Annotated in this window: 53 protein-coding genes, 1 tRNA gene and 1 pseudogene (2 of these 55 cut by a window edge); 30 read left to right on the top strand and 25 right to left on the bottom strand. The window is 67.1% G+C overall.

Features of this window, described 5'->3' with window-relative positions; translation table 11 throughout:
* Positions 1–487: the 3' portion of a ribonuclease HII gene (locus LZD57_RS14950; protein WP_255699972.1), read on the top strand. Its footprint begins 332 nt before the window's first position; 487 of the gene's 819 nt are visible here — the last part of the coding sequence; its start codon lies beyond the left edge, outside the window; it ends in the stop codon at positions 485–487.
* A 95-nt stretch (positions 488–582) separates the two neighbouring features.
* On the opposite strand, the gene LZD57_RS14945 is transcribed toward LZD57_RS14950, so the two are convergent.
* The 7 genes from LZD57_RS14945 to LZD57_RS14915 form a co-directional block, all read right to left on the bottom strand.
* Positions 583–1,371 (bottom strand): hypothetical protein, encoded by a 789-nt coding sequence (locus LZD57_RS14945; RefSeq protein ID WP_233720281.1) that lies wholly within the window; start codon positions 1,369–1,371, stop codon positions 583–585.
* Between the two features lie 73 nt (positions 1,372–1,444).
* On the bottom strand, positions 1,445–2,395 hold the full coding sequence (locus LZD57_RS14940) for an RDD family protein (RefSeq protein WP_233720280.1): 951 nt from the start codon (positions 2,393–2,395) through the stop codon (positions 1,445–1,447).
* The gene (locus tag LZD57_RS14935) at positions 2,395–3,420 is read right to left on the bottom strand and encodes a stage II sporulation protein M (RefSeq protein WP_233720279.1); all 1,026 of its coding nucleotides are present in this window, start codon (positions 3,418–3,420) and stop codon (positions 2,395–2,397) included. Before LZD57_RS14935 ends, LZD57_RS14940 begins: the two co-directional genes overlap by 1 nt.
* Positions 3,417–4,733: a DUF58 domain-containing protein gene (locus LZD57_RS14930; protein ID WP_233720278.1), complete on the bottom strand. Its 1,317-nt coding sequence runs from the start codon at positions 4,731–4,733 to the stop codon at positions 3,417–3,419. The genes LZD57_RS14935 and LZD57_RS14930 overlap by 4 nt, the downstream gene beginning before the upstream one ends.
* On the bottom strand, positions 4,733–5,689 hold the full coding sequence (locus LZD57_RS14925; protein WP_233720277.1) for an AAA family ATPase: 957 nt from the start codon (positions 5,687–5,689) through the stop codon (positions 4,733–4,735). The genes LZD57_RS14930 and LZD57_RS14925 overlap by 1 nt, the downstream gene beginning before the upstream one ends.
* The gene (locus LZD57_RS14920; RefSeq protein ID WP_233720276.1) at positions 5,643–7,037 is read right to left on the bottom strand and encodes a hypothetical protein; all 1,395 of its coding nucleotides are present in this window, start codon (positions 7,035–7,037) and stop codon (positions 5,643–5,645) included. The genes LZD57_RS14925 and LZD57_RS14920 overlap by 47 nt, the downstream gene beginning before the upstream one ends.
* A complete protein-coding gene (locus LZD57_RS14915) occupies positions 7,034–7,756 on the bottom strand; it encodes a DUF4129 domain-containing protein (protein WP_233720275.1) in 723 nt (240 codons plus the stop codon). Before LZD57_RS14915 ends, LZD57_RS14920 begins: the two co-directional genes overlap by 4 nt.
* A gap of 523 nt (positions 7,757–8,279) precedes the next feature.
* On the opposite strand from LZD57_RS14915, the gene LZD57_RS14910 reads away from it, so the two are divergent.
* From LZD57_RS14910 to LZD57_RS14880, 7 genes are all read left to right on the top strand, one after another.
* A complete protein-coding gene (locus LZD57_RS14910; protein ID WP_233720274.1) occupies positions 8,280–8,672 on the top strand; it encodes an AGROH133_08824 family phage infection protein in 393 nt (130 codons plus the stop codon).
* 270 nt (positions 8,673–8,942) lie between these two features.
* Positions 8,943–9,503, top strand: coding sequence for a F0F1 ATP synthase subunit delta (locus LZD57_RS14905; protein ID WP_233720273.1), 561 nt, complete (start codon positions 8,943–8,945; stop codon positions 9,501–9,503).
* A complete protein-coding gene (gene atpA, locus LZD57_RS14900; RefSeq protein ID WP_233720272.1) occupies positions 9,503–11,032 on the top strand; it encodes a F0F1 ATP synthase subunit alpha in 1,530 nt (509 codons plus the stop codon). Before LZD57_RS14905 ends, atpA begins: the two co-directional genes overlap by 1 nt.
* 73 nt (positions 11,033–11,105) lie before the next feature.
* Positions 11,106–11,984, top strand: a complete 879-nt coding sequence (locus tag LZD57_RS14895; protein WP_233720271.1) for a F0F1 ATP synthase subunit gamma — start codon at positions 11,106–11,108, stop codon at positions 11,982–11,984.
* Between the two features lie 26 nt (positions 11,985–12,010).
* The gene (gene atpD / locus LZD57_RS14890) at positions 12,011–13,450 is read left to right on the top strand and encodes a F0F1 ATP synthase subunit beta (protein WP_233720270.1); all 1,440 of its coding nucleotides are present in this window, start codon (positions 12,011–12,013) and stop codon (positions 13,448–13,450) included.
* 23 nt (positions 13,451–13,473) lie between these two features.
* The gene (locus LZD57_RS14885; RefSeq protein WP_420844820.1) at positions 13,474–13,662 is read left to right on the top strand and encodes a glutathione S-transferase; all 189 of its coding nucleotides are present in this window, start codon (positions 13,474–13,476) and stop codon (positions 13,660–13,662) included.
* Positions 13,640–14,044 carry a F0F1 ATP synthase subunit epsilon gene (locus LZD57_RS14880; protein ID WP_233720268.1) on the top strand — a complete coding sequence of 135 codons (405 nt, stop codon included), beginning with the start codon at positions 13,640–13,642 and terminating at the stop codon, positions 14,042–14,044. The genes LZD57_RS14885 and LZD57_RS14880 overlap by 23 nt, the downstream gene beginning before the upstream one ends.
* Before the next feature lie 134 nt (positions 14,045–14,178).
* Here LZD57_RS14880 and LZD57_RS14875 read toward each other — a convergent pair whose 3' ends face one another.
* Positions 14,179–14,691, bottom strand: a complete 513-nt coding sequence (locus LZD57_RS14875) for an RNA pyrophosphohydrolase (protein WP_233720267.1) — start codon at positions 14,689–14,691, stop codon at positions 14,179–14,181.
* Positions 14,692–14,917: 226 nt separating this feature from the next.
* Here LZD57_RS14875 and cysG point away from each other — a divergent pair, with 226 nt between their 5' ends.
* Entirely contained in the window at positions 14,918–16,462 is a 1,545-nt protein-coding gene (gene cysG, locus LZD57_RS14870) for a siroheme synthase CysG (protein WP_420844819.1), read from the top strand.
* Between the two features lie 64 nt (positions 16,463–16,526).
* Here the strand turns inward: cysG and LZD57_RS14865 are convergent, their stop codons facing one another.
* From LZD57_RS14865 to LZD57_RS14855, 3 genes are all read right to left on the bottom strand, one after another.
* Complete coding sequence (locus LZD57_RS14865; RefSeq protein ID WP_233720266.1) at positions 16,527–16,841, bottom strand: HigA family addiction module antitoxin; 315 nt, start codon at positions 16,839–16,841, stop codon at positions 16,527–16,529.
* On the bottom strand, positions 16,813–17,097 hold the full coding sequence (locus tag LZD57_RS14860; RefSeq protein WP_233720265.1) for a type II toxin-antitoxin system RelE/ParE family toxin: 285 nt from the start codon (positions 17,095–17,097) through the stop codon (positions 16,813–16,815). Before LZD57_RS14860 ends, LZD57_RS14865 begins: the two co-directional genes overlap by 29 nt.
* Positions 17,098–17,181: 84 nt before the next feature.
* Positions 17,182–18,294, bottom strand: a complete 1,113-nt coding sequence (locus tag LZD57_RS14855) for an alkene reductase (RefSeq protein WP_233720264.1) — start codon at positions 18,292–18,294, stop codon at positions 17,182–17,184.
* 186 nt (positions 18,295–18,480) lie between these two features.
* Here LZD57_RS14855 and LZD57_RS14850 point away from each other — a divergent pair, with 186 nt between their 5' ends.
* The 12 genes from LZD57_RS14850 to tssH all read left to right on the top strand — a co-directional run bounded on the left by LZD57_RS14850 (position 18,481) and on the right by tssH (position 32,087).
* Positions 18,481–19,326, top strand: coding sequence for a 23S rRNA (adenine(2030)-N(6))-methyltransferase RlmJ (locus LZD57_RS14850; RefSeq protein WP_233720263.1), 846 nt, complete (start codon positions 18,481–18,483; stop codon positions 19,324–19,326).
* Positions 19,327–19,397: 71 nt separating this feature from the next.
* The gene (locus LZD57_RS14845) at positions 19,398–19,943 is read left to right on the top strand and encodes a hypothetical protein (RefSeq protein WP_233720262.1); all 546 of its coding nucleotides are present in this window, start codon (positions 19,398–19,400) and stop codon (positions 19,941–19,943) included.
* 22 nt (positions 19,944–19,965) lie between these two features.
* On the top strand, positions 19,966–20,565 hold the full coding sequence (locus tag LZD57_RS14840) for a glutathione S-transferase family protein (protein ID WP_233720261.1): 600 nt from the start codon (positions 19,966–19,968) through the stop codon (positions 20,563–20,565).
* 285 nt (positions 20,566–20,850) lie between these two features.
* Positions 20,851–21,420: an OmpA family protein gene (locus tag LZD57_RS14835; RefSeq protein WP_233720260.1), complete on the top strand. Its 570-nt coding sequence runs from the start codon at positions 20,851–20,853 to the stop codon at positions 21,418–21,420.
* A 19-nt stretch (positions 21,421–21,439) separates the two neighbouring features.
* Positions 21,440–22,768, top strand: coding sequence for a type VI secretion system protein TssA (locus LZD57_RS14830; RefSeq protein ID WP_233720259.1), 1,329 nt, complete (start codon positions 21,440–21,442; stop codon positions 22,766–22,768).
* Between the two features lie 106 nt (positions 22,769–22,874).
* Complete coding sequence (tssB, locus tag LZD57_RS14825; RefSeq protein WP_233720258.1) at positions 22,875–23,432, top strand: type VI secretion system contractile sheath small subunit; 558 nt, start codon at positions 22,875–22,877, stop codon at positions 23,430–23,432.
* A 27-nt stretch (positions 23,433–23,459) separates the two neighbouring features.
* The gene (gene tssC / locus LZD57_RS14820) at positions 23,460–24,989 is read left to right on the top strand and encodes a type VI secretion system contractile sheath large subunit (RefSeq protein WP_233720257.1); all 1,530 of its coding nucleotides are present in this window, start codon (positions 23,460–23,462) and stop codon (positions 24,987–24,989) included.
* A gap of 125 nt (positions 24,990–25,114) precedes the next feature.
* On the top strand, positions 25,115–25,603 hold the full coding sequence (locus LZD57_RS14815) for an Hcp family type VI secretion system effector (RefSeq protein WP_233720256.1): 489 nt from the start codon (positions 25,115–25,117) through the stop codon (positions 25,601–25,603).
* 244 nt (positions 25,604–25,847) lie between these two features.
* The gene (locus tag LZD57_RS14810; RefSeq protein WP_233720255.1) at positions 25,848–26,288 is read left to right on the top strand and encodes a GPW/gp25 family protein; all 441 of its coding nucleotides are present in this window, start codon (positions 25,848–25,850) and stop codon (positions 26,286–26,288) included.
* 8 nt (positions 26,289–26,296) lie between these two features.
* Positions 26,297–28,243: a type VI secretion system baseplate subunit TssF gene (tssF, locus tag LZD57_RS14805; RefSeq protein WP_233720254.1), complete on the top strand. Its 1,947-nt coding sequence runs from the start codon at positions 26,297–26,299 to the stop codon at positions 28,241–28,243.
* Positions 28,240–29,349, top strand: coding sequence for a type VI secretion system baseplate subunit TssG (tssG, locus tag LZD57_RS14800; RefSeq protein ID WP_233720253.1), 1,110 nt, complete (start codon positions 28,240–28,242; stop codon positions 29,347–29,349). Before tssF ends, tssG begins: the two co-directional genes overlap by 4 nt.
* Positions 29,346–32,087 carry a type VI secretion system ATPase TssH gene (gene tssH, locus LZD57_RS14795; RefSeq protein ID WP_233720252.1) on the top strand — a complete coding sequence of 914 codons (2,742 nt, stop codon included), beginning with the start codon at positions 29,346–29,348 and terminating at the stop codon, positions 32,085–32,087. The genes tssG and tssH overlap by 4 nt, the downstream gene beginning before the upstream one ends.
* Before the next feature lie 342 nt (positions 32,088–32,429).
* Here tssH and LZD57_RS14790 read toward each other — a convergent pair whose 3' ends face one another.
* The 4 genes from LZD57_RS14790 to LZD57_RS14775 all read right to left on the bottom strand — a co-directional run bounded on the left by LZD57_RS14790 (position 32,430) and on the right by LZD57_RS14775 (position 37,423).
* Positions 32,430–33,206, bottom strand: coding sequence for an FkbM family methyltransferase (locus LZD57_RS14790; RefSeq protein ID WP_233720251.1), 777 nt, complete (start codon positions 33,204–33,206; stop codon positions 32,430–32,432).
* Positions 33,203–35,191 carry a glucans biosynthesis glucosyltransferase MdoH gene (gene mdoH / locus LZD57_RS14785; protein WP_233720250.1) on the bottom strand — a complete coding sequence of 663 codons (1,989 nt, stop codon included), beginning with the start codon at positions 35,189–35,191 and terminating at the stop codon, positions 33,203–33,205. Before mdoH ends, LZD57_RS14790 begins: the two co-directional genes overlap by 4 nt.
* A gap of 378 nt (positions 35,192–35,569) precedes the next feature.
* Complete coding sequence (cobS, locus tag LZD57_RS14780) at positions 35,570–36,556, bottom strand: cobaltochelatase subunit CobS (RefSeq protein ID WP_233720249.1); 987 nt, start codon at positions 36,554–36,556, stop codon at positions 35,570–35,572.
* 264 nt (positions 36,557–36,820) lie between these two features.
* Positions 36,821–37,423 carry a J domain-containing protein gene (locus LZD57_RS14775; protein WP_233720248.1) on the bottom strand — a complete coding sequence of 201 codons (603 nt, stop codon included), beginning with the start codon at positions 37,421–37,423 and terminating at the stop codon, positions 36,821–36,823.
* 147 nt (positions 37,424–37,570) lie between these two features.
* On the opposite strand from LZD57_RS14775, the gene LZD57_RS14770 reads away from it, so the two are divergent.
* From LZD57_RS14770 to LZD57_RS14760, 3 genes are all read left to right on the top strand, one after another.
* Positions 37,571–37,879 carry a BolA family protein gene (locus tag LZD57_RS14770; RefSeq protein ID WP_233720247.1) on the top strand — a complete coding sequence of 103 codons (309 nt, stop codon included), beginning with the start codon at positions 37,571–37,573 and terminating at the stop codon, positions 37,877–37,879.
* Between the two features lie 7 nt (positions 37,880–37,886).
* Positions 37,887–38,642 carry a YoaK family protein gene (locus LZD57_RS14765; protein WP_233720246.1) on the top strand — a complete coding sequence of 252 codons (756 nt, stop codon included), beginning with the start codon at positions 37,887–37,889 and terminating at the stop codon, positions 38,640–38,642.
* Positions 38,643–38,834: 192 nt separating this feature from the next.
* Entirely contained in the window at positions 38,835–40,691 is a 1,857-nt protein-coding gene (locus tag LZD57_RS14760; protein WP_233720245.1) for a transglycosylase domain-containing protein, read from the top strand.
* A gap of 87 nt (positions 40,692–40,778) precedes the next feature.
* Here LZD57_RS14760 and LZD57_RS14755 read toward each other — a convergent pair whose 3' ends face one another.
* Positions 40,779–42,956: a methyl-accepting chemotaxis protein gene (locus tag LZD57_RS14755; protein WP_233720244.1), complete on the bottom strand. Its 2,178-nt coding sequence runs from the start codon at positions 42,954–42,956 to the stop codon at positions 40,779–40,781.
* A gap of 382 nt (positions 42,957–43,338) precedes the next feature.
* Positions 43,339–44,016 (bottom strand): outer membrane protein, encoded by a 678-nt coding sequence (locus LZD57_RS14750; protein ID WP_233720243.1) that lies wholly within the window; start codon positions 44,014–44,016, stop codon positions 43,339–43,341.
* Positions 44,017–44,606: 590 nt separating this feature from the next.
* On the opposite strand from LZD57_RS14750, the pseudogene uvrC reads away from it, so the two are divergent.
* Positions 44,607–46,712 (top strand): annotated as a pseudogene (gene uvrC, locus LZD57_RS14745) (excinuclease ABC subunit UvrC); the annotation flags it as partial.
* A gap of 113 nt (positions 46,713–46,825) precedes the next feature.
* Positions 46,826–47,407, top strand: a complete 582-nt coding sequence (pgsA, locus tag LZD57_RS14740) for a CDP-diacylglycerol--glycerol-3-phosphate 3-phosphatidyltransferase (protein WP_233720242.1) — start codon at positions 46,826–46,828, stop codon at positions 47,405–47,407.
* 34 nt (positions 47,408–47,441) lie between these two features.
* Here pgsA and LZD57_RS14735 read toward each other — a convergent pair whose 3' ends face one another.
* Positions 47,442–47,888 carry a DUF6130 family protein gene (locus LZD57_RS14735; protein WP_233720241.1) on the bottom strand — a complete coding sequence of 149 codons (447 nt, stop codon included), beginning with the start codon at positions 47,886–47,888 and terminating at the stop codon, positions 47,442–47,444.
* A 158-nt stretch (positions 47,889–48,046) separates the two neighbouring features.
* A complete protein-coding gene (locus LZD57_RS14730) occupies positions 48,047–49,144 on the bottom strand; it encodes a hypothetical protein (RefSeq protein WP_233720240.1) in 1,098 nt (365 codons plus the stop codon).
* 165 nt (positions 49,145–49,309) lie between these two features.
* On the opposite strand from LZD57_RS14730, the gene moaD reads away from it, so the two are divergent.
* The 3 genes from moaD (at position 49,310) to LZD57_RS14715 (ending at position 50,836) form a co-directional block, all read left to right on the top strand.
* On the top strand, positions 49,310–49,561 hold the full coding sequence (gene moaD / locus LZD57_RS14725; protein ID WP_083593145.1) for a molybdopterin converting factor subunit 1: 252 nt from the start codon (positions 49,310–49,312) through the stop codon (positions 49,559–49,561).
* A gap of 93 nt (positions 49,562–49,654) precedes the next feature.
* Positions 49,655–50,140, top strand: coding sequence for a molybdenum cofactor biosynthesis protein MoaE (locus LZD57_RS14720; RefSeq protein ID WP_233720356.1), 486 nt, complete (start codon positions 49,655–49,657; stop codon positions 50,138–50,140).
* Positions 50,141–50,308: 168 nt separating this feature from the next.
* Positions 50,309–50,836 carry a CBS domain-containing protein gene (locus tag LZD57_RS14715; protein WP_233720239.1) on the top strand — a complete coding sequence of 176 codons (528 nt, stop codon included), beginning with the start codon at positions 50,309–50,311 and terminating at the stop codon, positions 50,834–50,836.
* A gap of 94 nt (positions 50,837–50,930) precedes the next feature.
* On the opposite strand, the gene ndk is transcribed toward LZD57_RS14715, so the two are convergent.
* Together ndk and LZD57_RS14705 are read right to left on the bottom strand one after the other, a co-directional pair.
* Positions 50,931–51,353 (bottom strand): nucleoside-diphosphate kinase, encoded by a 423-nt coding sequence (ndk, locus tag LZD57_RS14710; RefSeq protein WP_233720238.1) that lies wholly within the window; start codon positions 51,351–51,353, stop codon positions 50,931–50,933.
* An 84-nt stretch (positions 51,354–51,437) separates the two neighbouring features.
* Positions 51,438–52,130 (bottom strand): glutathione S-transferase family protein, encoded by a 693-nt coding sequence (locus LZD57_RS14705; protein ID WP_233720237.1) that lies wholly within the window; start codon positions 52,128–52,130, stop codon positions 51,438–51,440.
* 1,509 nt (positions 52,131–53,639) lie between these two features.
* Here LZD57_RS14705 and LZD57_RS24030 point away from each other — a divergent pair.
* On the top strand, positions 53,640–53,774 hold the full coding sequence (locus tag LZD57_RS24030; protein WP_255699968.1) for a hypothetical protein: 135 nt from the start codon (positions 53,640–53,642) through the stop codon (positions 53,772–53,774).
* Positions 53,775–53,834: 60 nt separating this feature from the next.
* Here the strand turns inward: LZD57_RS24030 and LZD57_RS14700 are convergent, their stop codons facing one another.
* The 4 genes from LZD57_RS14700 to LZD57_RS14685 form a co-directional block, all read right to left on the bottom strand.
* On the bottom strand, positions 53,835–54,041 hold the full coding sequence (locus LZD57_RS14700) for a hypothetical protein (RefSeq protein ID WP_233720236.1): 207 nt from the start codon (positions 54,039–54,041) through the stop codon (positions 53,835–53,837).
* Positions 54,042–54,264: 223 nt separating this feature from the next.
* A tRNA-Thr gene (locus LZD57_RS14695) sits at positions 54,265–54,339 on the bottom strand.
* 225 nt (positions 54,340–54,564) lie between these two features.
* Positions 54,565–55,170 (bottom strand): 3-isopropylmalate dehydratase small subunit, encoded by a 606-nt coding sequence (gene leuD, locus LZD57_RS14690; RefSeq protein WP_233720235.1) that lies wholly within the window; start codon positions 55,168–55,170, stop codon positions 54,565–54,567.
* A 177-nt stretch (positions 55,171–55,347) separates the two neighbouring features.
* On the bottom strand, positions 55,348–55,746 hold the 3' portion of the coding sequence (locus LZD57_RS14685; RefSeq protein ID WP_233720234.1) for a DUF2383 domain-containing protein. The gene runs 51 nt beyond the window's last position; only the last 399 of its 450 coding nucleotides appear in the window; the start codon falls outside the window, past its right edge; its stop codon occupies positions 55,348–55,350.

Raw genomic sequence — 55,746 nt, 5'->3', positions numbered from 1 at the left:
CGAGGACATCCCCGACGGCCTCGACGATTCGAAGGCGCTCACCGCCGAACGAAGGGAAGAGCTGTTCGCCGAGATCGTCGCGAGGGCGATCGTTGCCTCAGCCTCGGCCAGCGCCGCCGAGATCGACCGCTTCAACATTCGCGGCGCGACGCTGATCGCCATGCGCCGGGCGGTCGCCGCCCTCGGCGTTTCGCCGCAATACGTGCTGGTCGACGGCCGCGACGTGCCGCCCGGCTGCGCCTGCCAGGCCGCGGCGGTGGTCGGCGGGGACGCTACCTGCCTGTCGATCGCCGCCGCCTCGATCGTCGCCAAAGTGGTGCGCGACCGGATGATGCGCCGGGCTTGTCTGGCGTTTCCCGGCTACGGCTTTTCCCGGCATATGGGATACGGCACGGCGGCCCATCTCGCCGCCATCGAGGTCCACGGCCCCTCGCCGCTCCATCGCATGACGTTCAGCCCTCTGAAGGATCGCCTGCTGCTGCTGTGAAGCGACGGGACGAGGCCGAAGGCCGGTCGCCCGGAGGGTCCCGTGCGGCGGGCACGGGCTCGCCCGCCGCATCGGGCCCTCCGGGATCGCGCGCCTCATGCGAAGACGTCGGCGAGATCGGAGATGCCGACGCCGTCCTTCATCTCGCGGAGCCTCGCATAGGCGACGGCCACGGCGATCGAGGCGAAGGCGGCGGCAAGGCCGGTGACGATCCCCTGCAGGGCGAGGAACAGGATCGGCGAGATGCCGACGAGGAACCCGCCGACGATGCCGATGGCGAATCCGACCACATAGAACACGACGTAGACGAGGATCATGAAGCCGACGAGCGGCCAGCGATAGCCCTTGGTCAGGCGCGCGCTGCGGGCGAGCGCGCTGAACCCGGCGCCCTCGACGACGATCGCCGGGACGTAGACCGCGAGGACGCCGAGCAGCCAGAGCCCCGGAACGATCAGAAGCGCGAAGCCGAGGCCGATGAGCAGCCAGGCCGCGATGGACAGGAGAACGAGCGGCAGGATCTGTCTGAGCGCGGTGCCCACATAGGCGCCGACGGCCGCCTCCCGTCCCGCCTTCGCGTCATAGGCGGCGAGGACGAGAACGGCCGTCAGCAACGAATAGATCAGGATCGGCGCGACCACGACGGCGCCGACATAGAGCAGCGGATTTTCCGCGATGAAGGCCTGCGTCTCCTGCTGCGACTGGGTTTCGAAGGTGACGGCGCCGACGGCGAGGTAGCTCGGCAGCTGCATCAGGAGACCGGCGACCACGCCGATCAGGCCGAACAGGGCGAAGCGGCTGGAGAAGATCTGAAGCGCGTCGCCCAGTCTGGCGCCGACGCCGAAGCGCGGTTTCGGCAAGGTGGTGGCGATGTCCGTGGCCGTCATCTGATGTCCTTTCAGCTCGGTTCTTCGGTAGGGATGGATGGCGATCGTCTCGCCGCCACGATCGTCCTCGTCTTCATCGGGGCTCCGGTTCGGGTTCCGCTTCGCGGTGGAACTTGTCCGCCCTCGCGTCGCCCATCAGCTTCTTCTGTTCGAGAAAGGCCCGCTGGGCGACGTAGAAGCTCTTCAGGAAGGCCTCCTCTTCGGCCGGCGGCGGCGTCTCCTCGTAGCCGATCTTGGCGCGGATGCGCTCGCCGATCCGCACGAGCCCCTTCTGTCTCTCGCGCCCGTCCCGCCCCTCCTCGCCGCCGCGCAGGAGGCGTTCGAGCACCTGCAGCTCGTAGGCACCGTAGAGTTCGAGCTGGGCGGTGGAAAAGACGAAACGCTCGCGCGCCGTCCGGCCGACCGCTTCGGCGACGTCCGGCAAAAGCAGCGGCCGCGGCTCGTTGACGACCGCCGTGTCGGCGATGAGGTCGCCGATCCGCTGGTTGGCCTTGCTGCGGATGGGAACCGCGACGACGACGAGAAGCCAGACGAGCATGAAGCCGTCGAACCAGAGCGAGCCCTCTCCGCCGCCGAGAAGGAAGGCGACCGGCAGGAACACCTCGACCTCCTTGGTGAGATTGCGCACGACGATCTGATGGGTGGAAAGGCCAGAGCCGTCTTTCGAGACCACCCGCAGGCCGAGCATCTTCTTGCCGGGCGTGCGGCCGTTCATCAACAGCTCGCTGACGACGTAATAGGGCGTGCCGAAGATGAGGGCGAGAAGCGTCGCGAGGGCCATGAAGGCGGCGCCGCCGACCAGATTGGCGAAGAGCAGGGCGAGGATGATGGCGATCATCGCCACGGTGGTGATGACGAAGTCGACGAACTGGGCGCCGAAACGCGCTGCAAGGCCGGCGACGTCGAGGTGAAGGGGAACGCCCTCGGGCGGCGACAGCGTCAGGCGCTTGACGCTCGTCTCGGCCGGCCGGCGGAGCGGTTTGGTGCCCGGTTTCGATCGCTCGCCGCGGCGCCATCTCGCCATCAGACCGGCTCCGCTTCGGCGGCCGACGCCGTGCCTTCGCCGCGCCCGGCGAGGGCGAACCAGGCGAGCCAGCAGAGCCCGGCGCCCCAGCCGATCGCCAGCCGCGCCCAGAAGTCGGTGACGAGTTGCCGGCCGATCCCTTCGAGCGCCCCGGCGACGACGAGCATGAAGGCCGCGACGACGGCGAGTTTGACGGCATCGCGTCCGGCATGGCGCAGCGCCGCCGCGCGGCTCCTCAGGCCGGGAAACAGCATGGCGTAGCCGAGCGACAGGCCGCCGGCACTGGCGATGATGATCGCCGAAAGCTCGGTGACGCCGTGGATGGTCAGCCAGCCCATGAAGTCGAGCCCGAGTTGCTTGTCGACGTGAATGGCCACGAAGGCGCCGAGCATCGCGCCGTTGTAAAGGAGGAGGATGACGCTCGGAATGCAGAAGACGATGCCGAGCGCGAAGGCGAACAGCGCCACCTTGGTGTTGTGGGAGAAGAGATAGGTGGCGAAGGCGCCGAGCTCGCCCAGCGGCTGGACGTCTTCGCCGTAGATCACCCGGCGAAGCGCCTCGGCGCTGGCGCCCGGCCCGCGCCCCGAGGCGAGATCGCCCGGCACGAAGGCGTAGAACCAGCTGGAATCGTCGGACGTCAGGACATAGGCGGCGACGGCGCCGAAAGCGGTCAGGACGAAGGCCGCGGCGATCGGCGGCAGCGACCGGCGGACCGCCTGCGGCGCGGAGCGGGCGAAGAAGCGCGAGACGAGGCCCGTCAGGCTTTCGCGCGGGGCGTAGACGACGAGATAGGCGCGGGCGCAGAGGCTTTCGAGATAGCGCACGACGGCGAGGTCGAGCGAGATCTCGCGGGCGACCGACAGCGAGTTCGTCGCCTGGCGGTAGAGCAGCACGAGATCCCGGGCGTCGTCGAAGGTGAGCCGCGACAGCCCGCGCTTTTCCGCCGCTTCGACGATGGCCGAAAGGCGTTTCCAGTCGGCCTCGCGTTCGTCGCGAAACCGCGTCGAGCGGATGGGGGCACTCATATCAGCTCCCGCGCCTTGATGTTGAGATAGGTCGAGACGAGCCGCGCGGTGATGCCGCCAGGCTCCGCGTCGACGACGAAGACGCCGAGCCGGGCCAGCCTGTCGAGCACCAGCCGGCGCTCGCGCTCCAGCCCCGCCGCCGCGACGGCTGCGGCGACTTCGCCGAGATCGGTGGCGGCCCGGCGCCCATAGGCCTGAAGCATCGGATCGCGGGTCGAGACGAAGGCGACGACGTGGTGCCGGTTCAATACCTCGACGTTCTCGACCAGAAGCTCGGCGGTGGTGGTGTCGACGAAGTCGGAAAACACCACGACGAGGCAGCGCCGCGTCAGGCGCTGGCCGAGATGGGTCATGGCGAGGGTGTGGTTGGTCTCGATCGAGCGATAGGACAGTTCCGCCGCCTTGGAGCGCAGCTGGGCGAAGGCGTGTCGCCCGCCGCGCGGCGGCAGGTAGAGCCGCGGCCGGGCATCGAAGGCGTAGAGCCCGACGAGATCGCCGCCCTGGATGCCGGCCCAGCCGAGCGCCAGAGCGGCGTTGATCATGTGGTCGATCTTCGGCAGTCCGGCGATCTCCTCACGCATCAGATGGCCGTTGTCGAGGGCGAGGACGACGTTGTGGTTCTTCTCCGCCCGCATCTCGCGGGCGACGAGCGCACCGTGGCGGGCCGATCGCTTGTAGTCGATGGTGCGGCTGTCCATGCCGGCGACGAAGTCGCGAAGCTGATGGAACTCCGAGCCTTCGCCCCGCATCAGCGACGCACGGCTGCCGAAGGTCTCGGTGGCGATCTGCACGTCGATCTCGCCCGAGGTGATCGCCCGGACGTTCGGCACCACGACGAGCCGGGTCTCGCAAGGATAGGTCGCGACGACGTCGACCAGCCGGAAGCGGCTCGAGCGCAGGACGGCGACTTCGCCGATCGGGAAATGGCCGCGGCGCCCCGCCTTGACGGTCACCGTCGCCAATGAATCGCGTTCCGCCGGAGCCAGCAGGAATTGCGCCGGCCCGTCGAGGCCGGGCGGCCAGGCGATGCGCGCCATCGCCGAGCCCGGGTGCGGCCCGCGCTCTCCGCTTGCCGGGCGCAGGCGGAATTTAAGGTCGGCGGCTTCACCGACGAACATCTCCCGCGTCGGCGGCGAATCGAGGACGAAGCGCTTCCGGCCGGGCGTCAGCACGAGGTCGGCGGCGACGAAAACCGCGACGAGGCCCCACATCGCCTGGATCGGCACGGCCGGGGCGTCCGCGAAGACGACGAGGCCGAGCGATGCCAGCGCGATCAGGCTGGCAATCACGAGCAGGCGACGCGAGGGCCGCATCAGCGCGGCGCCGGGATCTGCTCGATGATCGCCGAAAGCACCGAATCGGGGCTGCGGCCTTCGATCTCGGCGGTCGGCGACAGGACGATGCGGTGGCGCATCGTCGGCTGGAACAGCAGCTTGACGTCGTCGGGGATCGCATAGTCCCGGCCGTCGAGCGCCGCCCGCGCCCGGACGGCGCCGCACAGCCCGTCGGCCGCACGGGTCGAGACGCCGTAGGCGATGTCGACGTCCGAGCGGGTCGCTCGCGCGAGAGCGAGGACATAGCGCAGGATCTCGTCGTCGAGGCGGATGGCGTCGACGAGTTCCTGCCCTTTGCGGATGTCGTCGAGGCCGGCGGTCGGCATGATCGCCGCCTTGCGCGCGTCGTGATCGAGCGGCTGGCCGGCATGGCGCCTCAGGATCGAAAGCTCCGCCTCCTCCTGCGGAAAGTCGATTTCGAGCTTGAAGAGAAACCGGTCGAGCTGGGCCTCCGGCAGCGGATAGGTGCCCTGCTGCTCGATCGGGTTCTGCGTCGCGACGACGAAGAACACCTCGCCCACCGAATGGTCGGTGCCGTCGATGGTCACCCGCCGCTCGTTCATCACCTGCAAAAGCGCGGCCTGGGTCTTCGGCGGGGCGCGGTTGATCTCGTCGGACAAGAGGATGTCGGTGAAGATCGGTCCCTTGACCAGTTCGAACTGCCGCGAACCGAAATCGTAGATGTTCGAGCCGATGACGTCGCCGGGCATCAGATCCGGCGTGAACTGGATGCGCTTGAACTGGAGCGACAGCGCCGCGGCGAGGCTCTGGGCGAGCAGCGTCTTCGCCGTTCCCGGCGGACCCTCGATCAGGCAGTGCCCCCGCGCGAACAGGGAGACGAGCAGAAGCTCGACGACCGCGGCCTGCCCCTGCACCGCCTTTTCGATCTCAGCGGCGATCCTGTCGCGCAGGGCCCGCAGCTCGTCCAAAGTCATGCCATGTCTCCTGAATGACGGATTCGAATTTGGCCAGCGCGTCGAAGCGGGAGCCTTCGCCGGGCCGCAAGGCCGTTACCGCAGCATGAGCCGCGGCGAATTTCTCGCCGAGTTCCGGGGCCCGGCGCGAGAGGAATCGGCGGATCGCCGCGGCGTCGTCGCCGGGACCGTGGGTCCTGCGGCCCGTGCCGATAAGCGCGCTGGCGAGCGCCTCGACGCGGTCGACGACGTGCCGTTCGACCAGCGCGTCGTCTGCTTTCGCAAGCATGAGGATGCGCCGCGAGGCGTCGATGGTCCGGCGCTTGGAGGCCTCGGCCGGTTCGACGTCCTCCTGCGGGCGGCCGAACCGCCGGCTGCCGCGCCACAGCGCGAGGCCCGTGACGAGGACGACGCCGATCCAGAACAGCGAGAAGGGATAGGCGAAGAAGCGGTCGAGATCGCCGATCGTGCGCTCGCGCGGATCCTCTCCGCCGAACGCCGACCGGGCCGCAGCCGTGGCCGGCCCGCTGGTCGAATCGGTCTCGACGAAGACCTTGGCGTTCCCGGCGAACCCCTCGACGAGGGAAACCGCCAGCGCGGCGTTGTCGCCGGCGGCGAGCCCGGCATTGTCGAGGACGTCCGGGTCCGACAGGACGAAGAGCGCGTTTTCCGCGCCCTCGAAGAGGGTGCCGGTGCAATCGGCGAGGAGCGTTCCGAGGTCCTGGCTGCCCTCGTCCCGCAGGACGAGGATCGGACGGCACCTTTCGTCGAGCGCCGGGCTCAGCACCTGCGCGGAATAGAGCGTCGCCGCTTCGGCGAGGAGCTGGTCGTAGTCGGCATCGTAGACTTCGAAGGTGGCAAGGCCCCGCTGCGGCAGCCGCGCCACCGGCCGCTCGCCGAAGAAATCCATCGCATGGTCCGGCACGAGAAGGTCGGGATGCGCCGCGGCGCGGGTGACGATACCGCCGCGCCATTTCGGCAGCACCGCCAGCATCGGCCCCGCATTCGCCCGCTCGACGAACTCCGCCCTCGAAAGCGGCCGCGGCGCCAGCGCTCCGCGTTCGTTTTCCGCCCCGTCTTCCTGCCGCGCCCCCTCGCCCGCGAGCCTGGGGTCGTAGACCGGCAGGATGCGGATCGTCGCCGTGGCCGTGGCCGCGTCGATGGCGGGCACCGTCGCGACGCCCTTCACCGCCAGCCAGTGCTCCAGCCCGGCAAAGCCGATGGCGCTGTCTTCGAGCGAGCGGCGCCCTCCGAGGACGACGAGAAGGACGACGACCAGGACGACGGCCGCGAGGATCCCCGCGCCCTTGGCGTTTTCGCCGAGGCCCGCTCCCCTCGCCGGAGGCCGGACGGACGCCCCGACGCTCATCGGCGCGTCCTCCGCAGAAACGGTTCGGCGAGGTCGAGGCAGCGCTGATATTCGGCGGCGCCGATGTCGCGGCCGCCGAACAGCACCAGCTCGGTGTTTTCGGCCAGGACTTCGAGTTCGCCGCGATGCGCCCAACTGCCCGGCAGGCGCTGCATCAGCTCGCGGGTCGTCAGCGACCGCTTCAGGACGATGGCGTTGTCTTCCGCCGCGAGCTTCAGAAAGCGTTCGAGCACCTGCCGCAGGCCGCTGCGCGGATCGCGCTCCTGTCGCAGCCTGGCGATGAGATCACGGTCGAGATCCGGCCTTTCCGGCCCGCCCGCAGCGGCGGGGGACCCGTGGGCGAGTTTCCGATTGCGGGGACCCTTGAGGTCGGCGAGCTGACCGCGACCGAGCCAGAGCAGCACGGCGAGGAACAGACCGCAGACGACGAGCAGGGTGGTTGCGCCCCATTCGAGCGGCGCAGACGGTCGGATGTCGGGAAGCGCCTCCTCGGCTGCTGGCGCTTCGTCGAGGCTGCCGTCGGGCGAAAGGTACTGGATCTCGCTCTGCAGCCGCATCCGCTCGACCGATTCGAGATAAGCCTTGCCGGCTTCGGAAGGGCCGGAGGCCGCCGACCTTTCCGCCGGCGGGCGCGTCTGCCCGGAAGCCTCGCCGCCGGCCCCGAGAACGACGAGCGCGACCGCGGCCAGTGGCACCGCCAGCAGGTGAAGACGCGGCATTTCCGGCGAAGCACTCAAACCGCACCCCGCCCGCGATCGACCCTGCCCGACACAACGACCTCGGCTCCGGAGCCGCGCGCAAGAACGGCGGGCCAGGGCGCGGCGACAGGGTGGCCGGCGCGGTGAACGATGACCAAGTCGGGGATTTCGGAGACGTTCATTCGTCGAGCGGATGTCCGAGGGTGGATCGGATCGTTCGGGGGATCGGCGGCGGACGATCGGAGGAGATGCGGCCGCAGCGACGCGAGAAGGCGCGCGGCGAACCGTCTCCGCTCCTCCGCGCGCTCCATATCTGGACGACCCGATCGTTTCGTCCACAACCGATCCGTCTCATCGCCTTTCTCCCTCACGGCTCCGCCGGACGCTCGCCTTCCAAGGCCCCGTTCCTTGTACCAGAGAGCCGAACCGGGCGGGATCGCTTGACGCGAAGGCCCGGCAGGGTGTCTTCAGCATGCGCCCGGGCGAGCCCCGCCCCGACTTTCCGGCAAGACCGTGCGGCCTGCAACACGATAGAGAAAGACCGATGGACTTCACCCTTCCGACGACCCTCGCTGGCTGGCTCCCCTTCACGGCCGCCGTCGTGGCGATTCTGCTCGGCCTCGCCGCCCTGTTCGCGCCGAGGCTGATTCTGTCCGCCATCGGTCTCGCCCCGCGCGCCGGCAGCGTCGACGCCCTGGGCGGCGCGAGGGCGAGCCTCGCCGGCTTCTGGCTCGGCGTCGGGCTCGTCGGCGCGGCGCTTTTCGACCAGCCCTTCATCCAGCTCGCGCTGGGGGCCGGCTGGCTTTTTTCCGCTTTCGGCCGGCTCGTCTCGCTGCTGACCGACGGCGCGAGCTTCCGCGCAGTCTTCTACCTCCTCGTCGAACTTGCACTTGCCTGCGCCGCTCTCGCCCCCGCCCTCGGCTTCATCTCCTCCTGACGCCTCTTCCGGCGCGCGCGGAACTTGTCGCCGACCGGGGACCCGTATCTCCGAAAGCCCCGTGAATAACTCGCAAAACACGGCGATGAAGCTTGCTCAAGCGTGTTGTCGCGGTGAAATCCCTATGCTAGACGGACCCTGTCTCAAGGGGGAGGGCCGGCGCAACGTTGGCAGTCCGCTAGCATCCAACCAACGGTTTCAACGCCTTAAAGCGTATCGCAAGTCACGCGCAGCGGGTGTTGAGGAAACGCGAAAGAGAAACGGTCGTCCGTGGCACAATCATCCTCTCCCGTTTCGGGGGTCGCAGACCGCTACGCCCAGTCCCTGTTCGAACTCGCACTCGAAGAGAACGCGCTCGCGACGGTCGAATCCGAGCTTCAGTCCTTCGACGCCCTGATCCAGGAAAACGCCGATTTCCGCCGTCTGGTGGAAAGCCCGGCCTTCTCGTCGGACGAGCAGCTTCGTGCCATCGAGGCGATCGTCGCCGAGACCGGCCCGAGCGCGCTGACCGGCAATTTCCTCAAGGTGGTGGCCGGCAACCGGCGTCTGTTCGTCCTTCCCGGCATGATCCGCCGCTTCCGTGAGCTCTGCGCCACGCATCGCGGCGAGGTCGAGGCCGAGGTGACAAGCGCCCATCCGCTCGACGACGGACAGCGCAGCGCCCTCGCCGAAGCGCTCGGCTCCTATGCCGGAAAGACGGTGACGATGCGCGAGACGGTCGATCCCGGGATCCTCGGCGGGCTGATCGTCAAGATCGGCTCGCGCCAGATCGACACCTCGCTCCGCTCCAAACTCAATTCGCTCAAGCTTGCACTGAAAGAGGTCGGCTGATGGACATCCGCGCCGCGGAAATTTCCGCGATTCTGAAGAACCAGATCAAGAACTTCGGCAACGAGGCGGAAGTCTCGGAAGTCGGCCAGGTTCTGTCGGTCGGTGACGGCATCGCCCGCGTCTACGGCCTCGACAACTGCCAGGCCGGCGAGATGGTCGAATTCCCCGGCGGCATCCAGGGCATGGCGCTGAACCTCGAAGCCGACAACGTCGGCGTCGTGATCTTCGGCTCCGACCGCGAGATCAAGGAAGGCGACACGGTCAAGCGCACCGGCGCGATCGTGGAAGTGCCGGTCGGCAAGGGCCTGCTCGGCCGCGTCGTCGACGGTCTCGGCAACCCGATCGACGGCAAGGGCCCGATCGAGGGCGCCGACCGCCGCCGCGTCGACGTCAAGGCGCCGGGCATCATCCCGCGCAAGTCGGTGCACGAGCCGATGTCGACCGGCCTGAAGGCCATCGACGCGCTGATCCCGATCGGCCGCGGCCAGCGCGAGCTGGTCATCGGCGACCGCCAGACCGGCAAGACCGCGATCCTGCTCGACACCTTCCTCAACCAGAAGCCGGCGCACGACGAGAACCGCGAGAACGACAAGCTCTTCTGCATCTACGTCGCCGTCGGCCAGAAGCGCTCCACCGTCGCCCAGTTCGTCCGGACGCTCGAAGAGCGCGGTGCGATGGCCTATTCCATCGTGATCGCCGCCACCGCTTCCGATCCCGCGCCGATGCAGTACATCGCGCCCTTCACCGGCTGCGCGATGGGCGAGTACTTCCGCGACAACGGCATGCATGCCGTGATCGGCTACGACGATCTGTCCAAGCAGGCCGTGTCCTATCGCCAGATGTCGCTGCTCCTGCGCCGTCCGCCGGGCCGCGAAGCCTATCCGGGCGACGTCTTCTACCTGCATTCGCGCCTGCTCGAGCGCGCCGCCAAGATGGGCGACGACCACGGGGCCGGCTCGCTCACCGCGCTGCCGGTCATCGAGACCCAGGCGGGCGACGTCTCGGCCTACATCCCGACCAACGTGATCTCGATCACCGACGGCCAGATCTTCCTCGAGACCACCCTGTTCTACCAGGGCATCCGTCCGGCGGTGAACGTCGGCCTGTCGGTCTCGCGCGTCGGCTCGGCCGCTCAGGTCAAGGCGATGAAGCAGGTTGCCGGCTCGATCAAGGGCGAGCTCGCCCAGTATCGCGAGATGGCCGCCTTCGCGCAGTTCGGCTCCGACCTCGACGCGGCGACCCAGCGGCTGCTCAACCGAGGCGCCCGCCTGACGGAGCTGCTCAAGCAGCCGCAGTTCTCGCCGCTGAAGACCGAAGAGCAGGTGGTGGTGATCTTCGCCGGCACGCAGGGCTATCTCGACAAGCTGAAGATCTCGCAGGTCGGCGAGTTCGAGCAGGGACTTCTCGGTGCGATGCGCAGCGAGCACAAGGACGTGCTCGATCAGATCGCCAAGGAAAAGGCGCTGTCGGACGATCTGCGCGGAAAGTTGAAGTCCGCGATCGATTCCTTCGCCAAGACCTTCGCCTGATCCGGAAAACGAGGCATGAGGCCTTGTCCGGCGATCCGGGCAAGGCCGCGCCAGCGGGAGACTGCGCCAGACCATGGCATCACTGAAGGACCTTCGAAACCGCATCGCGTCGGTCAAATCCACGCAGAAGATCACCAAGGCCATGCAGATGGTCGCGGCGGCGAAGCTGCGTCGGGCCGAAGAAGCGGCGGCGGCCGCGAGGCCCTATGCCGATCGCATGGCCGCCGTTCTGGCCAACATCGCCGGCGCCGTCGAAGGCGACGGCCCGCCGCTGATGGTCGGCACCGGCAAGGACGAGACGCATCTCCTCGTCGTCTTCACCGCCGAGCGCGGTCTGGCCGGCGGGTTCAACGCCTCGATCGTCAAGCTGGCCCGCCAGCGCCAGCGCCAGCTCGAAGCCGAGGGCAAGACCGTCAAGTTCCTGGCCGTCGGCAAGAAGGCCTGGGACATGATGCGCCGCGACCTGTCCGGCAAGATCGTCGACCGGGTCGACTTTCGCGACGTCAAGCAGATCGGCTTCACCGAGGCCGACATGCTGGGCGAGAGGGTGATGGAGCTGTTCGCCAAGGGCGAGTTCGACGTCTGCTCGATCGTCTATTCGGAATTCCAGAACGTCATCACCCAGGTTCCGACCGCCCAGCAGATCATCCCCGCCGATCTTTCGGGCGCGGGTGAGGCGGAGGAAAAGGGCGCGGCGTCGGTCTACGAATACGAGCCGGAACCGGCCGCCATTCTCGACGCCCTGATCCCGCGCAACATCAAGGTCCAGATCCTGCATGCAATGCTCGAGAACGCCGCCTCCGAACAGGGCGCGCGGATGAGCGCCATGGACAACGCGACGCGCAACGCCGGCGACATGATCGACAAGCTGTCGATCTCCTACAACCGCCAGCGCCAGGCGCAGATCACGACGGAACTGGTCGAAATCATTTCGGGCGCCGAAGCGCTCTGACACCGATCGAGAGGAGGCCTTTCAGAATGGCTGACAAAAACGTAGGCCGCGTCCATCAGGTGATCGGCGCCGTCGTCGACGTCGAGTTCGACGACAAGCTGCCGCAGATCCTGAACGCGCTCGAATGCGACAACCACGGCATCCGCCTCGTTCTCGAGGTCGCCCAGCATCTCGGCGAGAACACCGTGCGCTGCATCGCCATGGATCTGACCGAGGGTCTGGTCCGCGGCCAGGAAGTCGTCGACACCGGCGAGCCGATCATGGTTCCGGTCGGTGACGGCACGCTCGGCCGCATCATGAACGTCATCGGCGAGCCGATCGACGAGGTCGGCCCGATCTCCTACGAGTCGAAGCGCGCCATCCACCAGTCGGCCCCGGCCTATATCGAGCAGTCGCCGGAGAGCCAGATCCTGGTCACCGGCATCAAGGTCATCGACCTGCTGGCGCCTTATGCCCGCGGCGGCAAGATCGGCCTGTTCGGCGGCGCCGGCGTCGGCAAGACGGTGCTGATCCAGGAGCTGATCAACAACGTCGCTAAGGCCCATGGCGGCTATTCGGTCTTCGCCGGCGTCGGCGAGCGCACCCGCGAGGGCAACGATCTCTATCACGAGATGATCGAATCGGGCGTCAACAAGGACCCGCACGAGCACGAAGGCTCGGCCGAGGGCTCCAAGGCCGCTCTCGTCTACGGCCAGATGAACGAGCCGCCCGGCGCCCGCGCCCGCGTCGCGCTGACCGGCCTCACCATCGCCGAGCATTTCCGCGACCAGGGTCAGGACGTGTTGTTCTTCGTCGACAACATCTTCCGCTTCACCCAGGCCGGCTCGGAAGTGTCGGCGCTGCTCGGCCGCATTCCCTCGGCGGTGGGCTACCAGCCGACGCTCGCCACCGACATGGGCGCGATGCAGGAGCGGATCACCACGACGACCACCGGTTCGATCACCTCGGTGCAGGCCATCTACGTGCCCGCCGATGATCTGACCGACCCGGCGCCGGCGACCTCCTTCGCCCATCTCGACGCGACGACGGTGCTCAACCGCGCGATCTCGGAAAAGGGCATCTATCCGGCCGTGGATCCGCTGGACTCCACCTCGCGCATGCTGTCGCCGATGATCATCGGCGAAGAGCATTACGACGTGGCCCGGAACGTCCAGCAGGTGCTGCAGAAGTACAAGTCGCTGCAGGACATCATCGCCATTCTCGGCATGGACGAGCTGTCCGAAGAGGACAAGCTGACGGTGGCCCGCGCCCGCAAGATCGAGCGCTTCCTGTCGCAGCCCTTCTTCGTCGCCGAGGTGTTCACCGGCTCGCCGGGCCAGCTGGTTCCGCTGGAAGACACGATCAAATCCTTCAAGGGCCTGGTCAACGGCGAATACGACCATCTTCCCGAGGCCGCCTTCTACATGGTCGGCTCGATCGAGATGGCGGTCGAGAAGGCCAAGAAGCTGGCGCAGGACGCCGCCTGATGAGCGACGATCGCGCCCTTCGCATGGAGGACGCGATCAACGAGACCTGCCCGTGGTCGGGAAAGCCGATCGCGGGCGATTCTCTGACGATTTACAACGGCGCGGTCGTCGGCTTCTGCAATCCCGGCTGCCGCGACAAGTTCGAGACGGCGACGCGCCACTTCGATGCCGCCATGAAAGAGACGCAAGATGGCCGACAGCTTCCAGTTTGAACTCGTCTCCCCGGAAAAGCTCCTGATGTCGGAGACCGTGACGGCGGTGTCGGTTCCGGGCTCCGAGGGCTTCTTCACGGTGATGGCGAAACACGCTCCGGTGATGACGACGATCAAGCCCGGCATCGTGCTGGTCACGCCGGAGAGCGGGGCCGAGCAGCGCATCTTCGTGCGCGGCGGCTTCGCCGACGTCAACGAGAATGGCCTGACGCTGCTGGCCGAGCATGCCGAGCCGGCCGACGAGGTCGACATGGCCGCGCTCGACCAGAGCATCAAGGATGCCGAGGAAGACGTCGCCGATGCGGAAGGCGTGGAGGCCAAGGCCAAGGCTCAGCACGCGCTCGACCAGCTGCGTGAAGCGCGCGCCGGCCTGGCGGGCTGACGCCGGGCGCCGCGCCCGACCATTCCCGATCCATGACAACCGAAGCCCGGGCGGACAGCGCGCCGGGCTTTTGCGTTGCCGCCGTCGCCGCATGTGGGGACGTCTTCCGCTCCGGTGCGACGGGGCGGGGCCGCTTATCGGCCGAGATGCCGGAACGCTGCAACGACCCGTTCGTAAACTTCCCGCTTGAACGGCACGATCTCGTCGAGCAGTTCGTCCATCGTCTTCCAGCCCCAGCGATCGAACTCGGCGTCGTGGCCGCCCGGCGGCGGGTTGATCGCAATCTCTGATTCATCGCCTTCGAATCTGAAGGCGAACCAGCGCTGTTTCTGGCCGCGATACTTGCCCTTGAAGGCGACGCCGACGAGGTCGGCCGGCAGATCATAGGTGATCCAGCCGTCGGTCTCGGCGAGATAGGAGACGGTCTTCATGCCGGTCTCCTCGTAGAGTTCGCGCCGCGCCGCCTCCAGCGCGTCCTCGCCCGCGTCGATGCCGCCTTGCGGCATCTGCCAGAGCTTCTCGGCCCCGGTCATCTCCCCCTCGTCCTCGACCAGCCGGCGCCCGGCCCATGCCAATCCCGACACGTTGAGCACCATGATGCCGACGCAGGGGCGATAGGGCAGCGTTTGCGGATCGACGTTCGGCATGAGCGGGCTCCCGTCTCGGCCTCGATGGTTGCGGCCTGAAAGATTGCCGACCTCTATCGCCGGGCGGTCCCGCGGCGCAAGGGCGGAAGGCGGACCGCCCGGGAAGGAGCCGGGGCGATCGCGAGCATGAACTTGCCATTTCCTTCGCAATTGCGAAAAATGCACCCTCGCCAACACCGACGCCGCCGACCTATCTTCGTCGGCATCGAGGAAGATGGAACCCGCCATGTCTCTGACGCCGATCGCGCCCCCGAGAAAGGACCCGACGCCTGCCCGCCCCAAGCGCATGGGCGCGCTGGCGACGCTGCCGGTGTTCTTCTCGCTGAAGGGACGCAGCGTCCTGATGGCGGGCGGTTCCGCGGCGGCCGCCTGGAAGGCGGAAGTGCTGGCGGCCTCCGGCGCCCGCGTGGAACTCTATGCCCCGGCCGAAGACCTCGACGCGGAGATGGCGGGGCTGCTCGCCGAAATCGGCACCGGGGACGAGCCGCAATCCGGGCGCATCCGGCATCACCACCGCCCCTGGGCGCTGGACGTCTTCACCCTGCGCGCGGAGCGTTTCGCCCTCGCCATCCTCGACACCGAGGAGGAGGCCGAGGGCCAGGCCTTCGCCTGCGCGGCGCGGGCCGCCTCGATCCCCGTCAACGTCGTCGACAAGCCGGCCTTTTGCGACTTCGCCTTCGGCTCGATCGTCAACCGCTCGCCGGTCGTCGTCGGCATCTCGACCTTCGGCGCGGCGCCGATCCTCGGCCAGGCCATCCGCCGCCGGATCGAGACCCTGCTGCCCCCTGCCCTGTCCGGCTGGGCGGGACTTGCCGCCAAGCTGCGCGACGCCACGATGGATCGGCTCGCCCCCGGTCTCGAACGCCGGGCCTTCTGGGAACGCTTCACCGACAAGGCCTTCCTGACCCGCGCGCCGGAAGCCGGCGACGAGGCCGAGGCCGGCCGGTTGATCGAGGCCATCGCCGCGGCGCCCGAGGGCGCCTCCGGGCCGAAGGTCGGCAAGGTCACGCTGGTCGGGGCCGGCCCCGGTGAGGCCGAGCTTCTGACGCTGAAGGCCGTGCGCGCGCTACAGGCGGCCGACGTCATCCTGTTCGACGATCTCGTCTCCGACGGGGTCCTCGAACTCGCCCGCCGCGAGGCCAAGCGCATGCTGGTTGGCAAGCGGGCAAGCCGCGAGAGCTGCCGGCAGGAGGACATCAACGCGCTGATGGTGCAGTTCGCCAAGGCCGGCAAGTCGGTGGTGCGACTGAAGTCGGGCGACGTCTCGGTGTTCGGCCGGGCCGGCGAGGAGTTGAAGGAGCTGAAGGCCGAGGGCATTCCCGTCTCGATCGTGCCGGGCATCACCGCCGCCTCGGCGCTGGCGGCGAGCTTCAACGTCTCGCTCACCCATCGCGACCATGCCCAGGAGCTGCGCTTCGTCACCGGTCATTCGAAGAAAGGCGGCCTGCCGGAGGACGTCGACTGGCCGGCGCTCGCCAAGCCCAATGCGACGACGATCTTCTACATGGGCGGCCGCATGGCCGGCCGGATCGCCGCGCGCCTCATCGCCGACGGCCTTTCGCCGCAAACGCCGGTCGGCGTCGCCGCCAACCTGTCGCGCGAGGACGAGACCCGCGCGGCGGGACGCCTCGCCGATCTCGCAGACATCGTCGCCGCCATCGGCCTCGACCGGCCGATCCTCATCGGCGTCGGCCACGTCTTCGGAGAGGCGGCGGAGACGGCAAGGCCGGGCAGCGAGGACACGGAAGAGCGGGCAGCGCTGGCCTTGTGAGGGGGCGCGGGAGCCTGTCGGTGTCAGCGGCCCACGTGGCGTAAGATGCGGCGCCTCTTGTCGGTCAGGCCGCCCGGGGCTCGATCGACTCGAGATCAGCCTCGATCTCTCGCCGGCGTTCCATCAGGTCGTAGTCCGCCTGCAGACCGAGGAAGAACCCTTCGGACATGCCGAAGTACTTCGCAAGACGTAAGTCGGTGTCTGCGCTCATCGATCGCTTGCCCAAGACGATCTCGTTGATCCGCCGCGGCGGGACGTGCACCGCGCGCGCCAAGGCATTCTGACTGACGCCCATCGGCCGCAAAAATTCTTCCAGCAGGATCTCCCCGGGGTGCGGGTTCGGCAGAAGTTCAGTCATGATAGTCGACAATTCCGACATTACTCGGTCCTCCATCCTCCCAATTAAAGCAGATCCGCCACTGCTGATTAACCCGGATACTGTGCTGGCCCTTTCGACGGCCTTTGAGCGCTTCCAAATGGTTCCCCGGAGGCACCCGCAGATCGTGCAGAGACTGTGCTTGATTGATCATACGCAGCTTGCGCAGGGCCACCGACTGTATGTCTGGCGGAAGCTTGCGGCTTCGCCTGCCTGCCCAGACCAGTTGCGTTTCGGAATCGGCAAAGCTCCGGATCATTGGTCTAGCATGACGCATCGGGACCCATAACGCAATGCGTTATGGGTCCGTTACAGTCCGCAGTTTGGAAGGGCCGCTTCTCAATCAGCCAGCGCTGGCGTACCGCTGCTTTTCCTCGTCCGTCAGCGCCGGGTAATCGGTGTAGCCGGTCTCGTCGCCGCCGTAGAAGGTCTTCTCGTTCCAGCCGGCGAGCGGCGCGCCGAGGCGGATGCGCTCGACCAGATCGGGATTGGAGATGAACGGCCGGCCGAAGCAGGCGAGGTCGATTTCCCCCTTCTCCAGGCGCTCTTCGGCAAGCTCCGGCGTGTAGTTGTTGTTGCCCATGTAGGTGCCGTCGAAATGCCGGCGCAGCGACCAGGCCTTGAAGGCATGCGGGTCGCGGTCGCCGCGGGTGGCGCCTTCGATCACGTGGAGATAGGCGAGGCGGCGCGCCGAAAGCGCCTTCACATAGGCGGTGAACACCGCTTCGGGATCGGAATCCTTCAAATCGTTGGCGGGCGAGACCGGCGAGATGCGGATGCCGGTGCGCTCCGGTCCGAAGACCTCCGTCACCGCGTCGACGACCATCAGCGGGAAGCGCAGCCGGTTCTCGATCGAGCCGCCATAGTCGTCGTCGCGCCGGTTGGCGCCGTCGCGCAGGAACTGGTCGAGCAGATAGCCGTTGGCCGAGTGGATCTCGACGCCGTCGAAGCCGGCCGCCTTGGAATTCTCCGTCGCCTTGACGAAGTCCTCGACGACGCGTGGCAATTCGCTCGCTTCGAGCGCTCGCGGCGTCACCGCGTCCTTCATTCCGCTTTCGGTGAAAGCCTGCATCTTCGGTGCGATGGCCGAGGGGGCGACGGGCAGAGCGCCACCCGGCTGCAGGTCGGGATGGGAGACGCGGCCAACATGCCAGAGCTGCAGCACGATCTTGCCGCCTTCTTCATGCACGGCGTCGGTCACCGTCTTCCAGGCGGCGACCTGCTCGTCGTTGAAGATGCCCGGGGTCCAGGCATAGCCGCGGCCTTCGGGCGAGATGTTGGTGGCCTCCGTGATGATCAGTCCGGCGCTCGCGCGCTGGCGATAATAGTCGACATGCATGTCCTTCGGCACACCGTCGCTGGTCGCGCGGCTGCGGGTGAGCGGCGCCATGACGACACGGTTCTTCAGGCCTATCGGTCCGAGATCGTAAGGCTGTAGGAGACGGTCGTATTTCATGATAGCGGAAGTCCTTCGCTGGGCTCGTCGCGAGCTGGAAAGGGAGATCGCACGAGGGTGTGCGATCGGTCGTTCGCCCTCCATTTGGTGCGTCGCAACAGAACGAGAAGCGCGATGAACGTTGTGTTCGCGTGGCACGGACGGTCGGGCGACGAAGGGTCGAAGCGGATCGAGCGGATCTGAACCTTGAACTATCGACACGCCTTCCATGCCGGCAATTTTGCCGACGTCGTCAAGCATGCGCTGTTCTGCCGGCTGGTGCGCTATCTGCAGCGCAAGGACGGGGCGATCCGGATCTACGACACCCATGCCGGGCCGGGGCTCTACGATCTCGACGGCGACGAGGCGGCGCGGACGCTGGAGCATGAATCCGGGATCGCCGCCCTGGCCGACGCCGATCCCGCAATCCGCGCACACCCGCTTCTGGCCGACTACTGGTCGATCGTGGCGCCGGATTTCGCAATGCGCCGCTATCCCGGGTCGCCCCTGATCGCCCGGCGGCTTTTACGCCCGCAGGACCGGCTGTCGGCCTATGAATTGCACCCGCAGGACGGCCCGAAGCTTCGATCGCTGTTTGCCGGCGACACCGCTGTGAAGGCGATCGCCCTCGACGGCTGGCTGGCGCTCGGCGCCCACGTGCCGCCGAAGGAAAAGCGCGGAATCGTGCTCGTCGACCCGCCCTTCGAAAAGGTCAGCGAGGTCGAGGACATCGCGGCGGCTCTGCAGAAGGCGTTGGCGCGCTGGCGTGGCGGCGTCTACGCCGTCTGGTATCCGATCAAGAAGCCGGCGATGGTGGAAAGGCTCAAGGAAGCCCTCGCGGCCGTCGCTCCGGCCGAGATCGTCTTTGCCGAATTCTGCCGCGAGTCGCCCGCCCGGGAGGAGCGTTTCGTCGGCACGGGTCTTGCCGTGATCAATCCGCCTTTCGTCTTCGCCGCGGAGGCCGAGACGCTGTTCGACCTGCTCGCTCCGGTGCTGGAGCGCGGCAGCAAGGCAACATATTCGGTCAAAGATTGCCCTCCCCGGCCGTCGTGACACGCAAAGAGCGGCAAATGGTGCTAAGCCTCGTGGCCAAAGTGATCTGGTTGTGCAGGAGTTTTGCCACCATGAACCGGCTTTCGGCCTTCGTCCTGACACTCGGCGCTCTGTCCGCCGCGTCCTCTCCCGCCGTCGCCGCGGACGTGATGTCCACCTATCGGAGCGAAGCGGTCGTCTCGAACGTTCCGGCCTGCGACGACGCCGCGGTCCTCGGCGAAGTCGAGGATCAGTTCGAATACGGCGCGCCGCGCATGCTCGAAGCCAAGCTGGAAATCCTCGAGTTCCAAGGGATGTTCGAGAAGGCCTACCAGCCGCAGGTCAAGAGCGATCCCTATCCGGATGCCAATCCGATCGAGCGGCGCTACTGTCAGGCGAAGGCCCTGATTTCGGACAACAGGTGGCGCACGGTCTATTACGTCGTCGAATATCCGATGGGCTTTGCCGCCGCCGGCGACTATCTCGGCCTGTTCTCGCCGGTTCGCGGCTGGAAGGCGGAGGGCTGCGTGCTCGGTCTCGACGAGTGGCACGTCTACGGCGCCAACTGCCAGTCGCTTCGCCGCTATCCGCCGGACGCCGCGGTCGCCGACTATCCGGGCTTCGTCTCGAAATACTGAACCACGATCCGGATTGCAGCCGATGCGCGTCTATTATTCCTCCTCTTCCCCTTTCGCGGCCAAGGTGCGCATGGCGGCCAGCCACTGCGACCTCGAGATCGAGAGCATCGCCGTGGACACGACGGCCGAGCCCGCCGATCTGATCGCCGCCAATCCGCTCGGCAAGATTCCCGCCCTCGTCCTCGACGACGGCACCACCCTCTACGATTCGCGGGCGATCTGCGACTATTTCGACAAGGCGACCGGCGGTCAGCTCCTGCCCGCGACCCTCGACGCTTGGACCAAGGTGAAGCTGATCGAGGCGACCGCCGACGGCATCGGCGATGCGCTGATCCTCACCGTCTACGAGGAGCGCTACCGGCCTGAAGACAGGCGTCACAAACCTTGGGTCGATCTGCAGATGCGCAAGGCCGATCGCGGTCTTGCGGCGCTCGAAACCCTCCTGGCCGACCTGCCCGAGCGCTTGACGACGGCGGATTTCGCGGTCGCCGGCCTGCTCGGATGGATGTCCTTCCGCTTCAAGGGCAAGCTCGAAGCCGAACGCCCCGCCCTGGCGACCTGGCTCGCGGCCTTTCCGGACCGCTTTCCGGCCTTCGCCGAACTCGGGCCCCGTCCGGCCTGACACGAGGTCACCCGCCCGGCTCGGCCGCGCGGTTCGGCAACCTCGCCCTCACCGGCTTCGTCCGCGCCGACGGGCCGGCCTTCGCGCTCGATCGCACGACCGCGCCGGCGCCTTGTCGGCTGTGCCACTCGCGCACCGAACGCAGCATCTCCCATCGCCTTCGTTTCTCCGCGCCGGCGGAGCCGGTGCGGCGTGACCGCGCGCCGAGCCCGTCGTTGACACTTTTGATTGCATGGACGTAAATTACTGCAATCAATACGAGAGAGACAGGCGACGAGGATCATCATGGGGAGAGGATCGATCGTGTCGATCTGCCTGGCGTCAGTGGCTGCGGCGCCGTTCTGGATCGTCGATCCGGCCGGCGCGGATCCGGCCTACGACCGCCGCCAGGTCGCCGACTTCCTGGCGAAATCCGCCGACGAAGTGCAGGGGCTCGGCAAGTCCCGCTCGATGCGGCTCGCCGGCACCCGCGGGATCTGCGTCGGGCTCGAATCCGAATGCCGGGCGAAAGCGCGCCCGAAGGGCTTCGACATGCTGATCAATTTTGACCTCGATTCGGCCGCCCTCACCTATACCGCTCGGGAGAACCTCGACGAAATGGCCGCCGCGCTCGCCGATCGGCGCCTCAGTGCCGTGGGATTCGTCATCGAGGGCCATACCGATGCCAGGGGGGAGGACTGGTACAACGAAGAGCTGTCGCGACGGCGAGCCGCTTCCGTCCGAAGCTATCTTCTCGCCCGCGGCATCGCGCCCGAGAAGATCGAAGCGGTCGGCCTCGGCGAACGCGTGCCGCGGGTTTCCGATCCCTACGATCCCGTCAATCGCCGGGTGGAGATGCGGGTGAGCGTGCGCTAGCGGCGGAGAGCGGCGAGCGATGCCGGAGCCGATCGCGATTCTCGCGCCCCTCTCGAACGAGTCGCCCTGCGGCCCGGACCTCGTCGAGGCGGGCGATCCGCAATTCCTGACCTTTCGCGACCGGATCGACGTCTTGTCGCCGGCGCGACTGTCCGGCGGGCGGCTGATCCGCGAGGATGGCCTGCCCTTCGAGCCTCGGGACATCAAGCTCCGCGAGGAGGAGACGGTCATCGCGGCGCTGCTCGCGCGCTCCCGCGACCTTCGTTTCCTGCTTGTTCAGGCCAGGCTCCGCCTCCTTGCCGGTGACCTTCGCGGCTTCGCAGAGGAGATCGCCCTCGCAGCCAAGCTGCTGGATGCCCGGTGGGAAGACGTCCACCCACGCTCCGTCGCGCAGCGCCGCGTGGAATTCGAGAGCTTCGAACCGCCGATCTCCGGTCCGATCCCGCTGCAATTCGTCCCGCTCCTGCGTGATCGGCGTGCCGACGTCGTCCGCTTTCGTCATTTCGTCTTCGCCATCGGCGAAGCCAGGGGGCCGGAGAACGAGACGACGCCGGACGAGGCGACGATCCGGGCTGCCATCGCCGATCCCGCGAACGAAGCGGCGGTGGCGACGACGCGGGGCGCACTCGCTTGCGTCCGCGAGAGTTTCGACGCGGTCGGGGCGAGTTTCGGAGCCCATGGCCATGGCGGATCTGCGCCGCAGATGAAGGCGTTCCTCGCCGTCGTCGCGCGGATCGCCGCCCTTCTCGACGAGGCGAGCGGAAAGGCGCCGGATCGTGGCACGCCCGGCGCGGCGACACCCGGCGAAGCGGCGCACGCGCCCGCGACGCCCCGTCCCGTTCAGGCACTCGCCACCGTTCCCATCGGCGATCACGGCGAGGCATCCGCGGCGCTGCTTGCGGCCGAGACCTATTTCGCGCGGGCCGAACCCTCCTCGCCGGCGCTGCTCCTGACGCATCAGGCGCGCAGGCTGATCGGCCGGCCACTGATCGAGGCTTTGCAACTTCTCGCCCCCGGTATGATCGCCTCCGCCTCGCTCGGCCTCGACAGCCCCGCCGGGTTCGCGCTCGATCTGGAACGGCTGACGGCGCTCAGTGAGACCGCCCATGGCGCCGGCATCGATCCCGGCGCCGGGGCAGGCTCGCGCGTCCCGCCACGACGGGCGTTCGAGGCCCCCAACCGGGAGGCGGCGGTCGTGCTGATCGCCAGCGTCGAAGCCCATTTCCGGCTTGTCGAGCCATCAAGCCCCGTGCCGGTGCTTCTGGCGCGGGCTCGCGCGCTCATCGGGCGAGATTTTCTGGCGCTTCTGCCGGAGCTCTTTCCCACGCTCCGCCCGGTCGAGAGCTGACCACGCGCCGGTGCGCCGCAACCGTATTTTCTTGCATAGGTTTTGTTTGACTTTCTTTTTCAACTCTGGCTTGCTTACGTGACGCAACGCCAGGGAGCATCGAGCCATGGCCTCCGATTCCGGTCAGCGCTTTCTCAAACGCAACCGGCCGCCCCGGGTGCAGATCTCCTACGAGGATCCGCACGATTCCAACCGCCGGATCGAACTGCCGTTCGTCATGGGCGTGATGGCCGACCTCTCCGGCAACGCCTCCCCGAGGGAAAAGCCGCCGGTCGGCGAGCGGTCCTTCGAACACGTGGACATGGACACGTTCGACGAGTTCATCGGCAAGGTGAAACCCGCCGTTCGCTTCGCCGTCGAAGACAAGCTGAAGGAGGGGAGCAGCGACAGGCTGTCGGTCGAACTCGGCTTCAAGTCGATGGACGACTTCGGTCCGGCCGCCGTCGCCAAAAACGTGCCGGCGCTCAATCGGCTGCTCGAAGCCCGCAAGCAGCTTTCGAACCTTCGCAGCTACATGACCGGCCGCGTCGAAGCGGAAGACATGCTGCGCAGGCTTCTGAACGACACGACTCTGATGGCGACGCTCAAGGAGCGCGCCGCCGTCCAGCCCGTTGCCGAGGCCACGAGTCCGTCCGGCTCGCGAGAGCCGGGCGACGACGCCTGACGAGACGACGAGAGGAAAGACCGCCCGATGAGCGAGACGCAGTCGACCGCCGCAGAGCTCCAGCCGGAGCCGGTCCATGCCGAGGAAAACCAGGCGGACGCCTTCGCCGCGGCGCTGAAGCAGAGCATCAATCCGACGAAGTCGGAGGCGCGGTCGGACGAAGTCGATCGCGCTTTCGACACGCTGATCGCCGAGGCGCTGGAGAATCGCGATCTCATATCGAGCGACGTCTACGAGACGCTCGGATCGCTGATCGGCCGGATCGACGACGCGCTCTCTGCCCAGGTCAATGCGATCATCCATCATCCGACGTTCCAGGAAATCGAGAGTGCGTGGCGCGGCCTCGAATATCTCGTCACCCATTCCGAGACCGACGCCAATCTCAAGCTGAAGGTGATGAACGTCGGCAAGACGGAACTCTATCGCGAGCTGGACAGCTATCGCGGCGCCCGATGGGACCAGAGCCCGCTGTTCAAGGAAATCTACGAGGCCGAGTTCGGCCAGCTCGGCGGCCAGCCCTATGGCGCGCTGATCGGCGACTACGCCTTCGAGAAGTCCCCGACCGACATCGCGCTGCTGCGCAATCTCGGCAAGATCGCCGCGGCCTCCCACTGCCCCTTCGTCGCCTCCGCCGGCCCGGCTCTCCTCGACATGGAAAGCTGGACCGAACTCTCCAAACCGCGCGACATCTCGACCCTGCTGGACACCCCCGATTTCGCCGCCTGGAACGCGCTGCGGGATTCGGAGAACTCCCGCTATCTCGGCCTCTGCATGCCGCGCGTCCTCTCCCGCGAGCCCTACGGGGCGAAGTCGGTGCCCGTCGAGGAGTTCGGCTTCGAGGAGGAGACCGACGGCCATGCCGGGCAGAAATACGCCTGGATGAACGCCGCCTATACCTATGCGGCGAACATCAACCGGGCGTTCAAGGACTATGGCTGGACGGTGCGCATCCGTGGCGTCAACTCCGGCGGCGAGGTCTCCGACCTTCCGACCCATGCCTTTTCGACCAGCGAGCCCGATGCCGTCGACGGCAAGATGATCGACCTCAAATGTCCGACCGAGATCGCCATCTCCGATCGGCGCGAGGCGGAGCTGTCGAAGGCCGGCCTGTTGCCGCTGATTCATCGCAAGAACACCGACAAGGCGGCTTTCATCGGCGCCCAGTCGCTCTATCGCCCGAAGGCCTACGACGACGCCGAGGCGACGGCCTCCGACAACCTCTCCTCGCGTCTCACCTACATGTTCGCGGTCTCGCGCTTCGCCCATTACCTCAAGCAGATGGTCCGCGACCACATCGGCACATACAAGGAGCAGGAAAAGCTGCAGAACTGGCTGCAGACCTGGATCTACAACTACGTCGACGGCGATCCGCACAACTCGACCGACGAGGCCAAGGCCAAGCGACCGCTCGCCGAGGCCCGCGTCGAGGTTTTCCCCGACGAGGAGAACCCCGGCTATTACGGCGCCCGGTTCCATCTGCGCCCGCATTTCCAGCTCGAAGGCATGGATATCGGCCTCAGCCTCGTTTCCAAGCTGCCCAAGAGCGAGGCGGCCTGACGCGGCACCGGGCCGACGGCGGGCCTTCGCACGTCACGCCCTTTGCCGGGATCGCTCCCGGCCCCTTCACGACATGACGCCTTTTCTCGGGTGGAACGGCCGCCCGGCAGCATCGGAGAGCCAAGATGGCAGTCGACATCTTTCTGAAGATCGAGGGAATCACCGGCGAGTCCCAGGACGACAAGCACCGCAGCGAGATCGACGTTCTCGCCTGGAGCTGGGGCCTCGCCCAGAGCGGCACGACCCACATGGGCCCCGGCGCCGGCTCCGGCAAAGTGGCGGTGCAGGACATCACCTTCACCAAATACTGCGACAAGGCGACCACCAACATCCTGAAATACTGCTCCAACGGCAAGCACATCGCCAAGGCGCGGCTGACCATCCGCAAGGCCGGCGGGGACACGCCCGTCGAGTACTTCAAGCTCGACATGAACGACCTCATCGTCTCCTCCTATGCCACCGGCGGCTCCGCCGACGGGCTCGACCGACTGCAGGAAACGGTGACGCTGAACTTCCGCAAATTCACCGTCACCTACACCGAGCAGACCCAGCAGGGCACGGCCGGCGCGGCGACCGAGGCCACCTGGGACATCGCCGCCAACGTCGGTTCCTGAAGCCGGGTCGGATGCACGGCGACACGAAGGCGCGCATCCCGAAGTGTCGTCGCTTCGCTCGGCCGCAGGGCCGGCCGTCCTTCCCCCCCCCGCGTGACCTCGGAGCGAGCCCATGCCGCCGCGTCCCGTCCCCGATCGTTTCGAGGCCCCGCTGATGCTCGCCTTTTCCGGGCCGCATCGTGAACAGGACGAACGTCGGCGAAGGCGGCAGAGCCTCCGCAAGCCCGTGGAAGAGGTCCGTGAGGTGAGCGTTCCCGCCCGCGCCGGCACGCGCAGGACCATCGAGGACGACTTCAGAGAGCGGGTGAAGGCGCTTTCGACCTCGATCGATCTCGCCTCGGCCTGCGACCTCTCCGCCCATCCGCGCGTCGCCGCCTCTATCCTCAACTACGGCCGCCCGGACGTCACCGGCATGACCGCCGACCCGAACGGCCTCGGCAATCTCCCCGCGGCTCTGCGCAGGGCCCTGGAGCGCCACGAACCCGGCATCGTCGAGGGAAGCCTGTCCATCGGCCCGGCCGAGGATGCGACGTATCGGCACGGCTTCGACGCGGTGAGCCAGTCACTCCGCTTCGAGATTTCCCTCGATCTCGCCTTCGCGCCCCTGCCGATCCCCATCAAATTCCACGCCGAAATCGACGTTGCCGCCGGCAAGCTCGAGATCGACGTCGCCGGCCCGTCCTGACCGCCGCCATGAACCCCGCGCTGCTTGCCGCCTTCGAGGAAGAACTGGCGATCCTCTACGAGCGGGCCGAGGAGTTCGCCGCCGACTTTCCCGGCGTCGCCGAGCGGTTGGGCGGCCTGAAGCGCGACATGGCCGATCCCGGAATCAAGGCCCTCCTCGAAGGCGCGGCCTTCATGGCGGCGCGGGTGCAACTGCAGCTCGATGCCGAGTTCTCGACCTTCACCACCGAATTCCTCGACCAGCTCCTGCCCGGCCATCTGGAGCCGGTGCCCTCGATCGCCCTCATCGCCGCCAAGCCGTCGGCGGGGAGCGACGCGGACACGGCGGTCCGCCTCGTCCCGACCGGCTCGATCGTGGAGAGCCTCCATCGCGACGCCGCCAGCGGCGTCGCCTGCCAGTTCCGCCTGACGAGCCCCATCGCGCTCTTTCCGCTGGAGATCACCGCCGCCGAATACCTGCCCTCGGCCGCGGCGATGCAGGCCCTGCGCGTCGGCGCCGGGCCGAACGTCGACGCCGGACTGAAGATCACGGTGAAGCGTCTTGGACCCACCGGCGGCCCGGAGGGAAAGAGCCGCCCGATCGGCGAGCTGAAACTCGACGACCTCGTCGTCCACCTCGCCGGCCAACGCGCCGAACAGGACGCGATCTACGAACAGCTCTTCGCCCGGCTCTCTGGGATCGCCGTCCGGCATCTCAACGAGAGCGGCGATCCGCGCGCCACCCGGCTGCCCGCCTCGGCCATCGGGCAGATCGGTTTTGCGCCGGCCGAGGCGCTGTTTCCGTCGGACGACCGGGTATCGCCGGGCTTTGCGCTGCTGCGCGAGTTCTTCGCCTTTCCGGACAAGTATCTCGGCTTCCGGCTCACCGGCCTTCGCGCAGCGCTGGGCGGTCTGCGGGCCGATGCGGTCGACCTCGTCTTCGAGTTCACCGACACGGCTCCCACGCTCGGCGCGCGGGTTTCGGCGAAGAGCTTCCGACTTTTCGCTGCGCCCGTCGTCAACCTGTTCGAGAAGCGTTGCGACCGCATCCACCTCGCCGCCGGCCGTCACGAGCATCACGTCGTGCCCGATCGCAGCGCACTCCTCGGATACGAGCCGCACCGGATCCTCGGCGTCACGGCAATCTTTTCGGGCCGCGCCGAGGGGGCGCCCGTCCTGCCGCTGCACGCTCCCGCCGCGGCGATCGCAGCGGCGGGCGGCGCCCGTGGCAACGCCCTCACCTACACCGCCCGGCGCCTGCCCCGCCGCACCACCGACCTCGAGCGCCGCCGCGGTTCGGCCCCGGCCTACCGCGGCACGGATCTGTTCCTCAGCCTCGGCGGGACCGGGGCGGAAAGCGGCGATGCGGTGCCGCGCGAACTCGCCGTCACGGCGCTCTGCTCCAACCGGCATCTCGCCGGCGAACTCGCTCGCCTTCCCGGCGGGGGCACGATGCGCCTGCCCGGCAACGGCGAACTGGAGCTCGAAACCGTCGTCGGGCCGAGCGAACCGCACGAATCCGCCGTCGCCCGAAAGGGTACTGCGGGAAACCTGCAGCGCGGCGAGATCCTGTGGCGGCTGATCGGCTTCCTCTCCTTCAACCACACCGGCCTCGCCAGCCATGATCCGCAAGACGGCGCCGAAGCGCTCCGCGCCGTCCTGTCCCTTTATGCCGACCTTTCGGACATCGCGACGGAGCGGCGGCTGCGCGGCATCCTCGCGCTGGCCTGCCGGCCGGTGACGCGGCGGCTGGGACGGCCCGACGGCTTTTACGGCGCACGGGGCGTCGAGGTGACGATCATGCTCGACGACGCCGCCTTCGAGGGGGCGGGCGTCATGCTGCTCGGCGCGGTGCTGGAACGTCTTCTCGCCGATCTGTCGAGCGTCAATTCCTTCACCGAGACGGTGATCGAGACCCCGGCCCGCGGTGTGGTCAAGCGCTGGCCGCCACGCTCCGGGACGGGGCCGGTGCTGTGAGCGCGCGCCCGAACGATCCCCTGCGCGAGCGACTCGCCCCGATCGTCGGCGCGGCGCTCGCTGCGAAGGCAGCCGACGATCCGGAAGCCGTCGACCTCATCCTCCTGCTGCGCGCGATCGAGCGCGGCTCGGCGGACAAGCCGCGGATCGGCAAGAGCCGCACGGCCCGCGAGGACTGCGTCACGCTCGGCCAGGAGCCCCATGTCGCCTTCCCGGCCGGCAACGTCGCGGCGGTGGCGGAGCGCGCCGGCCGCCTCCACGTGACGACCCGCTTTCTCGGTCTGTTCGGCCCCCAGGGCGCCCTGCCGCTCGCAACCACGCTGGATGCCATCGACTGGCAGGACAAGGGCGACCCGGCCTTCCTGCGCTTCACCGAGATCTTCTCGAACCGCTTCCTGCAGCTGTTCTTCCGGGCCTTCGCCGACGCCCGCGCGATTGCCCAGAGCGATCGGCCGGACGACGACCGCTTCCGCCGCCATCTCGCCGCCGTCGCCGGCCTGCCTCTGCCGGGGCCGGGGGCCGGCGAGGCACCGGGAGCGGCGATCGGCACCGCCTTTGCGGGCCTCCTCTCGGCGCGAGTGAAGACCCCGGCACAGCTTTCGCAGCTGATCTCCGGCGCGCTCGGCGTCGACGTCCGGATCGTCGAGCGGGTGCCGAGCTGGCTGATCTTCGAGGCGAGCGAACAGACGCGGCTCGGCGCCGCGCGCTCCGCCCTCGGGCGGGACACGGCGCTCGGCGCCCGCGAGCTCTCCCTCGCCGACAAGGTGGCGATCGAGATCCGCGCCAGGGACCTTGCCGAATACCTAACGCTGCTGCCCGGCGGCAGGCGGGCCGCCCGGTTGGGCGAACTGGTCTTTCTCGCGCTGGGACGACGCGTCGAAGCCGAGGTCCGTCTCGGCATTCCCGCCCATCTGGCGCCGGCGATCCGGCTCGGCAAGGCGGGCGAACTCGGAAAGGCGGGCGAACTCGGCCTCACCGGCTGGCTCTCGCCGCCGCAAAGGGACCCGGGCGGCGCCGCCACTTGGCGCCTCGATGCCCGCTACGTCCCTCGGCCGCCCGGCACGCCCCCAGAAGCCGAGGCCGAGCCTTCGGAGGTTGGACCATGACCGACATCAACTACGAGATCCTCACGGGCAAGCTCACGCCCCTCGCCCACGAGGCCTTCCGCAAGGCGTTCTGGCAGGCCAAGGAGGCCGGCAACCGCAACGTCGAACTCGCGCACTGGCTCTTCCAGCTCGTCTCGGCCGACGGCTCGGACATCGTCGCCGCGCTGGATCGCCTCGACGTTCCGGCCGGCACCGTGCTCGCAGAACTCGCCGAGACGATCGGCCGGGCGAAGCGCAACGTCACCGAAATCCCTTCGATCGCCGGGCCTCTCGGCGAAAGCCTCGATCGCGGCTGGCTCTACGCCTCGCTGCTTTTCGGCTCGGCGGCGATCCGCAGCGGCCACGTGCTGCTCGGCGCCCTGCGGGACGAAAACCTGCGAGGCGTCCTCGCCGCCTCGTCCCGCAGTCTTTCGAGGCTCGACCCGGATGAGGTGGCAAACGATGCCCGCGCCGTCTGGGGCCGCTCGGCGGAGGAAGGCCAGCGGCCGGTCGACGGCTCGCAGCTTCCGCAGGTTTCGGGCGAGGCCGGCCGAGGCGAACGGCGAGGCGCCGCGCCGGGCGATCCGGCGGCCTCCCCCCTCGCCCGCTTCGCCACCGACCTCACCGCCGAGGCGGCCAGCGGCCGCATGGACCCCGTGGTCGGCCGCGACCACGAGATTCGCCAGATCGTCGACGTCCTCCTGCGGCGGCGCCAGAACAACCCGCTGCTGACCGGCGAGGCCGGCGTCGGCAAGACCGCCGTCGTCGAAGGCTTCGCCCAGCGGCTGGCGAGCGGCGACGTGCCGCCGGCCCTTGCCGGCGTCAGGCTGCATGCCCTCGACATCGGACTGATGCAGGCGGGCGCCTCGGTGAAGGGCGAGTTCGAGCAGCGGCTGCGGGCGCTGGTCGACGAGGTGCAGGCCGCCTCCGAGCCGATCATCCTCTTCGTCGACGAGATCCACACCCTCGTCGGGGCCGGCGGCGCCAAGGGAACGGGCGATGCGGCGAATCTCCTGAAACCCGCCCTCGCCAGAGGCACGCTGCGCACCATCGGCGCGACGACCTTCGCCGAATATCGCGCCCATATCGAGAGCGACCCGGCGCTGACCCGCAGGTTCCAGCCGATCGAGATCGGCGAGCCGGACATCGCCCGCGCCGCGATCATGCTGCGCGGCCTCGCCGCGCCGATGGAGCGCCATCACGAGGTGCGCATCCTCGACGAGGCCGTCACCGCCGCCGTCTCGCTGTCGGCCCGCTACATCCCGGCCCGGCAGCTGCCCGACAAGGCCGTCAGCCTGCTCGACACCGCCGCCGCGCGCGTCGCGATCAGCCGGACGACGACGCCGGCCGCGATCGCCGACCTTTCCGCCGCGATCGCTGCGCTGGAGGTCGAGAAGGCCGCGTTCGGCCGCGAGTCGGCCCTTCGTGCGGAAAGCGACGAGCGGCTCGCCGAGATCGCGGCGGCGATCGCCGAAAAGGCCGCGCTGCGCGAAGACCTCGTCGCCGCCCATGCAGCGGAGGCCGACCTCGTGAAGAGGATCGACGCGCTGGCGGCCGCACCGGCGGACGACGCGGAAGGCATCGAATCACTCAGCCGCGATCCGGCCGAAGCGCTCCAAAGCGGCGCCGAGACGGCCTATCCCTCCCGGCCCGACGACACTTCCCGCGAAAACCTCGCCCGCGAAGACCTCGCGACGGCGCTCGCCGCCCTCGCCGCCATCGATCCCGACCGGCGGATGATCCACGCCCATGTCGACGCCGACGCGGTCGCCTCGGTCGTCTCCGACTGGACCGGCATTCCGGTCGGGCGGATGATGCGCGACGAGGTCGCGACCGTCCTGAAGCTCGCCGAACTTCTGAAGAGCCGCGTCGTCGGCCAGGATCACGGCCTCGAAACCATCGCCCGGCGGATCGAGACGAGCCGCGCCGGCCTCGACGATCCCGGCAAGCCGGTCGGCGTCTTCCTCCTCTGCGGCCCCTCCGGCGTCGGCAAGACGGAGACGGCGCTGGCGCTCGCCGAAACCCTCTATGGCGGCGAACAGAACCTCGTCACCATCAACATGTCGGAGTTCCAGGAGGCCCACACCGTCTCGCTCCTCAAGGGCGCGCCGCCGGGCTATGTCGGCTATGGCGAGGGCGGCCGGCTGACCGAGGCGGTGCGCCGCCGGCCCTACTCCGTCGTCCTTCTCGACGAGGTGGAAAAGGCCCATCCCGACGTCCACGAGCTGTTCTTCCAGGTCTTCGACAAGGGCTGGATGGAGGACGGCACCGGCCGGCGCATCGACTTCCGCAACACGCTGATCATCCTCACCTCGAATGTCGGCACCGAGGCGATCATGGCCGCCAGCGACGAGGGCCTGACGGACGTCTCCGTCGAGGAACTGGACCGGATGCTCAGGCCCGAACTCCTCGCCGTCTTCCCGCCGGCCCTCATCGGCCGCATGGTGACGGTGCCCTACCGGCCGCTGTCGCCGGCGATGCTGGAGGCGATCGTCCGCCTGCAGCTCACCCGCATCGTCGCCCGCGTCAAGGAAAGCCAGCGCGCCGTCCTCACCATCGACGACGCGGTGGTCGCCGCCATCGTCGCCCGCTGCCGCGACCCGCAGTCCGGCGGCCGGATGATCGACCGCATCGTCACCCAGACCCTTTTGCCGGACCTCTCGCGCAAATTCCTCGACCGGATGGTGTCGGGCGAGGTGGCGAAGACGGCGCATGTCGGGCTGGGGGAGGATGGGGCGTTCGTGGTGGAGGTCGAGTGAGGGACGGGCGGGGCAATGGACATTCTGGCAAGGCCTTCGTTCCGCAGTCCCGTCATCAGCCCATGCCGTCGACAGGACGTCATCCTCGGGCTTGTCTCAAGGATCTACTGACGCCTCCCCATCAAAGTCAGCGCCGAATTGCCTTCGCCTGCGAAGAGCCTCGCAATGAAACGGCAGTAGATCCTCGGGACGAGCCCGAGGATGACGAGGCGGCGGGGTGAACGCCCGGCGCGACAATCCTCGGCAGGCGAATGGGAAATGGGCGACGGTCCCACGGCCGTCCCGCGAGAGCTGAGATCACAGGAGAGCTGAACTCACCGAACAAAAAACCCCGTCGCCATCTCAAAGCCTTCGTGATGCGCCACGCCAGCCATAAACATCTCCCGAATTCGCCGCCTCCGGCAGATCCTGCAGATACGCCTCCAACGCCTCCGCCGTCTGCCTCTCGCCGAACACCCATTCGTGGCTTTCGCCCAGCGAGACGTCGAAGCCGGCATAGCCGAGCCGCACCGCCTCCTGCAGCGCTTGCAGGGCCGGGGCGCGGTCCATGGTGACGAATTCGAAGGACAGGGCCTCGGGCGCGTATTCGGGTGACAGCCCGGCCAGAACCTCGGCCTCGAAGCCCTCGACGTCGATCTTGACGAAGGCCGGCCGGCCGAAGCGGGCGATCAGTTCGTCGAGCGTCGTGCAGTCGACCGTGATCGTCGCGTCCCAGACCTGCCCTTCCCAGCCGGCGGCCCCGGCGCCGGCGGCCGCGACGAAGCCCTCGGAGGCCGAAGCGACGGTCGGGTTCCGCGTGTTCAGCCTGAGCGACAGCGTCCCTGCCGTTCGTCCGACGGCCGCGCCGACCACCGTCACCCGCCGCGAGCGCCGGAACTGCCAGCGCAGAAGGCGCGCGAGGCGCGGCTGCGCTTCCACGGCGACGACTTTCGCGCCGATGCCGGCAAAGGCGGCGGTGCGGTCGCCGACATGGGCGCCGATGTCGAAGACGAGATCGCCGGGCCGGACGAAGGTGCCGGCGAAACGCGTAAGGCTCGCCCGGTGGCGGCGGTCGAGGCGGTAGACGGCGAGGCTGCGGGCGATGCCCCGCCAGGCGGCCAGCCGGCCGGACGAGGTCACGCCCGCTCGGCCTCGGCGGCGAAGCCGTTCTCGGCGGAGCCGGCTGCCGCGCTGTCTCTCGCCCGTCGATCATCGACGCGCCCCCGCGCGACCGGCCGGCGCCAGCGGCGCGCCTCGGGGCTCACCACGGCGCGCAGCACCGGCGGCATCACCGTCTCCTCCGGAATGGCGAAGAGACCGAGCCGCGCCGTCAGCCTGCCGAAGGCCGGGGCGGCGGTCGCCACCGTGAAGGGCACGGCAAGGACGAGGCCGGCCAGAAACGGTAGCGCCAGGAAGACGGCGGAGACGTTCGCGCCAACGAGCAGCGCGGCGGCGAGCGCGAGGCCCAGCAGCGTCTGCGGCAGCAGCGCCAGGAGCGCCGTGCTCCAGGCGATGCCCAGCCGGTCGCGGTTCTGGCCGTTCCAGACCACCGTCTTGCCGAAGATCAGCCCGACGAGGAACACCGAGACGTAGACCGCGACGAGCGGCGCCATCAGCATCGAGGCGAAAAGTTCGATCAGCGCCGAGCCGAGAAAGCGCGGCGCGCCGCCATAGGCCCGCATCGCCCCCGGCGTCAGGAGGACGTCGAGGACGCCGGCGATCTTCGGCGCGACCGACAGGAAGAACAGCGTCACGAACAGCCCCATGCCGAGGACGAGCATCGACGCGTCGTAGCCGCCCGTCAGCGCCTGCGCCGTCGCAGCACAGGTCATGACGATCCAGGCGAGCGGCGCGACGTACATCAGGATCGCCTGCAGGATCTGGAAGCGGCTGACCGGCAGGAGGCCGGGCGCAAAGAGGAAGCGCCAGTACTGCATGTTGCCCTGGCACCATCTGAGATCCCGCTTTTCGAATTCGAGCAGCGTCGGCGGATTGGTCTCGTAGCTTCGCGTCTCCACCGGGACCACCCGGACCTCGTAGCCCGCCCGGCGCATGTAGACGGCTTCGAGCTGATCGTGGGAGAGGACGGGCCCGCCCAGCGGCGCCCTGCCCGGCAGCACCGGCAATTCGCAATGATCGACGAAGGCGCGCGTGCGGATCATCGCGTTGTGGCCCCAATAGGGGCCGCAATCGGCGCTCCACCAGGCCGAACCCATGGTGAAGGCGCGCATGCCGTGGCGCATGCCGAACTGGAACAGCCGGGCGAAGCCGCTTTCGGCCGGCATGCCGACGACGAGGCTCTGCAGGATGCCGATGTGGGGATCGTCCTCCATCGCCATCGCCATGCGGACGATCACCGCACCGGCCATGACGCTGTCGGAATCGAGCGGCAGGAAGAAGTCGGATTCGCCGGCCCGGGACGTCAGAAAGTCGCGCAGATTGCCGGCCTTGAAACCGCTGTTTTCCTCGCGCCGCCGATAGATCGGCCGCTGGTCTTCCGGCGCGTGGTCGAAAAAATGCGCGAAGCGATCGAACTCCCGCCGCTCGGCGGCCGCGATCATCGGATCGGAGGTGTCGGAGAGAAGGGCGAAGCGGAAGTGGCGGGCCCTGCCGGTCGCCTCCAGACTGCGCCGCATGGCCTCCAGACGCGCGAAGATCGGCTCCGGCGCCTCGTTGCGCAGAAACAGCAAGAGGTCGGTGCGGCTCACGAGCGGCCGGTCCGACGCGGCCTTGTCGGTGCTCCGTCGGTCGGATTTCCAGTTTGGCGCGGCGAAATAGGGATAGACGGTTTTTTCCGGCCGGCCGAGATGGATGACGCAAAGCCCGATCATCGCATTCCAGAAGCCGAGCACCGTCCAGGGCGTCGCCAGCAGGAAGCCCGCAAAGATCACCGCGTCGAGGAGACCGAGCCCGTCGCCGCCGAGAACGCCGAGGAGGGCGGCGGCGAGGCCGGCGATGGAGATGAGATTGAGACCGAGGACGATCAGGCGGCGCAGCCCGATCGAAAGCCCTTCCTGGCGGATCGGCACCTTCCCGTGGCCCTCGCCCGTCCCGGCGGCGACGGCGCCGCGCTCGACGTCGGGCGCCCGATACGGGATGATCGGGTCGGAGGGCGGGCCGAACATGAGTGGGGTCTCCGGGGCGTGGATCTGTCTGCCAAGATAGAGGCGGGCACGCGGCCCGCACCGGCCCTCTCTACACGTTCCGGATCACTTCGCGAGTGATCGCCATCGCAGCTCCGGAGAGGGTCGGCATATGACGGCGGAGGCTCGAGGTATCGACAGACGTCACCCTGATGTTCGTGCCATCGCGACAAGACCTCTGCCGCGATCGCATGACGGCGACCGCCGCCGGATCGCCGATCTCGATGTGGCATCCGCGGGCGTCATGCAGGCCAGGCTCCTTCCCGGCAGTCCCGCTCGACGCCGTCGATCGCCGATCCGCCTTCGGATCGGCGCGCCTCCCGCCGAAGAGCCCCGCTCACGGCCCGAGGCGCCGTCCGGTCAATCCAGCACCAGGTTCGCCGCGCTTTCCGGCAGCTCTTCCCCGAACGCCCGCTGATAGAACTCCGCCACCAGCGGCCGTTCCAGGTCGTCGCACTTGTTGAGGAAGGTCAGGCGGAAGGCAAAGCCGATGTCGCCGAAGATCTCGGCGTTCTCGGCCCAGGTGATCACGGTGCGCGGGCTCATCACCGTCGACAGGTCGCCATTGACGAAGGCCGAGCGGGTGAGATCGGCGACGCGGACCATCTTCGAGACGGTCTTGCGGCCCTCGTCGGTCTTGAAGCTCTTCGCCTTGGCGAGGACGATGCCGACCTCGGTGTCGTGCGGCAGGTAGTTCAGCGTCGTGACGATCGACCAGCGGTCCATCTGCGCCTGGTTGATCTGCTGGGTGCCGTGATAGAGCCCGGTGGTGTCGCCGAGGCCGACCGTGTTGGCGGTGGCGAACAGGCGGAAGGCCGGATGCGGGCGGATCACCCGGCTCTGGTCGAGCAGCGTCAGCCGTCCGGAGGATTCCAGCACCCGCTGGATGACGAACATCACGTCGGGGCGCCCGGCGTCGTACTCGTCGAAGACCAGCGCGACGTTGTTCTGATAGGCCCAGGGCAGGATGCCGTCCCGAAACTCGGTGACCTGCATGCCGTCGCGCACGGTGATCGCGTCCTTGCCGACGAGGTCGATACGGGAGACGTGGCTGTCGAGATTGACGCGCACGCAGGGCCAGTTGAGCCTCGCCGCCACCTGCTCGATATGGGTCGACTTGCCGGTGCCGTGATAGCCCGACACCATGACGCGGCGGTTCTTCGCAAAGCCGGCGAGAATTGCCAGCGTCGTCGGCCGGTCGAAGATGTAGTCCGGATCGACCTCCGGCACGTGCGGATCGCGCGTCGAATAGGCCGGGATCTTCAAATCGCTGTCGAAACCGAAGGTTTCGCGGACGGAGACGGTGGCATCCGGCAATGGGGCCACTTCCTGTTCCGCTGCACTCATCATACCTCCAAGGGCGCTTGCCCGGCGGAAACCCCGCCTTGCGCCGTCATGCTTCCCATTCGCCCATTTCGGGCCGCGTGTCGAATAATCGGAACGCCGCCGGGCGGGTCAACCGTTTTGCGCCGCCGCACCCCCGACGAACGGCGCCACGGACGAACCCCAGCCATGCACCGAAGACCGAGGCGTCGTCACGCAGACGCATCCGACGGACGATGACCCATCACGCGCTGCAGCGCAACGCGGACGTGATGACCGCGCCGGCGTTCAGCAGAGATCGGCCTGCTTGAGGAGCTTGTAGGCCTGGATCACCTCGCGCAGCCGGTCCTCCTGGCTGCGATCGCCGCCGTTGGCGTCCGGGTGGAGCTGCTTCACCAGCTCCTTATACCGGCGGCGGATCTCCTCGCCAGGGGAACCGGGCTCGAGACCGAGGTTCTCGAACGCCTTCTTCTCGAGCGGGCGGACCTTCGGGCGGCGGACTTCGGGGCGGGCCGCGCCGTCCTCGCCGAACAGGCCGAACGGATCCCTGGGCCGCGCCGCTCCCGCCCGGCCGCTGCGGGCCGAGCTGGGCATTCCGCCGTTGCGGCCCATCGACCATGTCGGGCGATGGCCGGTCATCGCGTCCTTCAGATATTTCTGAATGGCGTCGTCGTTCAGCCCGGAGAAGTAGTTGTACGACTTGTTGTACTGCCGCACGTGGTCGACGCAGAATTCGAGGTACTGACCCTCGAAGTCGCGGCCGAGCGGCGCCTTGTAGATGCCGGCTTCCTCGCAGCCCTCCCAGGCGCAGGTGGGCGCCTTCGGCTTGGCTCTGGCCGAGGATTTGCCTTTGACGCGGATCGCGTCGAAATATTTGGAGTCGAGCTTCATCGGGGGCGATTATGGGGCTCGGCGCGGGTGGGAACAAGAATTGACAGGCGTGAAAAAGCCGGAAATTCCGTGGCCCGTGAACACGCCCGCAAGCCCGGCGCAACGTTGGCCGGGCGAGGATCGGACGAAATCGGCGAAAGAGGCGACATGAGCACCAAGACGAGCATCGAAGAAAAGCTCACCGACGCGTTTCGACCGGAAGCTCTCCAGGTCATCGACGAGAGCCACCTCCACGCCGGCCACCATCACGCGGACAGCGATCACCATGCCGCGTTCGACGGTTCCGGCGAAACCCATTTTCGCGTCCGCATCGTCGCGGAATCCTTCGCAGGACTGTCGCGGATCGCCCGCCACCGGGCGGTCAACGCGCTGCTCGCGGAAGAACTCTCCTCCGGCGTCCATGCGCTCGCCATCGAGGCGGCCGCGCCGGGCGAGCCGACACGCATCAAGGGCTGAGGCGGCAATGGTCGGGCGCGATCGCGTCCTCGACGGTTCCGGTCGGGCGTCACACGGCGTCGCACACGCCCCCGACACGGGCCGGGTGGTGGCGGACGGGCCGCGGCGGCGGCACCGGTGGCTCGGCTTCGGCTTCGTCGCGCTGCTGTCGTTCCTCGGCGGCATGACCGACGCGATCGGCTTCTTGCGGGCCGGCGACTTTCTGTCCTTCATGAGCGGCAATACGACGCGGCTCGCCATCGCCGTGGGGAAAGACCACGGCAGCGACGTCGGCCGCCTCGCCGCGATCCTCGCCATCTTCGTCGCCGGCAATGCGGTGGGCGTCGTCGTCGTGCGTTGCACCGGCGAGCGGCAATGGCCGCTGCTGATGCTGGTGGCCATCGTGACCGGCCTCGTCGCCGGCTTCGTCGGCGCCGCCCCTTCCCCGTGGAGCTATCTGCCGCTGGTCTTCGCCATGGGCATGCTCAACGCCGCGGTCGACAACGTCGCCGGCCATCCCATCGGCCTCACTTACGTCACCGGGGCGCTGTCGCGCTTCGGCAAGGGTCTCGGCCGCTTTCTCTGCGGCGATCTGCGGCTCGGCTTTCTCGCCCAGATGTTTCCCTGGATCGGCATGCTGGCCGGCGCGGTGACCGGCGTTTTCCTGCTACAGGCCTTCCAGGAGGCTGCGATCTGGGCGATCGGAGGGCTCGCGGTCATTCTCACCCTGATCTCGCTGGCCGTTCCGCGGAGCTGGATGCGACACAGCTTCGGCCTCGGCTGACCCTGACGTCCGCCGCAGGGTCCCCGCCCTCCCGCCTCCGCTTCTGGTCTTTCCACTGCTGCGACACCGGCAGAGACCGGACCATCCGCCCATGGGAGGGAGGGATCGCCACCGCGGCGGTCCTCGTTGCGGCCGCCATTCGGCGCCCCCATATCGCGATGGTTAACGGACCGTAACGACGAGGGGCGGCAGATGGAAGAGGACCAGCAGGCTCCCCGTTACCGGACGATCTGGCTCGTTCTTTCCTTTGCCATCATGATTTTCGGCTCCTCCCTCGTCGGCGTCCATGCCTGGGTGGACCAGGTGGCGAAGCGCTACGGCGCCTCGGTCGAGACGACCCGCGAGCGCGTTCACGCGAACCGCCTCATCGTCGACCTGCCGCGCCACCGCGACCAACCCTGGAACGCACCGATCGAGGAGGCGATGTACGTCGATTACGACGACGTGCCGGAGGTGATGCGCGAAGCCCTTCTGACCAGCGAGGATGCCTGGTTCTTCTACCATCCGGGGTTCAACCCGATCGCCATCGGCAAGGCGCTCGCCAGCCAGTTCGGCGACGACCCGCGCGGCGGCTCGACCATCACCCAGCAGATCGCCAAGCAGGTCTATGTCGGCAGCCGCCGCGACTTCAAGCGCAAGTTCGACGAACTCGCCATCGCGCTCTGGCTGGAATGGCATTTCAGCAAGAAGGAACTCCTCGAAATCTATTTCAACACGCCGTTCATGGGCCACAACACCAAGGGCCTGGAAGCGGCGGCGCGCTACTATTTCGGCTATTCCTTCAAGCGCGAGCGTGCCCAGAGCGTCGCCTTCACGCCGGACATGGCGGCCAGCCTCGCCGTGACGATCAAGAACCCGACGAGCGGCAATCCGACCAAGCCGCGCAACATGGGCGAGGCACGCCGGCTGCTCCTCGTCATGGGCGTCGAGCCAGAGGTCGTGACCGAGAAGGCCGTGGCCGACGCCGGGCTGCCGCGCCGCTTCGCCCGCCACGCCTTCGCCAAGGACCGGCGGCTGTCGGACCAGTTCGGCTCGGCGCGCGACCTCGCCGTCGAGCGCCTCGACGAAAAGCTCAGCGGGGAGGACGCCCCTCAGGCGAGCCTCGACGTCGTGACCTTCTATTCGTCGGAAACGCAGCTCTATCTCGAAACGGCGATCGAGAAATACTACCCGCCGATCCGCCGTGCCGGCTACGACCGCCTCACCGCCGTCGTCGTCGACAACGCCACCGGCGGCATCGAGGCGATCGCCGCCCCGCCGGGCACGAGCCTCTATCCCGGCTCGACCGTGAAGCCGCTGCTCAGCCTCTGTGCCCTCGTCGAGAAAGGCTGGACCGCCCAGACGCGGGTCGACGATTCGCCCTTCGGCATTCCGCCGGTGCAGAACGGCGACCGCCGGTATCTCGGCCGCATCAGCCTCGAACGGGCACTCGCCGCCAGTCGCAACCCGCCCTTCGTGCGGATGATGCGGACGTTCGGGCGCGGCTGCGCGAACGACGTTCTGAAGCGCATCGGCACGGACTTCCGCTTTTCCGGCGCAAAGGACCGCTCGCTGGCGCTCGGCGCCGAGCCGGTGAAACTGATGGACCTCCTCGACGCCTATGTCACCGTCGCCACCTGCGGACGCGTGTCGAACGGTCCGCTGATCCTCAAGGAAGCCCGCGACCGGAAGACCCAGCGGGTCGTGTTGGCGGAAAAGGCCGAGGCCCTGCCGCGCAATGCCGGGCTGACCACCGCCTTCGACGCGCTGCACGCCATGCTGCAGGCGACCACCGGCCTGATCGGCACCGCCAATGGCAGCCGCTTCGTCAACGACGTGGCGGCCAAGACCGGCACCTCCGACGACAACCGCCAGATCACGCTGATCACCTTCACCAAGGCCTACACCGTGCTCGTCTCGGCGGCGGCCGACGATCCGGGCCGGCTGAAGCGGCATCTCTCGTCCCACGCCCTCGTCAAGATGGTCCGAAATCTCAATGCCAACATCCACGGCGGCAAGGACCCCGGCCCGCTCGGCTGCGGCCCCGGCATGGCCGTCGCCGGCCGTTAGAGCATCGCCGTCGAGCATCGGCGAAGAAGGCTGGCCAGCCCTGCGGAGGACGCGCCGCGGCGACCGGTGCGCCGCGTCCTCTCGCCCTCACGCGGCGCGAGACAGGTGCACCGGCTCGTCGTCTCGGAGCTTGAAGGCGGCGATCTGCGCCGCCAGTTTGGCTGCCTCGTTGGCAAGACCATGGGTCGCCGCTGTCGCCTGTTCGACCAGGGCGGCGTTCTGCTGCGTCGTCGTGTCCATCTGCGACAGGGTTTCGTTGACGAGACCGACCGCGTCGGCCTGCTCGCGCGAGGCGCCGACGATGGCGTTCACCTCGTCGCGGATCGTCTCGACCCGTTCGCGAATGGCGCCGAGCGCGCCGCCCGTTCGCTGGAAGAGCGACACGCCGCTTTCGAGCGAGGCGACCGAGCGGTCGATCAGGCCGCGGATCTCCCGCGCCGCCTCCGTCGCGCGCTGGGCGAGACCCCGCACCTCCTGCGCGACCACCGCAAATCCCTTGCCCGCCTCGCCGGCGCGCGCCGCCTCGACCCCGGCATTGAGCGCGAGAAGATTGGTCTGGAAGGCGATCTCGTCGATGACGGAGATGATCTGCGACACCTCCCGGGACGATGTCGCGATATTGCCGATGACGGCGACGGACTCTTCCACGAGCTGACTCGACGAGCGGGAGAATTCAGCCGCCTCATCGACGTGACCGCCCGCCTTCGACGCCCGCTGGGCCGTCGATTTGACGGTGGTCGAGACCTCGGCCATGGACGCGGCCGTCGTTTCGAGCGACGCCGCCTGCTGCTCCGTCCGCCTGGCAAGATCGTCGGATGCGATCCGCAGTTCGTCGACGCCTTGCTCGATGCCGTCCGCGACCGCCTTGACGCTGACGATCGTCGCTTCGAGCAGGGCGACGGATTCGTTGTAGTCCCTGCGCAGGGAATCGTAGGCCCCGGCAAGCGGCGTTGCGATCCGATAGGAAACGTCGCCGCCCGACAGGCGCTTCAGCGCGCCGCCGATCTCGCTCATCGCGGTCTCCATTTCGCGGGTCCTCACGGCGCGTTCGGCTTCCGCCTGACGCTGCTCGGCCGCCCGCTCCTCGACGTGCCGGCGATCGTCCTCGAGCTTCTTCCTGGCGTTGGCCTCGGTGACGGTGGCGAACGTCTCGACGGCGCGGGCCATCTGGGCCACCTCGTCCTGTCCCGTCGTATCGACACCGGCCATCTCGACCTTGCCCTCGGCGAGGCGCTTCATGCAAACGATCAGGGCATTGAGCGGTTTCGTCACGGATCTGGCGATGATCGAGGAACCGAGGACGACGACCAGCGCCGCGCCGACCACGAGGGCCGTCAAAAGCACGAAGTTCGTCCATTTCGTGCTGCTCTCTTCCGCCGCCAGGGACTGGATTCGACCGATCGTCTCTTTCTCGATCTTCGCCAGTTCGTCGATGACGCCCGTCGTCAGCGCAAACCATTTGTCCGAATCGAGACCGGAGAGGTCGCCGCCGACGCCGTTTTCGAGAATCCTGGCACTCACCACCCTGACCTCGGCGAGGCCCGCATCGGCCAGGCGCTTCCTCAGTGCGCTCTCCTGCCCCGTCGGCTTGAGCGCGATGAACCGCTGGAGATAGGCGTTGAACTCGCCGGAGAGTTCGCGAAACCGCTCGAAGCCGACTTGCGACAGACGTCCCGAAGCGATGATACCGGCGCCCTCGCCCCGCTCCCGTCCCGCGACGTTCTTGGCGGCGACCAGATTGCTGTAGGCGAACAGATGGTCGGCCAGCTCTCGCGCCGTGTCGGACTTGCTCATGGCATCCATCACGCCGGCCAGCGAGCCGATCGTCGCGTTGTAGTAGTCGAAGGCCGTTTCGCGGGGGATGGCAAGAGCGGAAACCTCCTTGCGAACGGATGAGAGACGGCCGAGCGCCGTCTCGGATTCGTCGATGAAGATCCGCCCTTCCTCGCCCGTGGCCGCAAGACTGTTTTCGTGGGCGCGGAAGTCGGCGAGCGCTTCGTCGACCTTACCCCGGGCGGCCAGCATCTTGTCCTGCATCTTCGTGCCGCGCGAGCCGAGAAACCCTGAGCTCGTGCCGCGCTCCACCTGCAGCCAGTGAACCAGCGTCCCGATCGTAGCGAGATCCGCCCCGCTCTCTCTGACCGCGTTCATCGCCGCGTATTGGTGATGGAATTCCGCGACTTCATGTCCGCCGAGCGCGGCGATGAAAACGAACGGCAGCGCCAGGGCGGCGGCCACGCGCTGGGCGATCGGAAAACGGTTCAACCTCATATGCTCATCCCCTCGAAACGTCACCGGGCAGTGCTGCTACGGCACCGCGGGCTTTCGTAGAAATGCAACCAAGGGCTTAAGAGACGATGAACGACAATTTCCCAGAAACACGTCACAAGGCTTTGTTTTGGTTTCTGATTTTTTCGCGGGAAACGATCACGGACGGTTATGCGAAGGCCAGCGTACGGGTGTCCCCGGCATGAGGGTCAGCACGCAGACGACGTCATACTACGCTTGAAGCTGGGAGGGCGGCCTCACTCGGCTTTCGCCGGGCTTGCAGCCGAGGGCCGCCCGTCCGCTTCCGAGGGCGCGGCTCGCCGGGAGTTGCTGCGTCGGGATGAATTCGCGACGAAACGGTCGGCTCGCGGCGCGGAATTCAGAACTTCAGCGCGATGCCGGCGCGGATCGAATGCTCGTCGAAGCCGGACGAGACGCTGGTATTGCCGAGATCGTAGGTCTCGTTGCCGAATTTCGAATAGCGATATTCGAGCCGGCCGGTGAGATCGTCGTCGAACTTCGCCTCGATGCCGGCGCCGACGGTGTACCCGACGCTGGTCTGGCTGTCCGAACTGCCGCCGAGAGACAGTTCGTTCCGCGATGCCGCGAGGCCGCCCGTCGCGAAGACGAGGAACGGATCGGCCTTGACGCCGACCCGGCCGCGCAGCGATCCGAAGACGTTCTGCTCGCCGTCGACGTCGCCCCCGAGAGAGGGGCTGAAGGCCGAGCCGTCGACCGCCGAACCGCCGACGTCGGCCTCGATGCCGTAGACGATCGCCGGAGTTTCGAAATTGTAGCCGACATAGACGCCGCCGACGAGGCCGTCGCCGTCGAAGGAGGCGGTGCCGGCATCCTCGAACCGCGCGAAGTTGTAGCCCACGAAGGCGCCCGCATAGGGCCCTGACCACACGTAGATCGGGGAAGACGGTGCTTCCGGCGAAGGCGCGGTGACCGGCTGCTCGTAGACGACGTCGGCCGCCGACGCGCTCCCCGCCGTCAGGGCCAGGGCGCCGAACAGAAATACCGCAAATGATCGGACCGAAGCTGGCCTCATCATCGGGTCTCACCATTCCTTCGAGACTGCGCCGCCGCCCGTGGAAGGCGGAAACCGGCGCCGAAAGCCGCGAACCATTGCGCCGTCATCTTCGGCGACGTCGCTTCACTCTACAAGTGGAGACCGCGAATGGCGTAAACAGGACTCCGTGAGGACGGCGCGATCGATTCGCCGAATCTTTTTCGCAGCTGTTGCCGTTGAGCCACGATCCTGCAAGCCGATCGAACTGTGGTGCGTCGAAACGGCTTCCGCCGAGAGCCGTTCGCCCCTGCATATCCGCGGGCATCGGTCATATATGACGGGTCGTCGGACGGGGCGCCCGATCTTGGATACCCGTCTCGCGATGCCGATCGCCGAACGCCGGCCCGTGGACGAGCAAACACGACGAGGAGAAGACGTTGGGCCGTTCGCGACCGCAACGACATTCGAACCCTGACGCTTCGGCCTTGCAGCCGGGCGAAGACATCGACTTTTCCGCCGGCGACGCTTCGCTTGGCGAGCAGGGCGGCGCCCGCGAGGAAGACGTTCGTCGGGACGAAGACGACGACGACGACGTCGACGACGTCGACACTGCAGATCTCGCGGACGAGGCGTTCGAGGATGGCGAGGAGGACGAGGACGACCTCGCCGCCGTAGCTCCGTCCGCGCCGCCCGCCAACGCGGCACTGATCGAGGCGATCGACTGGGACGATGCCGGCCACAAGGTCTCCGGCGACCTCAAGGGTGCCGAACTGATCGCCGCGCTGGTCAGGCGCCTGCCGAACTCGCCCGGCGTCTACCGCATGTTCGGGGCCGACGGGGAGATCCTCTATGTCGGCAAGGCGCGATCGCTGAAGAAGCGCGTCTCCAGCTATTCGCGGTCCGGCGGCCACACCCAGCGCATCGCCCGGATGATCGCCAAGACCCAGGCGATGGAATTCGTCACGACGCGCACGGAGACCGAGGCGCTGCTGCTCGAGGCGAACCTGATCAAGCGGCTGCGCCCCCGCTTCAACGTCCTGATGCGGGACGACAAGTCGTTCCCCTACATCCTGATCAGCCAGGACCACGCGGCGCCGGCGATCCTGAAGCATCGCGGGGCCAGATCGCGCAAGGGCCGCTATTTCGGTCCTTTCGCCTCGGCCGGCGCGGTCGGGCGGACGATCAACGCGCTGCAGCGGGCCTTTCTGCTGCGCACCTGTTCGGACTCCGTCTACGACAGCCGCACGCGGCCGTGCCTGCTCTACCAGATCAAGCGCTGCTCCGGCCCCTGCACCGGCGAAGTCAGCGAGGCCGAATATGCCGAGCTCGTCGACGAGGCGACGGCCTTCCTCTCAGGCCGCTCCAGCGACGTGAAGACCATGCTGTCGCATTCCATGCAGTCGGCCTCCACCGATCTCGATTTCGAGCGCGCCGCCGTCTACCGCGACAGGTTGGCCGCGCTGTCGCACGTGCAGGGTCACCAGGGCATCAATCCCGAGGGCATCGAGGAGGCCGACGTCTTCGCCATCCATCAGGAGGGCGGGCTCACCTCGATCCAGGTGTTCTTCTTCCGGACCGGCCAGAACTGGGGCAACCGCGCCTATTTCCCCAAGGCCGACCCGTCGCTCGAGCCGGAAGCCGTGCTCACGGCCTTTCTCGGCCAGTTCTACGACGACACGCCGGCGCCCCGTCTCATCCTGCTGCCGCTGATGGTCGAGGACGAAGCGCTTCTTGCCGAAGCGCTGTCGCTGAAGGCGGATCGCAAGGTCCGCATCGAGGTCCCGGTCCGCGGCGCCAAACGCGATCTCGTCGACCATGCCGCCTCCAACGCCAAGGAAGCGCTCGGCCGGAGGCTGGCCGAAACCTCGACCCAGGCGCGGCTTCTCGACGGCCTCAAGGAGACCTTCGGCCTGTCGCGCCCGCCGCGCCGCGTCGAGGTCTACGACAACTCCCACATCATGGGGACGGCCGCCGTCGGCGCGATGATCGTCGCGGGGCCGGAAGGTTTCGCCAAGAACCAGTATCGCAAGTTCAACATCAAGGGCGAAGACATCACCCCCGGCGACGACTTCGGCATGATGAAGGAGGTGATCCGCCGGCGCTTCTCGCGGCTGATCAAGGACCACGCCGCGACCATGCCGGCGACGGCCGACACGGCGCGGGCGACCGACGCGGCGCCGGCTTCGATCGCGCAGGAGGCCGAGGCGACGCCCAAAGATGCCGCCGACGCGATCCCGCCCGGCGAGGCCCTCGACGACATGGCCGACGACGCGGCGATGCCGGCCTGGCCGGACCTCGTATTGATCGACGGCGGCAAGGGCCAGATGTCGGCGGTGCGCGCCATCCTCGACGAACTCGGCATCGCCGACAGGATCACCGCCATCGGCATCGCCAAGGGCGTCGACCGCGACGCCGGGCGCGAGCGCTTCGTCATGGAAGGCCGCGAGCCCTTCTCGCTGCCGCCGCGCGACCCGGTGCTCTACTTCGTCCAGCGCATGCGCGACGAGGCGCATCGTTTCGCCATCGGCACCCATCGGGCGAAGCGCAAGAAGGAACTCGTCAGGAACCCGCTCGACGAGATCGCCGGCATCGGGCCGTCGCGCAAGCGCGCGCTCCTCCATCACTTCGGCACGGCCAAGGCCGTGTCGCGGGCGGCGCTCAGCGATCTGACCGAGGTCGACGGCATTTCGGCGGCGATGGCCCGGTCGATTTACGACCATTTCCACGCCGGGGGGTGAAACATTCGTCACGTTTCAGGTCGAATGTGCCCGAACCGGTGCGGGCGCGGTTGACGCGGCACGCCCGGCCGCGCTTTGAGAGACCCGACAGAATTCCCGCAGGCTACAGTTCCATGGCGTCCAGGGCCCTCAGCCTTCCCAATATCCTGACCTATGCGCGGATCGTCTGTGTTCCGCTCGTCGTCATGTGCTTCTTCCTCGAAGGCCAGCTGCGCAGCCCCGACTACGCCCGCTGGACGGCGCTGGGCATCTTCATCGCCGCCTCGATCACCGACTATTTCGACGGCTATCTCGCGAGGGCCTGGAAGCAGACCTCGACCATCGGCCGGATGCTCGATCCGATCGCCGACAAGCTGCTCGTCGCAGCGGTTCTGCTGCTGCTGGCGGCCGAGGGAAGCATCGCCGGCTGGAGCCTGTGGGCGGCGATCATCATCCTGTGCCGCGAGATCCTCGTCTCGGGCCTGCGCGAATATCTCGCCGGGCTCAAGGTTTCCGTCCCGGTGACCCGCCTCGCCAAATGGAAGACGACGATCCAGATGGTCGCCATCGCCTTCCTCCTCGCCGGTCCCGCCGGCGACGAGTTCATGCCCGGGATCACCGTCCTCGGCCTCGTCCTCTTGTGGATCTCGGCCCTCGTGACGCTCTACACCGGCTACGACTATTTCCGCGCCGGACTGCGGCACATCGACGACTGAGACCGGCGGCTGCGTCCCACCCCGGTGCTCGCGGTCACGCCTCGATCACCAGGCTTGCCGTGATCATGCCGTCTTTAGTGGCAAACGCCCGGTGGTCCGTCGCCTGAAGCGTGATCGTCAGCTCGTGACGACCGGGCGACAACCGGCCGATCGTCTTTTCCGGCGCATAGGCGGAGGCGAGCTTGCGGTCGCCTTCGAAGATGTGGACGTGACCGACCGCCCGGTCGATCTCGACCGTGTCGCAGACTTCCACGAAGCGGAAATTCTCGGCGTCGATCGAGATCGTCCAGCCCCCCGTCGCATCGCGTTCGGCCCGGGCGGCGATCTTCGGAACTGGCACGTCCTCGGCGAACGTGACGAACAGCGCCGCCGGCGGTTGGCGGGCTTCGGCGAGGAGCGACGTCGCGCCGAAGAGACCTCCCACGACGAGCGACAGGAGGAAAGCGAGCCGGGTTCGGTTCGAGGGGACGGGGATGGTCATGGCGGAAATCTCCCAGACGTGAAAGAGCCTTCTCGCCTGCCGAAGTGGAAGGGCGAGAAGGCTTTCGAGGGTCGCGATTTCCGCCGCTGCCCGCTTTGAAGCGCAAGGACGGGGCGCCCGCGGCGGGGGCGCCCCGTCCCGCCTTGCCGGCGGCCCTTTCAGGCCGCCTGCTCGGCAAGGGAGATGGTCTGCGGAGCAGAGGAGCGCCGACCCGGACGGGCCACCGCGACCTGCCGCGCCCCTGCCCCGGCCATCAGGAAGACGAAGGCCATGGCGTAGAGATTGGCATGGAAGAGCGCCGTCTCGCCGAGCGTCAGGGCGAAGAGGGTGAAGGCCGAAATCAGGAAGAGCGCGATCGGCCGCACCAGGATGCCGGCGACGAGAAGCAGGCCGGCGGAGATCTCGACGAAGGTCATGACGAAGGCGATGACGCCGTAGTCGATGCCGAAGTTCGGGAAGCCGCCATGTTCGAGGATGGCGATCAAAAGCGTCGGCTGGAAGAGCTTGTAGGTGATGCCGAGATAGACGAAGTTCGCGCCGAAGACGATCATCAGGCCGCGATAGATAGTCGGGGTCAGTTCGAGCCGGTCGAACGGCAGAGCCCTCGGCAGACGCTCGGCGAGCGCCCGCGGCAGCCGCAACGCCAACCGCCCGGAGCCGGCGAAGAGGAGATAGAGCCCCGGCACGACGAAGTGCCCGGCATAGGCGAGAAACGTTTCGCCGAAGAGATGAAGGCCGAAAATGGCGAGGCAGGCGACGCCGAGCCCGGCGATCCGCGTGCCGATCCCGGTGACGAGCATCGCGGCGAGCGCCAGTTGGACGGGAACGAGAAGCCCCCAGGCCGGGGCGAACAGCTTCAGTTGCATGTCCGGGACGAACAGGGTCGGCCGCGTGCCGATGGCGACGCCGGCGGCGGGCAGGAGCCCCAGAGCTGCCGTGAAGAGCATGATCGCAAGGCCGATCCGCACGAAGAGCGGACCGAACTCGCCGACCCGGCCGGCGATCGGGGCGAAAAGCCGGTTCTCGAGACCCAGCCAGCGCGGCTCGAAGGAGATCGCGCCGAAGACGGCCGCCGCGAGCGCAGCCGCCTTGGGGCCGGCGAGAAGCGGATTGACGAAGACGTCCGGCTTCGGCGCGGCGGCGAGCGAAATCATCTCCTGCGGCGTCAGCAGCCAAGCCTCATGCGCCCCTGCCGAGGCCGTCAAGGCCAGGGTCAGGGCGGCGGCGGATCCGACGGTGAGATAGCAGTTCTTCATGGCGGGAAGCTCCCCTTCGATGGCCTCGACATGTCGGGAGAATGGAAGGGGCAGAGCCGGTGGAGGAACGATCGCGCCACGGCATCGCCAAGCGACGCGAGGATTGCACTGGACAAGCAGCGCCTCGCCCGCCATCTCCGATCGAGGATGACAGGAGCTATCCCGATGAAACTTGCCTATTTCGCCTGGGTGCGCGAGCGGATCGGCATCGCCGAGGAAGAGGTCGCGCTGCCGGCCGGTGTCGTCACCGTCGGCGACCTGCTTCTGTGGCTGAAGGGCCGCGGCGAGACCTATGACGCGGCGCTGCAGGCGCCGGAGATCATCCGCGTCGCCATCGACCACGAGCATGTCGACCACTCCGAACCGCTGGCAGGCGCCAGGGAAGTCGCGATCTTCCCGCCGATGACCGGAGGCTGAACCATGGCCGAGACCCGCAACAGCGCCGACCTTTCCGCCACCATGTACGACGGTGCGCGCGAGACGGGCCATTCCACGGGCGCATCGGCCTCGATGAAGGACGGATCCCTCGGGCCCGGGATCCCGCTCGACATTCGCGTCCAGGCCGAACGGATCGACGTCGGCGCCGTCGCATCCAGACTCGCCGGCTCCGGCGCGGTCGGCGCGCTCGTCACCTTCACCGGCTATTGCCGCGACGAGGGCGGCCGGCTGAAGGCGCTGGAACTCGAACACTATCCCGGCATGGCCGAGCGGCAGATCGAGAAGATTGCCCGCGAGGCCGAAGAGCGCTGGCCGATCCTCGGCTGCGCGGCGATCCACCGCTACGGCCTGATCGCGCCCGGCGACGAGATCGTGCTGGTCGCCTGTTCCTCGGCCCATCGCAGCGCCGCCTTCGAGGCCGCGAGCTTTCTCATGGACTTCATGAAGACCTCCGCCCCGTTCTGGAAGCGGGAACATCTCGTCGACGGCACGACCGGCGGCTGGGTCGAGTCCAAGGATACGGACGACGCGGCCGCCGACCGCTGGCACCGGCTGTAGTCGACGGATACGAAACGATTACCGCAGAGACGATTGTACTTTGCGATACTATCGGCCGAGAAGTTCATCCCGTCCTGCAACATCGATTTCCGGCGTATTTCGGCCCGAAAGCACTATTCGATCGCCGGCACGGGACTAGCTTTCCCTTTTTGATCGGGAGGGCACCCCATGAAGATCAAGGACAGGCCGGAATTCCGCGACAAGCCGAAGCCCCTGTGCTTCGGTCCGGACGACACGGCGATGTCGGCCGTCACGGCGATGACCGAGAAGAACGTCGGCTCGGTGATGATCGTCGACGACTACGAGAAGCTGATCGGCGTCGTCACCGAGCGCGACGTCATGAAGCGCCTCGTCGGCGCCAAGCGCGATCCGGAAACCACCACCCTGCGCGAGATCATGACGGCCAAGCCGCGGGCGGCGAAGGCCGACGACGATCTCATCGAATGGATGCGGGTGATGTCGAACGAGCGCTTCCGCCGCCTGCCGATCGTCGACGAGCAGGGCCGCGTCGTCTCGATCATGACCCAGGGCGATTTCGTCTCCTACACCTGGCCGAACCTTCTGCACCAGGCCCGCGAAGTGACGCGCACGACCGTCGGGCGGAACTACCAGATCCTTCTGGTCGCCGGGTCCGTCGCGGCCTACACGCTCATCCTGATCGTGGTCCTGGCGTCGTTCTTCGGCGCCGAGGCCTGACGGCGGAACGAAGAAGGCCCGGGCGGCGAACCGTCCCGGGCCTTCGACTTGCAACGTCACCTGCGGCCGTCGCCGGCCGGCGAAGCGATCGGCCTCAGCCGACGATCTCGGTCTCGGAGAACCAGTAGGCGATCTCCTGGGCGGCGGTCTCCGGCGCGTCGGAGCCGTGGACGGAGTTCTCGCCGATCGACAGGGCGAATTCCTTGCGGATCGTCCCCTCGGCGGCCTGGGTCGGGTTGGTCGCGCCCATGATCTCGCGGTTCTTGGCAATGGCGTTCTCGCCCTGCAGGACCTGGACGACCGTCGGACCGGCGGACATCGACTCCACCAGTTCGCCGAAGAACGGCCGCTCCTTGTGGACGGCGTAGAAGCCCTCGGCCTCGCGGCGGCTCATCCACACCCGCTTCGACGCGACGACGGTCAGGCCCGCCTCTTCGAGCTTCTTGGTGATCGCACCGGTGAGATTGCGACGCGTGGCATCGGGCTTGATCATCGAGAAAGTGCGTTCGAGCGCCATGAAAGTTCCTTGTCTTCGACCCGTTGGGAATGTGGCGCGACCTATAACGAGCCCGTTTCCCCAGGGCAAGCCGAGCCGGGCGGCTCAGGCCGCGGCCGGCACCTTGGCCCCCTCGCCCTCGTGGAGCGCGAGGCAGCGCTCGAACCACAGCGCCACGGGATCGTCCTGCGGCAGGAATTGGAAGGGCGAAGAAACCCGTGCCCACTGGAAGGCGCCGAAGACGATGTAGTCGGCAAACAGCGGGCTCTCGCCGCAAAGGAAGGGCTGCCGGCCGACGATGGCGCGCAGCGGCTCCAGCGTTTTCAGGAACGGCGCGACCCGTTCGGCCCGATCGGCGACGAAGGCCTCCAGCGTCGCACCGAAGGCCTTTTCGCGGCTCTCGCGGAAATAGGCCTGATCGGCCTCGCCGAGGATGTCGTGGATGTCGAGCACGGCGAGCCGTGCCAGCGCCGGATGGATGGTGCGCTGCGACCAGCTTTCGACGAAGCGCGACAAGGCCCGCCCGCCTTCGCCGCCGAAGAGGCTCGGCCGGTCCGGGTAGGTGTCTTCGAGATATTCGGCGATGGCAAAGGAATCGGCGACGAGAGTCTCCCCGTCCTTCAGGATCGGGACGATCTTAGAATAGCCGCCCTCGAGGCCCGGTATCTCGGTGAAGCCGGCAGTCGCGCACTGGAAGTCCAGCCCCTTGTGTCGCAGGGCCATCCGCACCTTCCAGCAATGCGGCGAGAAGGGTCGCGCCGCGTCGCGACCGACGAGTTCGTAGAGCGTGATGGCCATCGAAGGCTCCCGGATCGAGCGTTGGGGCCGGATCGGCGGGTGTCGCCTGCCCGACCGGCTTCGCGACGACTCATAGCCTTTGCCGGGGACGGATCAAGTCGTGACGAGCCTGCCGGCCCGGCGCTCGTCGACGGGGCGCGCTCGCCGGTGAGAACCTGCGGGAGGCCGGAACGCCCCGAGCGACGGCCCCCTCCCGATCGCATCGCGCGGACCGGCCCACCGGATGCGGCCACGTCTCGATGTCGTTTCGGGGAAAATGGTGCTGTGAGAGAGGATTGAATTCGCTCATTAATCAATAAATTCAATTAGATAGGTGAGTCTAGTGGGCTTTGTTACAACCTCAAAAATGGGCGCCTCAGCCTGTGCATAAGTTAGAGGGGGGGTGTGACACGCGCCCAGGTCGGTCATCTGCTCTAGGACGGACTAGACGTAGGTGTAGGTGTAGGGGAGTTCGCGCGAAACCGCTCTTCAGCTCTTTTCAGAAAATTGTTCACTTCGGTTTCGATCAGCGCCCATTGACGGTTGCTAGCCTTGGACAAACGTTCTGCACGCTGCTGCAAACTACGCACTTCCCGGCCCGGATGAGTAACAAAGTCGAGTGCATTGAACGCTCGTCGTGAATCAGAAAATTGATCGAACGCAAAACCTAGGTATAGTCCAAGAAAAATCATTTTAATGAAATAATTCTCCGAGAGAACAAAAATCAATAATAACGACAATGACCAAGATATGCTCAAAACAGCTCTTAACGAGAGAGACATACATTCAGCTAACATCGGTCCATAATCGTTGTGGCGTAATATCCGATTGTAACAATTTATATCCCTGATTATGGACTTCCTCATAAAATACGATCCAATATATATTGATGGCGATTTAACGATTATCTTGTAGATCAACGCAATGGTAATCGGCAATAAAGCACCGATAAGGATTGTTAGTATGGGAGAGTTCTTTAGGATTGCATTTATGTCTTCGTAAAATTCGAGCATAGCCAACTCTGAAGCGAGACTTCGGGCGCCGGGGGCGCTTACAGCTCCGCAAGCTTATGACAGGTGTCAATTGCGTTCTAGGCCATTGGGGATCTCACTAGCGCCTATGTCGTCCGATATCTCAGCAGCGAGGCAATAGGCGGACCCGTTGTATGTCCAGCGGGTGTTTTGACCGCCATCGATCGGTGGAAGGGGTCTGCATCGATGATATCTTCGCAGCCCTCGAACTACACATTGAACAAATCGGGAACAGGTGCAATTGGCTGCGCGATGCGATGACTTTGTGCAAGTTGTTAGAGACAGCCACAACCTAATCCACACGTCGGGCATTTCGTTAATGGCGTCGAGGTAGAATCCCCATAAGAAACAACAACTTGTCGGACTTTCAGCAAGTCCATATGCAAACGAATGGCTTTTGTTGTGGTCCACCTAGCTTGCCAAGCGCTTGGCAAGCTGCCATTCCTCCAAAGCTCCCTTCTGAAACCTTCTTCATCAACTTAATGAAGGAGTCTGTCAGATGGCACAGAAGCGGAAGCACTCACGCAAATCGCTATATTCGATGATGGCCTCGACGGTGATCTCCATCGCCTTCGCCGTTGGCGTGGTTGCGGACATCGCGCAAATCTATGATGTAGCCCGCTCGCTCGGCTGAGGTCGAAACGAAAAAGGGCCGGCGCATGCCAGCCCTCGCTCGTCATTCGTTTGGGCAAGTCTACTTTGTGGCCTTAATAGCGCGAACCATTTCCGCGAGCATCAGCTGCGCAACCTGTTCGGCAGGCAGTTCGCCAAGCTGAGTCGATTTTGTCGTGGTAAGGCCGTTGCCCTTCACGGTGACCACAGCGGACTTGCCGCGTCCGCTTACGGTGTATTCACCGAGATATGTCGCCCCGCCAATCGTAACCTCGATCTCGTTTGCCATCATGCCGCCCTATCGAGGGGTTCGACAGCATGCAGAAAGCCGCGCCGTGCGGAGTCTGGCCGTCGGCCGGAATCACGATCCTGACGTAGAATCGCCGTTGCGATCTATCAGCCCCTTGATGCGCCCTGCCATCGTCGCCCGCCGTTTTGTTACATGATTTGTAACATCACTATGGGCGGAAGGCCCTGCGCGCAAGGGTTCCAGCGATTTCAAACGGATGGGATGGTGCTGTGAGAGAGGATTGAACTCTCGACCTCTCCCTTACCAAGGGAGTGCTCTACCACTGAGCTACCACAGCGTTGCGGGCGCCTTATTCGATGATTTCGCCCGGCACGTCAACACCCGATCGCCGGCTTTCGGCGGAAAGTCGGCGGCGGGACGAGGCGCCCTTGCCGATCGCGGCGATCCCTACGCCTTCCGGCTGGCGCCTGGCTGACCGGACGGCCCTCGCCGGCCGCAGCTTTCGTCGGCACGTGTCTCGCAGAGGTGGGCGACCGGCGCGCGTTCTCGCCGGGCGGGCGTCTCAGGCCCAGGGGCGCTCGTCGGCGAGGGTCTGCTCGAAATCGGCGATCTTGTCCGACCGTTCCAGCGTCAGCCCGATGTCGTCGAGGCCATTCAGCAGGCAGTGCTTGCGGAAGGCGTCGATCTCGAAGCTGATCTGGCCGCCGTCCGGCCCGGAAATCGTCTGCTCGGCGAGATCGACGGTGAGCCGCGCGTTCGAGCCGCGCTCTGCATCGTCCATCAGGAGAGCGAGCTGCTCGGGCGTGACGCGAATCGGCAGGATGCCGTTCTTGAAGCAGTTGTTGTAGAAGATGTCGGCGAAGGAGGTCGAGATCACGCACCGGATGCCGAAATCGAGCAGCGCCCAGGGGGCATGCTCGCGCGACGAGCCGCAGCCGAAATTGTCGCCGGCAACGAGGATCTCGGCGTTGCGGTAGGCCGGCCTGTTGAGGACGAAATCCTCGTTCTCCGAGCCGTCGTCGTCGTAGCGCAGCTCGTGAAAGAGACCCTCGCCGAGACCCGTGCGCTTGATCGTCTTCAGAAATTCCTTCGGGATGATCATGTCGGTGTCGACATTGACGATCGGCAGGGGCGCTGCGACGCCGGTGAGCTTGTCGAACTTCTGCATGGCTGGCCTCGAACTTCGTTCCCGTCTTCGAACGATGTCGATAACACGCTCTCTGGGCAGTTGGTAAGGTCTCGGGTCCTCTCGTCCGTTCTCGAACGTCGGAGGAAAGCCGACCTCTGGCCCGAACTGCGCCGGTGACGAATCCGCCAAATCTCGATCGCCGGGCGAGGCGGCCGATCAGAGCGCCGCGGCGGTCTCTTCCATCCAGGCGCGGTGGCGTTCTTCGTCGGCGAGCGCCTTGGAGAAAAAGGCCCGCGACTTCTCGACCGCTTCGGGATGATTGACCGCCCGAGAATAGGCGGTGACGGTGTCGTCCTCGTTGGTCTTCATCGCCTTCAGGATCGTCTTGTCGCCCAGCAATCGGGCGAGCGCGATCTTGCCGGTGGTCAGCATCTGCTTGGCGTCGCCTTCGCTCGGCGCGGGAATATCCAGTTCGGCGGCCATCTCGTTCAGCACGTCGAGATGCTGCAGATGATCGCGCTTGAATTCCGCGACCTGCGAACTCAGCGCCGCCGCCGACAGTTTCTCGATGGTGGATTCATAGGCTGCGATCGCGTCGCGCTCAAGGGTGATGAG

Origin of the sequence: Jiella avicenniae, from assembly GCF_021390325.1 — a bacterium.
GTDB lineage: Bacteria > Pseudomonadota > Alphaproteobacteria > Rhizobiales > Rhizobiaceae > Jiella > Jiella avicenniae.
Note: the sequence above shows the minus strand (reverse complement) of the source record. Positions and strands in the feature narration are given on the sequence as shown.

What these genes read in the sequence shown, in the direction of transcription:
- LZD57_RS24030 (WP_255699968.1), top strand. Translation starts at nt 53,640, where the DNA reads ATGGCACAGAAGCGGAAGCACTCACGCAAATCGCTATATTCGATGATG.
- tssF (WP_233720254.1), top strand. Translation starts at nt 26,297, where the DNA reads ATGAACCCCGCGCTGCTTGCCGCCTTCGAGGAAGAACTGGCGATCCTC.
- LZD57_RS14860 (WP_233720265.1), bottom strand. Translation starts at nt 17,097, where the DNA reads ATGATCCGGAGCTTTGCCGATTCCGAAACGCAACTGGTCTGGGCAGGC.
- LZD57_RS14720 (WP_233720356.1), top strand. Translation starts at nt 49,655, where the DNA reads ATGAAGGACGGATCCCTCGGGCCCGGGATCCCGCTCGACATTCGCGTC.
- LZD57_RS14715 (WP_233720239.1), top strand. Translation starts at nt 50,309, where the DNA reads ATGAAGATCAAGGACAGGCCGGAATTCCGCGACAAGCCGAAGCCCCTG.
- LZD57_RS14835 (WP_233720260.1), top strand. Translation starts at nt 20,851, where the DNA reads ATGGGGAGAGGATCGATCGTGTCGATCTGCCTGGCGTCAGTGGCTGCG.
- LZD57_RS14930 (WP_233720278.1), bottom strand. Translation starts at nt 4,733, where the DNA reads ATGCGGCCCTCGCGTCGCCTGCTCGTGATTGCCAGCCTGATCGCGCTG.
- LZD57_RS14815 (WP_233720256.1), top strand. Translation starts at nt 25,115, where the DNA reads ATGGCAGTCGACATCTTTCTGAAGATCGAGGGAATCACCGGCGAGTCC.
- pgsA (WP_233720242.1), top strand. Translation starts at nt 46,826, where the DNA reads ATGGCGTCCAGGGCCCTCAGCCTTCCCAATATCCTGACCTATGCGCGG.
- LZD57_RS14760 (WP_233720245.1), top strand. Translation starts at nt 38,835, where the DNA reads ATGGAAGAGGACCAGCAGGCTCCCCGTTACCGGACGATCTGGCTCGTT.
- LZD57_RS14925 (WP_233720277.1), bottom strand. Translation starts at nt 5,689, where the DNA reads ATGACTTTGGACGAGCTGCGGGCCCTGCGCGACAGGATCGCCGCTGAG.
- tssC (WP_233720257.1), top strand. Translation starts at nt 23,460, where the DNA reads ATGAGCGAGACGCAGTCGACCGCCGCAGAGCTCCAGCCGGAGCCGGTC.
- LZD57_RS14775 (WP_233720248.1), bottom strand. Translation starts at nt 37,423, where the DNA reads ATGAAGCTCGACTCCAAATATTTCGACGCGATCCGCGTCAAAGGCAAA.
- tssH (WP_233720252.1), top strand. Translation starts at nt 29,346, where the DNA reads ATGACCGACATCAACTACGAGATCCTCACGGGCAAGCTCACGCCCCTC.
- LZD57_RS14705 (WP_233720237.1), bottom strand. Translation starts at nt 52,130, where the DNA reads ATGGCCATCACGCTCTACGAACTCGTCGGTCGCGACGCGGCGCGACCC.
- LZD57_RS14910 (WP_233720274.1), top strand. Translation starts at nt 8,280, where the DNA reads ATGGACTTCACCCTTCCGACGACCCTCGCTGGCTGGCTCCCCTTCACG.
- LZD57_RS14885 (WP_420844820.1), top strand. Translation starts at nt 13,474, where the DNA reads ATGGAGGACGCGATCAACGAGACCTGCCCGTGGTCGGGAAAGCCGATC.
- LZD57_RS14830 (WP_233720259.1), top strand. Translation starts at nt 21,440, where the DNA reads ATGCCGGAGCCGATCGCGATTCTCGCGCCCCTCTCGAACGAGTCGCCC.
- LZD57_RS14700 (WP_233720236.1), bottom strand. Translation starts at nt 54,041, where the DNA reads ATGGCAAACGAGATCGAGGTTACGATTGGCGGGGCGACATATCTCGGT.
- LZD57_RS14735 (WP_233720241.1), bottom strand. Translation starts at nt 47,888, where the DNA reads ATGACCATCCCCGTCCCCTCGAACCGAACCCGGCTCGCTTTCCTCCTG.
- LZD57_RS14840 (WP_233720261.1), top strand. Translation starts at nt 19,966, where the DNA reads ATGCGCGTCTATTATTCCTCCTCTTCCCCTTTCGCGGCCAAGGTGCGC.
- LZD57_RS14920 (WP_233720276.1), bottom strand. Translation starts at nt 7,037, where the DNA reads ATGAGCGTCGGGGCGTCCGTCCGGCCTCCGGCGAGGGGAGCGGGCCTC.
- LZD57_RS14845 (WP_233720262.1), top strand. Translation starts at nt 19,398, where the DNA reads ATGAACCGGCTTTCGGCCTTCGTCCTGACACTCGGCGCTCTGTCCGCC.
- tssB (WP_233720258.1), top strand. Translation starts at nt 22,875, where the DNA reads ATGGCCTCCGATTCCGGTCAGCGCTTTCTCAAACGCAACCGGCCGCCC.
- LZD57_RS14945 (WP_233720281.1), bottom strand. Translation starts at nt 1,371, where the DNA reads ATGACGGCCACGGACATCGCCACCACCTTGCCGAAACCGCGCTTCGGC.
- leuD (WP_233720235.1), bottom strand. Translation starts at nt 55,170, where the DNA reads ATGCAGAAGTTCGACAAGCTCACCGGCGTCGCAGCGCCCCTGCCGATC.
- LZD57_RS14730 (WP_233720240.1), bottom strand. Translation starts at nt 49,144, where the DNA reads ATGAAGAACTGCTATCTCACCGTCGGATCCGCCGCCGCCCTGACCCTG.
- LZD57_RS14915 (WP_233720275.1), bottom strand. Translation starts at nt 7,756, where the DNA reads ATGCCGCGTCTTCACCTGCTGGCGGTGCCACTGGCCGCGGTCGCGCTC.
- LZD57_RS14865 (WP_233720266.1), bottom strand. Translation starts at nt 16,841, where the DNA reads ATGTCGGAATTGTCGACTATCATGACTGAACTTCTGCCGAACCCGCAC.
- atpA (WP_233720272.1), top strand. Translation starts at nt 9,503, where the DNA reads ATGGACATCCGCGCCGCGGAAATTTCCGCGATTCTGAAGAACCAGATC.
- LZD57_RS14770 (WP_233720247.1), top strand. Translation starts at nt 37,571, where the DNA reads ATGAGCACCAAGACGAGCATCGAAGAAAAGCTCACCGACGCGTTTCGA.
- cobS (WP_233720249.1), bottom strand. Translation starts at nt 36,556, where the DNA reads ATGAGTGCAGCGGAACAGGAAGTGGCCCCATTGCCGGATGCCACCGTC.
- atpD (WP_233720270.1), top strand. Translation starts at nt 12,011, where the DNA reads ATGGCTGACAAAAACGTAGGCCGCGTCCATCAGGTGATCGGCGCCGTC.
- LZD57_RS14750 (WP_233720243.1), bottom strand. Translation starts at nt 44,016, where the DNA reads ATGATGAGGCCAGCTTCGGTCCGATCATTTGCGGTATTTCTGTTCGGC.
- LZD57_RS14940 (WP_233720280.1), bottom strand. Translation starts at nt 2,395, where the DNA reads ATGGCGAGATGGCGCCGCGGCGAGCGATCGAAACCGGGCACCAAACCG.
- LZD57_RS14875 (WP_233720267.1), bottom strand. Translation starts at nt 14,691, where the DNA reads ATGCCGAACGTCGATCCGCAAACGCTGCCCTATCGCCCCTGCGTCGGC.
- LZD57_RS14895 (WP_233720271.1), top strand. Translation starts at nt 11,106, where the DNA reads ATGGCATCACTGAAGGACCTTCGAAACCGCATCGCGTCGGTCAAATCC.
- LZD57_RS14880 (WP_233720268.1), top strand. Translation starts at nt 13,640, where the DNA reads ATGGCCGACAGCTTCCAGTTTGAACTCGTCTCCCCGGAAAAGCTCCTG.
- LZD57_RS14765 (WP_233720246.1), top strand. Translation starts at nt 37,887, where the DNA reads ATGGTCGGGCGCGATCGCGTCCTCGACGGTTCCGGTCGGGCGTCACAC.
- mdoH (WP_233720250.1), bottom strand. Translation starts at nt 35,191, where the DNA reads ATGTTCGGCCCGCCCTCCGACCCGATCATCCCGTATCGGGCGCCCGAC.
- moaD (WP_083593145.1), top strand. Translation starts at nt 49,310, where the DNA reads ATGAAACTTGCCTATTTCGCCTGGGTGCGCGAGCGGATCGGCATCGCC.
- LZD57_RS14855 (WP_233720264.1), bottom strand. Translation starts at nt 18,294, where the DNA reads ATGAAATACGACCGTCTCCTACAGCCTTACGATCTCGGACCGATAGGC.
- cysG (WP_420844819.1), top strand. Translation starts at nt 14,918, where the DNA reads ATGTCTCTGACGCCGATCGCGCCCCCGAGAAAGGACCCGACGCCTGCC.
- ndk (WP_233720238.1), bottom strand. Translation starts at nt 51,353, where the DNA reads ATGGCGCTCGAACGCACTTTCTCGATGATCAAGCCCGATGCCACGCGT.
- LZD57_RS14935 (WP_233720279.1), bottom strand. Translation starts at nt 3,420, where the DNA reads ATGAGTGCCCCCATCCGCTCGACGCGGTTTCGCGACGAACGCGAGGCC.